General features: G+C 70.1%; 52 protein-coding genes and 3 pseudogenes (1 of these 55 running past the window's edge). 25 read left to right on the plus strand and 30 right to left on the minus strand.

Annotation, left to right across the window (positions count from 1 at the left end):
• Positions 1–807 precede the first annotated feature (807 nt).
• Positions 808–2,220 carry a proline--tRNA ligase gene (gene proS / locus JF597_RS28630; protein ID WP_294002122.1) on the plus strand — a complete coding sequence of 471 codons (1,413 nt, stop codon included), beginning with the start codon at positions 808–810 and terminating at the stop codon, positions 2,218–2,220.
• Between the two features lie 56 nt (positions 2,221–2,276).
• On the opposite strand, the gene JF597_RS28635 is transcribed toward proS, so the two are convergent.
• The gene (locus JF597_RS28635) at positions 2,277–2,714 is read right to left on the minus strand and encodes a hypothetical protein (protein WP_294002124.1); all 438 of its coding nucleotides are present in this window, start codon (positions 2,712–2,714) and stop codon (positions 2,277–2,279) included.
• 132 nt (positions 2,715–2,846) lie between these two features.
• Here JF597_RS28635 and JF597_RS28640 point away from each other — a divergent pair, with 132 nt between their 5' ends.
• The 5 genes from JF597_RS28640 (at position 2,847) to JF597_RS28660 (ending at position 7,565) form a co-directional block, all read left to right on the plus strand.
• Positions 2,847–3,425: a hypothetical protein gene (locus JF597_RS28640; protein ID WP_294002125.1), complete on the plus strand. Its 579-nt coding sequence runs from the start codon at positions 2,847–2,849 to the stop codon at positions 3,423–3,425.
• Positions 3,426–3,905 carry a hypothetical protein gene (locus JF597_RS28645; protein WP_294002127.1) on the plus strand — a complete coding sequence of 160 codons (480 nt, stop codon included), beginning with the start codon at positions 3,426–3,428 and terminating at the stop codon, positions 3,903–3,905.
• 131 nt (positions 3,906–4,036) lie between these two features.
• The gene (locus JF597_RS28650; protein ID WP_366916457.1) at positions 4,037–4,753 is read left to right on the plus strand and encodes a hypothetical protein; all 717 of its coding nucleotides are present in this window, start codon (positions 4,037–4,039) and stop codon (positions 4,751–4,753) included.
• A gap of 90 nt (positions 4,754–4,843) precedes the next feature.
• Positions 4,844–5,707, plus strand: coding sequence for an aminoglycoside phosphotransferase family protein (locus JF597_RS28655; protein WP_294002129.1), 864 nt, complete (start codon positions 4,844–4,846; stop codon positions 5,705–5,707).
• Positions 5,708–6,035: 328 nt separating this feature from the next.
• Positions 6,036–7,565: a methionine--tRNA ligase gene (locus JF597_RS28660; RefSeq protein ID WP_294002131.1), complete on the plus strand. Its 1,530-nt coding sequence runs from the start codon at positions 6,036–6,038 to the stop codon at positions 7,563–7,565.
• Between the two features lie 96 nt (positions 7,566–7,661).
• On the opposite strand, the gene JF597_RS28665 is transcribed toward JF597_RS28660, so the two are convergent.
• From JF597_RS28665 to JF597_RS28700, 8 genes and pseudogenes are all read right to left on the minus strand, one after another.
• A complete protein-coding gene (locus JF597_RS28665; protein ID WP_294002133.1) occupies positions 7,662–8,096 on the minus strand; it encodes a hypothetical protein in 435 nt (144 codons plus the stop codon).
• Between the two features lie 27 nt (positions 8,097–8,123).
• Complete coding sequence (locus JF597_RS28670; RefSeq protein ID WP_294002135.1) at positions 8,124–8,399, minus strand: protealysin inhibitor emfourin; 276 nt, start codon at positions 8,397–8,399, stop codon at positions 8,124–8,126.
• An 11-nt stretch (positions 8,400–8,410) separates the two neighbouring features.
• Entirely contained in the window at positions 8,411–9,439 is a 1,029-nt protein-coding gene (locus JF597_RS28675) for a M4 family metallopeptidase (protein WP_294002137.1), read from the minus strand.
• A gap of 272 nt (positions 9,440–9,711) precedes the next feature.
• Positions 9,712–10,146, minus strand: a complete 435-nt coding sequence (locus JF597_RS28680) for a hypothetical protein (protein ID WP_294002139.1) — start codon at positions 10,144–10,146, stop codon at positions 9,712–9,714.
• Positions 10,147–10,165: 19 nt separating this feature from the next.
• Positions 10,166–11,608, minus strand: coding sequence for a tyrosinase family protein (locus JF597_RS28685; protein WP_294002141.1), 1,443 nt, complete (start codon positions 11,606–11,608; stop codon positions 10,166–10,168).
• A gap of 300 nt (positions 11,609–11,908) precedes the next feature.
• Positions 11,909–12,094: pseudogene (locus tag JF597_RS28690) on the minus strand (dihydrofolate reductase family protein); the annotation flags it as partial.
• A 253-nt stretch (positions 12,095–12,347) separates the two neighbouring features.
• Positions 12,348–13,283, minus strand: coding sequence for an SDR family oxidoreductase (locus tag JF597_RS28695; protein WP_294002208.1), 936 nt, complete (start codon positions 13,281–13,283; stop codon positions 12,348–12,350).
• 90 nt (positions 13,284–13,373) lie between these two features.
• On the minus strand, positions 13,374–14,006 hold the full coding sequence (locus JF597_RS28700; RefSeq protein WP_294002144.1) for an NAD(P)-binding domain-containing protein: 633 nt from the start codon (positions 14,004–14,006) through the stop codon (positions 13,374–13,376).
• A gap of 280 nt (positions 14,007–14,286) precedes the next feature.
• Between JF597_RS28700 and JF597_RS28705 the strand changes: the two genes are divergently transcribed.
• Positions 14,287–15,198: a LysR substrate-binding domain-containing protein gene (locus JF597_RS28705; RefSeq protein WP_294002146.1), complete on the plus strand. Its 912-nt coding sequence runs from the start codon at positions 14,287–14,289 to the stop codon at positions 15,196–15,198.
• A 194-nt stretch (positions 15,199–15,392) separates the two neighbouring features.
• On the opposite strand, the gene JF597_RS28710 is transcribed toward JF597_RS28705, so the two are convergent.
• Positions 15,393–15,758: a VOC family protein gene (locus JF597_RS28710; RefSeq protein WP_294002148.1), complete on the minus strand. Its 366-nt coding sequence runs from the start codon at positions 15,756–15,758 to the stop codon at positions 15,393–15,395.
• 92 nt (positions 15,759–15,850) lie between these two features.
• Here JF597_RS28710 and JF597_RS28715 point away from each other — a divergent pair, with 92 nt between their 5' ends.
• Positions 15,851–16,864 (plus strand): WYL domain-containing protein, encoded by a 1,014-nt coding sequence (locus JF597_RS28715; protein WP_294002149.1) that lies wholly within the window; start codon positions 15,851–15,853, stop codon positions 16,862–16,864.
• 595 nt (positions 16,865–17,459) lie between these two features.
• The gene (locus JF597_RS28720; RefSeq protein ID WP_294002151.1) at positions 17,460–18,716 is read left to right on the plus strand and encodes a transposase; all 1,257 of its coding nucleotides are present in this window, start codon (positions 17,460–17,462) and stop codon (positions 18,714–18,716) included.
• A gap of 54 nt (positions 18,717–18,770) precedes the next feature.
• Here the strand turns inward: JF597_RS28720 and JF597_RS28725 are convergent, their stop codons facing one another.
• Positions 18,771–19,652: a helix-turn-helix transcriptional regulator gene (locus tag JF597_RS28725; RefSeq protein WP_294002152.1), complete on the minus strand. Its 882-nt coding sequence runs from the start codon at positions 19,650–19,652 to the stop codon at positions 18,771–18,773.
• A gap of 202 nt (positions 19,653–19,854) precedes the next feature.
• Here JF597_RS28725 and JF597_RS28730 point away from each other — a divergent pair, with 202 nt between their 5' ends.
• From JF597_RS28730 to JF597_RS28745, 4 genes are all read left to right on the plus strand, one after another.
• Positions 19,855–21,291, plus strand: a complete 1,437-nt coding sequence (locus JF597_RS28730) for an MFS transporter (RefSeq protein ID WP_294002154.1) — start codon at positions 19,855–19,857, stop codon at positions 21,289–21,291.
• Positions 21,292–21,376: 85 nt separating this feature from the next.
• Positions 21,377–22,177 carry an alpha/beta hydrolase gene (locus JF597_RS28735; protein ID WP_294002156.1) on the plus strand — a complete coding sequence of 267 codons (801 nt, stop codon included), beginning with the start codon at positions 21,377–21,379 and terminating at the stop codon, positions 22,175–22,177.
• Complete coding sequence (locus JF597_RS28740) at positions 22,174–22,695, plus strand: hypothetical protein (RefSeq protein WP_294002157.1); 522 nt, start codon at positions 22,174–22,176, stop codon at positions 22,693–22,695. The genes JF597_RS28735 and JF597_RS28740 overlap by 4 nt, the downstream gene beginning before the upstream one ends.
• The gene (locus JF597_RS28745) at positions 22,692–23,678 is read left to right on the plus strand and encodes an MsnO8 family LLM class oxidoreductase (protein ID WP_294002159.1); all 987 of its coding nucleotides are present in this window, start codon (positions 22,692–22,694) and stop codon (positions 23,676–23,678) included. Before JF597_RS28740 ends, JF597_RS28745 begins: the two co-directional genes overlap by 4 nt.
• 143 nt (positions 23,679–23,821) lie before the next feature.
• Here JF597_RS28745 and JF597_RS28750 read toward each other — a convergent pair whose 3' ends face one another.
• From JF597_RS28750 to JF597_RS28785, 8 genes and pseudogenes are all read right to left on the minus strand, one after another.
• Entirely contained in the window at positions 23,822–25,003 is a 1,182-nt protein-coding gene (locus JF597_RS28750) for an acyltransferase (protein WP_294002161.1), read from the minus strand.
• 73 nt (positions 25,004–25,076) lie between these two features.
• A complete protein-coding gene (locus JF597_RS28755; protein WP_294002162.1) occupies positions 25,077–26,303 on the minus strand; it encodes a VCBS repeat-containing protein in 1,227 nt (408 codons plus the stop codon).
• A gap of 20 nt (positions 26,304–26,323) precedes the next feature.
• Complete coding sequence (locus JF597_RS28760; protein WP_294002163.1) at positions 26,324–27,079, minus strand: hypothetical protein; 756 nt, start codon at positions 27,077–27,079, stop codon at positions 26,324–26,326.
• Between the two features lie 14 nt (positions 27,080–27,093).
• Entirely contained in the window at positions 27,094–28,290 is a 1,197-nt protein-coding gene (gene wecB, locus JF597_RS28765; protein ID WP_294002165.1) for a non-hydrolyzing UDP-N-acetylglucosamine 2-epimerase, read from the minus strand.
• Positions 28,291–28,414: 124 nt separating this feature from the next.
• Entirely contained in the window at positions 28,415–30,094 is a 1,680-nt protein-coding gene (locus JF597_RS28770) for an FAD-binding protein (protein ID WP_294002166.1), read from the minus strand.
• Positions 30,095–30,157: 63 nt separating this feature from the next.
• A complete protein-coding gene (locus tag JF597_RS28775) occupies positions 30,158–30,943 on the minus strand; it encodes an SDR family oxidoreductase (RefSeq protein ID WP_294002168.1) in 786 nt (261 codons plus the stop codon).
• A 33-nt stretch (positions 30,944–30,976) separates the two neighbouring features.
• Entirely contained in the window at positions 30,977–31,909 is a 933-nt protein-coding gene (locus JF597_RS28780) for a UTP--glucose-1-phosphate uridylyltransferase (RefSeq protein WP_294002170.1), read from the minus strand.
• Positions 31,910–32,249: 340 nt separating this feature from the next.
• Positions 32,250–32,524, minus strand: a pseudogene (locus JF597_RS28785) (MarR family transcriptional regulator); the annotation flags it as partial.
• 95 nt (positions 32,525–32,619) lie between these two features.
• On the opposite strand from JF597_RS28785, the gene JF597_RS28790 reads away from it, so the two are divergent.
• A complete protein-coding gene (locus tag JF597_RS28790) occupies positions 32,620–33,831 on the plus strand; it encodes an MFS transporter (RefSeq protein WP_294002172.1) in 1,212 nt (403 codons plus the stop codon).
• Positions 33,832–34,052: 221 nt separating this feature from the next.
• Here JF597_RS28790 and JF597_RS28795 read toward each other — a convergent pair.
• Positions 34,053–34,205: pseudogene (locus JF597_RS28795) on the minus strand (IS701 family transposase); the annotation flags it as partial.
• Between the two features lie 108 nt (positions 34,206–34,313).
• On the opposite strand from JF597_RS28795, the gene JF597_RS28800 reads away from it, so the two are divergent.
• The 3 genes from JF597_RS28800 to JF597_RS28810 are packed head-to-tail and all read left to right on the plus strand — an operon-like array spanning position 34,314 to position 37,371.
• Positions 34,314–34,517 carry a hypothetical protein gene (locus JF597_RS28800; protein WP_294002174.1) on the plus strand — a complete coding sequence of 68 codons (204 nt, stop codon included), beginning with the start codon at positions 34,314–34,316 and terminating at the stop codon, positions 34,515–34,517.
• Positions 34,514–36,511 carry an MMPL family transporter gene (locus JF597_RS28805; protein WP_294002176.1) on the plus strand — a complete coding sequence of 666 codons (1,998 nt, stop codon included), beginning with the start codon at positions 34,514–34,516 and terminating at the stop codon, positions 36,509–36,511. Before JF597_RS28800 ends, JF597_RS28805 begins: the two co-directional genes overlap by 4 nt.
• Entirely contained in the window at positions 36,508–37,371 is an 864-nt protein-coding gene (locus JF597_RS28810; protein ID WP_294002178.1) for a hypothetical protein, read from the plus strand. Before JF597_RS28805 ends, JF597_RS28810 begins: the two co-directional genes overlap by 4 nt.
• Positions 37,372–37,864: 493 nt before the next feature.
• On the opposite strand, the gene JF597_RS28815 is transcribed toward JF597_RS28810, so the two are convergent.
• From JF597_RS28815 to xylB, 7 genes are all read right to left on the minus strand, one after another.
• A complete protein-coding gene (locus JF597_RS28815) occupies positions 37,865–39,388 on the minus strand; it encodes an aldehyde dehydrogenase family protein (RefSeq protein WP_294002180.1) in 1,524 nt (507 codons plus the stop codon).
• Positions 39,389–39,484: 96 nt separating this feature from the next.
• A complete protein-coding gene (locus JF597_RS28820) occupies positions 39,485–40,741 on the minus strand; it encodes a GAF domain-containing protein (RefSeq protein WP_294002182.1) in 1,257 nt (418 codons plus the stop codon).
• 102 nt (positions 40,742–40,843) lie between these two features.
• Positions 40,844–41,446 (minus strand): N-acetylmuramoyl-L-alanine amidase, encoded by a 603-nt coding sequence (locus JF597_RS28825; RefSeq protein ID WP_294002184.1) that lies wholly within the window; start codon positions 41,444–41,446, stop codon positions 40,844–40,846.
• 52 nt (positions 41,447–41,498) lie between these two features.
• Entirely contained in the window at positions 41,499–42,512 is a 1,014-nt protein-coding gene (locus JF597_RS28830) for an acetamidase/formamidase family protein (RefSeq protein ID WP_294002186.1), read from the minus strand.
• Positions 42,509–43,996, minus strand: a complete 1,488-nt coding sequence (locus tag JF597_RS28835; RefSeq protein WP_294002188.1) for an APC family permease — start codon at positions 43,994–43,996, stop codon at positions 42,509–42,511. The genes JF597_RS28830 and JF597_RS28835 overlap by 4 nt, the downstream gene beginning before the upstream one ends.
• Before the next feature lie 248 nt (positions 43,997–44,244).
• Entirely contained in the window at positions 44,245–45,453 is a 1,209-nt protein-coding gene (locus JF597_RS28840; protein WP_294002190.1) for an ROK family transcriptional regulator, read from the minus strand.
• A 53-nt stretch (positions 45,454–45,506) separates the two neighbouring features.
• Entirely contained in the window at positions 45,507–46,952 is a 1,446-nt protein-coding gene (gene xylB / locus JF597_RS28845; protein ID WP_294002191.1) for a xylulokinase, read from the minus strand.
• A 227-nt stretch (positions 46,953–47,179) separates the two neighbouring features.
• Between xylB and xylA the strand changes: the two genes are divergently transcribed.
• The 3 genes from xylA (at position 47,180) to JF597_RS28860 (ending at position 49,488) form a co-directional block, all read left to right on the plus strand.
• Positions 47,180–48,346: a xylose isomerase gene (xylA, locus tag JF597_RS28850; protein WP_294002192.1), complete on the plus strand. Its 1,167-nt coding sequence runs from the start codon at positions 47,180–47,182 to the stop codon at positions 48,344–48,346.
• Between the two features lie 487 nt (positions 48,347–48,833).
• Positions 48,834–49,097 (plus strand): hypothetical protein, encoded by a 264-nt coding sequence (locus tag JF597_RS28855; protein ID WP_294002209.1) that lies wholly within the window; start codon positions 48,834–48,836, stop codon positions 49,095–49,097.
• A 208-nt stretch (positions 49,098–49,305) separates the two neighbouring features.
• On the plus strand, positions 49,306–49,488 hold the full coding sequence (locus JF597_RS28860) for a hypothetical protein (protein ID WP_294002194.1): 183 nt from the start codon (positions 49,306–49,308) through the stop codon (positions 49,486–49,488).
• A gap of 63 nt (positions 49,489–49,551) precedes the next feature.
• On the opposite strand, the gene JF597_RS28865 is transcribed toward JF597_RS28860, so the two are convergent.
• The 3 genes from JF597_RS28865 to JF597_RS28875 all read right to left on the minus strand — a co-directional run bounded on the left by JF597_RS28865 (position 49,552) and on the right by JF597_RS28875 (position 51,645).
• The gene (locus JF597_RS28865) at positions 49,552–50,406 is read right to left on the minus strand and encodes a hypothetical protein (RefSeq protein WP_294002196.1); all 855 of its coding nucleotides are present in this window, start codon (positions 50,404–50,406) and stop codon (positions 49,552–49,554) included.
• 158 nt (positions 50,407–50,564) lie between these two features.
• Entirely contained in the window at positions 50,565–50,813 is a 249-nt protein-coding gene (locus JF597_RS28870) for a hypothetical protein (RefSeq protein ID WP_294002210.1), read from the minus strand.
• Positions 50,814–51,045: 232 nt separating this feature from the next.
• Positions 51,046–51,645 (minus strand): class I SAM-dependent methyltransferase, encoded by a 600-nt coding sequence (locus JF597_RS28875; RefSeq protein ID WP_294002197.1) that lies wholly within the window; start codon positions 51,643–51,645, stop codon positions 51,046–51,048.
• Positions 51,646–51,795: 150 nt separating this feature from the next.
• On the opposite strand from JF597_RS28875, the gene JF597_RS28880 reads away from it, so the two are divergent.
• The 5 genes from JF597_RS28880 to JF597_RS28900 form a co-directional block, all read left to right on the plus strand.
• A complete protein-coding gene (locus JF597_RS28880; RefSeq protein ID WP_294002199.1) occupies positions 51,796–52,476 on the plus strand; it encodes an MHYT domain-containing protein in 681 nt (226 codons plus the stop codon).
• The gene (locus tag JF597_RS28885; protein WP_294002200.1) at positions 52,460–54,976 is read left to right on the plus strand and encodes a nitrate- and nitrite sensing domain-containing protein; all 2,517 of its coding nucleotides are present in this window, start codon (positions 52,460–52,462) and stop codon (positions 54,974–54,976) included. The genes JF597_RS28880 and JF597_RS28885 overlap by 17 nt, the downstream gene beginning before the upstream one ends.
• On the plus strand, positions 54,973–55,410 hold the full coding sequence (locus tag JF597_RS28890; RefSeq protein ID WP_294002202.1) for a roadblock/LC7 domain-containing protein: 438 nt from the start codon (positions 54,973–54,975) through the stop codon (positions 55,408–55,410). Before JF597_RS28885 ends, JF597_RS28890 begins: the two co-directional genes overlap by 4 nt.
• Before the next feature lie 18 nt (positions 55,411–55,428).
• Positions 55,429–55,842 carry a DUF742 domain-containing protein gene (locus JF597_RS28895; RefSeq protein ID WP_294002204.1) on the plus strand — a complete coding sequence of 138 codons (414 nt, stop codon included), beginning with the start codon at positions 55,429–55,431 and terminating at the stop codon, positions 55,840–55,842.
• A 188-nt stretch (positions 55,843–56,030) separates the two neighbouring features.
• Positions 56,031–56,486, plus strand: partial view of an ATP/GTP-binding protein gene (locus tag JF597_RS28900; RefSeq protein WP_294002211.1) — the 5' portion only. It continues 150 nt past the right edge of the window; the window shows 456 of its 606 coding nt (coding positions 1–456); it begins with the start codon at positions 56,031–56,033; its stop codon lies off the right edge, out of view.

A 56,486-nucleotide genomic window follows, 5' to 3' on the forward strand; every position in this document is an offset into this window, starting at 1 on the left:
GCGGGCCTTCTCGGCCGCACGCCGGTGCGGCAGTTCCGTCCGGCGCACCAACTCGGCACGCTCAGCCTCGGACAGTGTGATCGCCACAGCAGACGGTCCCGAATGCGACATGCCAACAGGGTAGTAACTAACCCTCAGGGTTTCTGGCGCATCACACTAGTTCGCCGACCGGGTGAACCCCCGACCGATCCGACCGCGCCCGCGCCGCCCCGGCGACTACGAAGATCACAACCTGTTCTTTGATCTTCGAAACGGAGACCCGGCCGTGTGCCTCGCCCGTACCCGACGCACCCTGATCGCCGCGCTGTTCGCGCCCCTCGCCCTGCTCACCCCCACCACAGCCCACGCCGCCACCGCGGTCGCCGGGCACCTGCCCGTAGGGCACGCGCCCGGCGAGACCATCAAGCTGCCGGTCCCGCGACGCGGTCGCCGAGCTCACCATCGCGGACGAGTCCCGCGCCGGCTACTCCCGGGACAAGTCCAAGCACTGGACCGACGCGGACAAGGACGGCTGCAACACCCGCGTTATCTGCACTCCCGGGTTGGATCAGTACACAACGCCGTTGGTGCACAACGATCTTAACCTGCCAACGCATCTGAGGGGCGTGAGGCACAAGTAGCCCGCCACGCTCACCTTGCAATCGTCGGCAACAGGGTGGTCCGAGAACGCGCCCACCCGATGATCAGCGGTCGCTAGGCTGGTCAACTGCGCGAGGCCATCGGTGACGAACTGGACCGGCCGGCGTCCTGACGTGTGAGAAGTAATCGGTTCGCGCCCTGGTGGAGCCGCGTCCTACTCTGCGCGTCATGGCAAAAGCACCCGTTCTCACGCCCCAGGCGGACGACTTCCCCCGCTGGTACCAGGACCTGGTCAGCAAGGCCGAACTGGCCGACAACGGGCCGGTGCGCGGCACCATGGTCATCCGACCGTACGGCTACGGCCTGTGGGAGCGGATGCAGCAGGAGGTGGACGCACGGATCAAGGCGGCCGGCGCGCAGAACGCGTACTTTCCGCTCTTCATCCCGCAGTCGTACCTGACGAAGGAGGCCGAGCACGTCGAGGGCTTCGCGCCCGAACTGGCCGTAGTCACTCATGGCGGCGGCAAGGAGCTGGAAGAGCCCGTCGTCGTCCGCCCCACGTCTGAGACGATCGTCAACGACTATTTCTCCAAGTGGGTGCAGAGCTACCGCGACCTTCCGCTGTTGATCAATCAGTGGGCGAACGTGGTCCGCTGGGAGCTGAGGCCGCGCGTGTTCCTTCGTACTACGGAATTCCTGTGGCAGGAAGGCCACACGGCACACGCCACCTACGAGGATGCCCGGGACTACGCCGCACACATCCACCAGCAGGTGTACGCCGACTTCCTGGAGAACGTCCTCGCCATGGATGTCGTAGCGGGTCGCAAGACGGTCAGGGAGCGGTTCGCCGGCGCGATCAACACGCTCACCCTGGAAGGCATGATGGGCGACGGTAAGGCCCTCCAGCTGACCACAAGCCACGAACTGGGCCAGAACTTCGCCAAGGCGTTCGAGACGCGCTACCTGTCGAAGGACGGTCGTGAGGAATACGTCTGGCAGACGTCGTGGGGATCCACGACCCGGATGGTCGGCGCACTGGTGATGATGCATGGCGACGATGACGGCCTTCGCATCCCGCCGCGTCTGGCCCCGGTTCAGGTGGTCATCGTGGCCGTCAAGGGCGACGACGCGGTCCTGGACACGGTCCGCGGGATCGGTGACCGGCTGAAGGCGGCTGGCATCCGCGTACGCGTCGACGACCGCACCGACACGCCGTTCGGCCGCCGCGCGGTCGACTGGGAGCTCAAAGGGGTGCCCGTACGCATCGAGGTCGGACCACGTGACGTGGAGAACGGCACAGCCGTGCTGGTCCGCCGCGTAGCGGGAAGCAAGGAGCCGACGCCGATCGGGGCACTGTCCGAGATCCTGCCCAAGGTACTGGAGGACGACCAGGCGCTTCTGCTGGCGCAGTCCCGTAAGCGTCGCAACGACCGCACCGTCGAGGTGACCACGGTCGAGGAGGCTGCGGAGGCGGCGAGCACCGGCTGGGCACGCATTGCCTGGGAAACGCTGGGAGTGGAGGGTGAGACCCAGCTCGCCGAACAGGGCGTCACCGTGCGGTGCCTGGTCGCCGCAGACGGCTCCGTTCCCGAGAGCGACGACCAGCCTGGCAACATCGCCGTCGTGGCACGCGCCTACTGACCCTGGTGAGACCGATGCTGCTGCTCCGCCCGGTTACCGTGGGCGGACCGGCAGCCTCACGGCACGGCCCGCATCGCCTCGCGAAGCGCAAGGCGCAGCGATCCGATGGTCTCTTCCGCCTCCTCCCGTTGTCCGGCGAGCTTTTCAGCACGGGCGTGGGCCTCGGCGAAATCTCTGGGCAGAGCCTGATTCTGGCGTTCCAGGTAATGGATCCGGCCGACGAGATCGGTGTGGGCCGCGTTGTCGATTTCCGCACTCAGGGAGAGTTGGACGCGACGCTTCAAGGCGTCGCGCTCGCGTTTGAGTTCCTGGATCTCTTCGCGGGCGAGTGCGAGGTCGGTGTGCAGACCGGCGGGCGTGGCCCGCTCGGGTCGGGGCAGTGCGGCTGCTTGCCTGCCGTGTTGGGCCTGGTCGCCCATGGCATTGCGGATCGCAGCGTTGAAGGCGGGTGTGTTGTAGACGAACCAGGTCGACACGTCTGCTTCGCGTGCCACCCGAGCGAGGAGATGCGCTGTCCGGCGTTGAGCAGGTCCCGGATGGCGCCTTGCGTGCGAACGGCTTTGGTTTCGCTGTCCGCCTGGCGGGCCAGGCGCAGGCGGGCTACGCGGGCATCGCGGGACGATTCAGTGCTGGTCACGTGCGCTCCGGACACCACCCACTCCTACGCCGCCCCCGACGGCGCATGGATGAAGGAGTTCGACGACCGGCTCGCCACCGCCGCAGCCGCCAGACTCACCAGCCTGCTCGCCGCCCGCACCACCAAAGTCCCCGTAGCCGTCGGCCCTGCCGCCGCCCGCCTGCACGCCGGACTCGACCGCGTGACCGCCCGGCTCGCAACGGAAACCCCAGACCAGCTCCAGGCCCTTGCCGCCGACCCCCGCACCGCGGCCGACGTGCTGCGCAGCGAACTCCCCGACCTGCACTTCGGCACCCTCAACCACTGCCTGTGGCAGGCGGAGCAGGCCGAGTGCACCCGCCATCTGCCCGAAGCCGAGCGCGGAGCACCACTGATCGGCGCCTGCCAGCCCGCCCGCTGCCGCAACTCCGCCGTCACCGCAGCCCACGCCCCTATCTGGCTGGCCGAACAGCACGACCTCACCGAACGACTGCGCGACCGCCGCCTGCCGGCCGCCCGCCGCCCCGCCCTGCGCGCCCGCCTCGACGACATCAAGCCCATCACCACTGCCCTCACCCAGGACCTGTGAATGACCGTCTCCCCGGCCTCCGAAGCCAGCCTCCGCGCCGCCATGGCCCGCCTCCTGGCCGGACAGCCCCAGCGCACCGACGGCGCCCTCACCAAGGAGAACCTCGCCCGCGAAGCCGGCGTCAGCCACGCCACCGTCCACCGCGCCACCGGCGTCCTCGCGGAATGGAACGCCCAGGTCACCCGTCCGATCCGACGTACCCCCAGTGAAGTCGCACGCGACGACACCATCACCGCCCTGCGCACCCAGCTCACCCAGGTCCGCGGCCACGCACGCGAACTCCAGGACCAGCTCGACGCCCTGGCCACCGTCACGGCGAACCTGTACGCCGAGAACCTCCACCTGCGCCGGCACCTCACCGTCAAACCTCTCCCAGACCCCGGCCCGGGCGCCTCCCCGCTGATTGCGAAGCCGAGGCACAAGAAGACGGAGAAGCCCGCCGCTACTTCGAGCCCTCACTCGCATGGACCTCCGAGCTGACCAGCCGGCGTGCCCCGGAAGACGCGCAACGCTGAGGCGCAGGGGCGAGCAGAAGACTGCCTTCCGCAGCATTCCGAGGCACAAAGGACAGCGGCCTGACCTGCCCGGACAAGGAGCGCGCCGAGACGTCGATGCCGGCGCTGCACCTGCTCCAGTCCAGCCTCGTGCACGTCAACACGCTGCTGCTCCGGGAGGTCCTGGACGAGCCGAAGTGGGCCAAGACCTGCGCGGCATCGGTCCCCGCCAGGCCGCCACCCTCAAGCGCTACGGCGTCGACCGCGTGGGCCTGCTCGCCGCGCTGCCGACCGCGACCGTGCAGCGCCTGCTCGGCAAGGCCGGCCGTACGGCCGCCGACCGGGCCCGCGGCATCGACCCGCGCACCGACGCCCCGCGCCGCCTGCCAGCCTCCGGTCAGTGTCCGGCACCGCTTCCCCCACGACGTCCTCGATGGCGTCGCGGCGCGTTCGGCCCTGCTGGGCCTGGTCGTGCAGCTCGGTGCCGAGCTGCGCCGCCGCGGGCAGGCAGCGCGTGCCATCACTCTCACGCTGACGTTCGCCGGCGGACCGGCATGGGAGACCCGCCGTCTGCCCGAACCGTCCGGGCACGAGGACGACCTGCGCCAGCTCACCTACCAGCTCATGGACGCCGCAGGTCTCCAGCGCGGCCGGCTGACCGCACTCGCGCTGCGTGCCGCGGACCTCGCCGACGGCGACCAGGTCGCCGAGCAGCTCAGCCTCGATGCCGCCCGGCAGGCACGCCTCACCGCCGAGCAGGCGGCCGACCGGATCCGGGAGAAGTTCGGGCCCGGCGCGATCGGCCCGGCCGCCACCTACCGGCCCGCCTCCTGAGGAGCGGAGTTCTTGTCGAGCCGGGATGACGATCGACGAGACGCGTCTCCCGTATGCGGCCGTAGGGTTCTCGCTGTGACAGTCCAGCGAATGCCCGCTGCGGAGGTTCCGGTCTCTGCCGAGCTGGTGCGACGTCTTCTCGGTGAGCAGCACCCCGACCTGGCAGGCTTGTCGGTCGAGGTGCTGGCCAACGGCTGGGACAACCTGGTGTGCCGGCTCGGCGAAGAGTTCCTCGTGCGGCTGCCGCGGCGTGCCATGGCCGCCGAGCTCGTCGCGCACGAGCAGCGATGGCTGCCGGAACTGGCCGGCCGTCTGCCGTTGCCCGTGCCGGCGCCGGTGCGTGTCGGCCAACCGATGGCCCAGTACCCGTGGTGCTGGAGCATCGTGCCGTTCTTCCCCGGCCGGATCGCGGCGCGATCGGAGCCCGACAACCTTTGGTCGGCCGCGGAGGTGCTCGGCGGTTTCCTGGACGCGCTGCATGTCCCGGCTTCTTCGCAGGCGCCCGTCAACGCGTTTCGCGGGATCCCGCTGGCCGGACGTGCCGAGGGCGTACTGACCAGGCTGGCGCACATCGATCCGGCCGACAGAGCCACCGCGCTGCAGGTCTGGGAGACGGCTGCTGCTGCGCCTGTGTGGGACGGCCCGCCGGTATGGCTGCACGGGGACCTGCACCCAGCCAACATCCTGGTCGACCGCGGCCGGATCAGCGCCGTGATCGACTTCGGTGACATCACCTCCGGCGATCCCGCCACCGACCTGTCCGTGGCCTGGATGCTGTTCACGGCGGAGCAACGTGTCGTCCTTCGACGGGCGTACAGCCACGCGGACGACGCGACCTGGGAGCGGGCACGCGGGTGGGCGCTCGCCCTGTCCCTGGTCTTCCTGACGCACTCGGCGGACAACCCGCTGATGCGAAGCATCGGCGAACGCACCCTCCACGCGGTGCTGGAGTAGCGGTCAACCGCCACGCTCACGCCGCTCTACTGGTGACGAGACAGTGTTCCGACCCTGCGCTATTCGGCGTGCGGCCACCAGGTGACACCTGCCTCGCCTGATACTGCCTCAGGTGCCCCTGTGGGTGCGGCTGCCGTGGAGGGGCGGAAATAGCGTGCTGCGACGTCGCTGTATTGCTACGCTCGGACGCATGATCACGCTTTCGCCTCAGCACCAGATGATGCCCCGTCGACGGGGCTGCTGAGAACGGACGCGTACCGAATCCGAGGCCCCGGGACGGGGCCTCGATTGTTGTGTGACCAGGCCTCGCTACCCGGTAGGAGGACCGATGACCGCACGACGCCGCTACATCACCACGACCATTCCGTACGTCAACGCCCACCCGCACCTGGGCTTTGCCCTGGAGCTCGTCCAAGCTGACACGTTGGCCCGTCACCACCGCCAACGGGGCGAGCAGGTCCGGCTGCTCAGCGGAACCGACGACAACTCTCTGAAGAACGTCTTGGCTGCCGAAGCGGCCGGCGTCGACGTGCAGTCCTTTGTCGACCGCAACGCCGACGCGTTCGCCGCATTGCGTGGTCCACTGGCGCTCTCGTTGGACGACTTCATCCGCACCAGCAGCGACCCACGTCACCGTGTCGGAGTCGAACGACTGTGGCGCCAATGCGCCGCGTCGGGGGACCTCTATCGCAAAGAGTACGAAGGCCTGTACTGCGTCGGCTGCGAGCAGTTCTACACCCCCGACGAACTGGTCGAAGGGCGGTGCGCGGAGCACGGCACCGAACCTCAACTCGTCGCGGAAGAGAACTGGTTCTTCCGCCTGTCCCGCTACGCCGACCGTCTCCATCAGCTGATTTCGAGCGGCGAGTTGCGTATCGAACCTGCAGCCCGCCGCAACGAGGTCCTCGCTCTCATCGGACGTGGCCTGCACGACTTCTCTGTTTCCCGCTCGCACAGCCGCGCTCGCGGTTGGGGCATCCCCGTGCCGGATGACCCGAGCCAGGTCGTCTATGTGTGGTGGGACGCCCTCGGTAACTACGTCACCAGCCTGGGATACGGCACCGGTGACAGTGCCTACGACCAGTGGTGGGAAACCAGCGAGCGCCGCGTCCACCTGGTCGGCAAGGGAGTGGTGCGCTTCCACGCCGTCTACTGGCCGGCCATGCTGCTGTCGGCGGGGCTCCCGCTGCCCACCGACATCCTGGTCCACGACTACCTCACCGTCGACGGACGCAAGATCAGTAAGTCCGCTGGAACCAGTGTCGACCCCGTTGCGCTGGCCCTGACATATGGCACCGACGCGGTGCGCTGGTGGCTCCTGCGCGATGTGCCCCGGGTAGGCGATGCGGACTTCACACCCGACCGGCTGACCACCCGCGCGGATGCGGATTTCGCTGGAGGGCTAGGCAATCTCGTCCACCGCATCGTGACCATGGTTCACCGCTTTCGCGGCGGAGTTGTCCCCGCCTCGGCGCCTGTAAATCCCGGGGGACTGGCGTTGGCGGATGGTTGCCGGGAGGTGCCTGGCCTCGTCGATGCCGCCTTGGCCGACTTCGACTTCCGGCGTGCCATCCACGCTGTCTGGGAAATCGTGGAGGAGGCCAATCGATGTATTGACGCGATCCGGCCTTGGGAGCTTGCTCGGGAAGAGCGGAGGGGCAACGGTGAAGCGGCGAAACAGCTCGACACCGTCCTCCTCACGCTGGTCGCAGCGTGCCGCGTGCTGGCCGATGAACTACGCCCGTTCATCCCAGATGCCGCCACACGGATCACCGGACAGCTGACACCGGTCGAGGGGCTTCTGCCCGCGGCACAGCCACTGTTCCCTCGCCTTCACGAGGACGTGCAGCCAGCGTGACCTCCGGTGCTCAATGAACCTGGTCGCCCTCCTCTCGGTCTTCGTGCAGCTTCGGGAGGGGGCGTCCAGGGCGCCGGGCAGTACCGAGATCACCCGCTACTCGTACTTGCCAGCAGCTTCGCTGTGCAGGGCGGCGAGGTGACCGGCCCAACTGTTCTGAGCCAGGGCGGCCCATTGGGTGGCGGTGTTTCTGCGAATCCCGAAGAGGTCGCACATGATGATCGGCGGAAGTTCACCGGCCATGCCGAACAACGCCGTGATGCGGGCCGCGAGGGTGGGCAGGCGGTGCTTCGGGAGCTGCGCCGCCGGACCTCCATGGCTTCGCGGGCGGCCGGCGAGACGGCCCGGGAGAAGAAGCTCCTTGTGCTCGCTGTCGGGCAGGGCTCCCACCGCCGAGTGCCTTCGGCCCTCAGCGATCCGTCGTTCGATGAGACGAGCCGGCGTCGGCGGCAGGAGCACGGGGTTCTTGCCGAAGGTGAAGTAGGCGCCGGTGTCGTCCTCGTGCAGAGCCGTACCGCGACGGATCGTCAACCCTGGTTGAGAGAAGCCCTGCTCGGCTCAGAAGCCCTCCCCGAGGACCCGCTCGACCAGCTGGAGCTCGCTCTCGGTCAGTCCGGGGTCCGTGAACTCGACCGGGGGCTGGTCGTCCACGGTCAGCGTGTAGTGGTAGGCGTCGGGTACGCCCGGCCCGGCTGGGGGCCGGGCGTCCGGCTCGGCGAGGACCTGGTGCGCGAGCCGTTCCAGCTCCGCCCCGTCGGTCCGGCCGGAGGTGTCCGTGTCGGCCCGACGGGGCATGCCGAGCAGGCCACCGCTTCTGATCAGCCGGATGTGCATGTCGCTGGACCTCACACGCCGACGGCCCGCCACGCGTCTTCCACCGCGACCAGCTCGCTCCCCGAGTTGTAGAGCCGCTTGGCGGTGTTCGCCGTGGCATCCGCGAACTGACGGAAGGTGCAGTCCTGGGGGAGCTGACCGGAGGTCATCGTCTCGTACCAGATACGTCCGGCCTTCTCCCAGGCGAAGCCGCCGATGGCGATCGCGGTCAGGTAGAAGGCGTGGTTGGGGATGCCCGAGTTGAAGTGCACACCGCCGTTGTCGCTCCTGGTGTGGATGTAGTCGGTCATGTGCTTCGGCTGCGGGTCCTTGCCGCCCAGCTTCGGGTCGTCGAACGCCGAACCCGGGTCCCTCATGGACCGCAGAGCCTGGCCGCGCACCGCCGGCGTGAACAGGCCGGCCCCGATCAGCCAGTCGGCCTGAGCGGCGGTCTGCTGCCGCCCGTACTGCTTCACGAGCGAGCCGAAGACGTCTGAGACCGATTCGTTCAGAGCCCCGGCCTCGTCCTGGTAGACGAGGCCGGCGGTGTACTGCGTGACCCCGTGGAAGAGTTCGTGGGCGGGAATGTCGACGACGAGGGTGAAGTCGTTGAACACGAGACCGTCACCGTCCCCGAAGATCATCTGGCTTCCGTTCCAGAGCGCGTTGTTGAACCGGCGACGATAGTGGACCGTCCCGTCGAGGGGCAGGTTGGCGTCGTCGATGGAGTGGCGCTCGTAGACCTTCTCGAAGAACGTGAAGGTGAGACCGAGGCTTTCGTAGGCACGGTTGACGGTGCCGTCGAGCGCGGGGGCCTGACCTTCTCCTCTGGCCTCGGTGCCGGGCAGGGCCGTGCTGTTGCCGGCGTCGTAGACCGTCCGTTCCAGGTCGAACCGCGTGGGCGGGGCGGGTGCCGTCAGGCTCGGTGTGTCGATCCGGTTCTGCCGGAAGCCGGCGGCGACGGAGAGCGTTTCCCGGGCGGCCTCGCGGACGTCGGGATGGTCCGCCTCGGCCAGCTTTTCGAGGATGTACGGCGGGAGGATGCCGCAGACGGCGCGCATGGGAGTCCCTCCTTGGAAGGGAGCGGGTTGTCCGAGGAGAGTCACGAGTCCCCTGCGCAGGGGACTCGGAGCGAGGGGCCGCGTTTTCACGCAGCCGCAAAAGTCCCGTACTTCTTATTCTGCGCCGGTAGGCGGAGTTGCGCGCGCGGAACGTGGCTTCGCGAGACCCGGCGAGTGTGGGCCGGCCTCACTCTGCTCAACGTCCCCCTCCGACAGGGCTGGGCGTCGGCGGCGGACCTTTTCGTCCGCCGCCGACGCCCGTGCGTGCCGGATCAGCCGTCCCGCTTGACCGCGAGGAAGCCGGCTGTCTGGCCGGCCGGTGCCAGGTCGGGACCGCTGCCGTGGTCCGCTGCACGCAACACGGTCCCGGCCAGGGTCGGCCGCTGGTTCACTCCCGTCGGCCAGTGCGGGAGGATGATGCCGTCGTACTCGTAGTGGAAGTCCCGGATGGCCGTGTCCGGCTGTCCTTTGCCGGTCAGCGTGAAGTGCACGAGGGGCCCGTTCGCGGCCTTCCCGGTGATGTCCATCGCGAGGAAGTCATCGGGTGCGTCGGAGAAGACCAAGGCTCCGCTGATCGCCCCGCCGGGCTCCACCGTCAGCCTCAGCTCCAGCTGGGCGAACCGCAGCCGGTTGAAGTCGTCCACTGGCTCGGGTAGGTCGAGGAAGCTTCGGTAGGTGTAGCTTCCGGCCAGGTCTGCTGCGTCCATTCCGGCCTCCGTGGCTCGGTCAGGTCGTGCTCAGGGAGATGCTGCCGATACGGGGACGCGAGTCGGGCGGTGGCGTCGGCGCGGCCGCGAGGGCGTGTGCCTCCCTCTCGGCGTCGGGCGGTGGCGGACCGAGCGGAGCCGGTGTCACCACGACCGGCGGAATGCCCTCGCCGTCCCAGAGACCCAGCTGGCGCAGCTGGGTCAGGTGCTCGGTGATGTCGAACTTGAAGGTGAGCCCTCCACCGCCGTGATGGTGGACGTTGGCACCGACCGCGCCGAAGAAGTGCACGTGGCCGATGAAGTACGGCCCGTCCGGGTCGAGGTCCTCTTCATGGTCGGGGCGGGCGCCGACGAAGACGCGGTAGTTCGTCTGGGGCGGCGCGTCGGCTCGTACGTCGTCCAGGGTGAGGACGGCGCGGTTCGGTGTCTGCGGTGAGGCGGCCTCCGGCAGGGCCTCGGCGCGGGCGCCGGGCTCGGGGATCAGGGGGACGGCGACGGTGTCCGGGCCCAGGTCGGTCGGGCCGGAGGTGGCCGCCACCTGCTCCGGCGGGGGGTCGATGCCCGCCGCCAGCATGGCGACCAGCCGGTCGGGCGGCTTCAGACCGATGCCGTCCGTCAGCGACTCGTAGACGTACCCGAGTGCCTCCTCGGACTGAAGGTCCTCGGACTTGAATGTGACCTGGTTGCCCTGTGCGTTGCGGAAGGTGTGGGTGAAGCCGAGCCAGTCCGCGTCCGTCGGGTTCTTGTGCCCGGAGTTGGCCGCGATCCAGGCGGCCCAGAGACGGTCGATGTTGGCGTGGTGCAGCCAGAAGATGGGGTCCCGGGGCGAGAAGAACTGCGACATCACCCCTCCCACGTAACCGTGGATGAGATTGTGCGGCTGCATCTCCAGCAGACCGGACTGCCCGTTGCTGTGGAGCAGATGGCTGTCGGTGTACTCGCTGCCGAACTCTGTCACGCCGGTGAAGCGCGGTGCCTGCATGGCCTTGTACGGGTTGACCTCGGCCCATCCGACGGAAGCTCCCAGGGCGGCACCCGGGCTGCGATCGGGCTCCGCCAGGAACAGCGGGTTGTCCCCTTCGCCGTCGGGCCAGTCCGGACTGCGGAACGCGCCCGGCAGGCGACGGCATTCCTGGGATTCCGGGCTGTCCGGGTCGCCGTTCGTCACTCGGGTGTAGTTCCAGTACGGCAGTGCCCAGTCGTCGGGACCGCTCAGCTCGTTCCGGATGACGTCGCGCACGATCTCCTCGAAGCACAGGATGTAGGCGCGGTGCCAGGGCAGGAAGAACCAGCCGCCGTGCGGACAGTTGTTCCATTCCGGGTTGGGGCCGGGGTTTTCCGCTTTCTCGCCGTGGATGTTGGCCTGCCAGAGCCAGCTGGTCGGATCACTCTCCTGCCTGCCCTGCATCTTCTGTACCGCTCGGGCGTACCAGAGGAGTTGGCCGTCCCAGATGTCCGTCATTTTCGTTGTGTCACGACGCACTCGAGCCGCTTGGGCCATGGTTCTGCCCTTCCGGTGAGGGGAAGCCGCCGCGCGCCACTCAGTACTGGCCGAGGTGCGGGCGGGAGAGTGCGGCAACGCATGAAGGGCGTGCCGCGCATACCCCGATCGGGGTAATCACTTCCAGCATCGCATCCGACAACGGGCACGCAACTCAACCGCGCGTGGATCGCGAGGTTCGTCGGGGAACTTGCGGATCACGAGGTGAGCCACATCGCCGCCCTCGACCCTGCCCGGTTCGGCGTGGCCCAATGCGGTCTCGGGCCGGCGCACCCGGTAGCGGAGATGCGTCACGTTTCGATCCTCGAGCCGTCGGGCGAGGTCGAGTTCGTTGTGCTCGCTGCCCAGGTGGTCGAACAGCCGTCGACCGTCCCCGAGGAGGACCGGAACCAGGTGGACCTCCATCTCGTCCACCTGCCCGGCTCGGAGAAGTGCCCGGGCCGCACCAAGGTGTTCAACGCGGATGAGTTCGCCAAGAGGGTTTCCGTCGCCTTCGCCGGTGCGGAGTCCCCGGCGATCGGTAGTAGGAGCGGTCGGCCGCCCCTGCCGGGCGGGCGAGTGACAGCAGGTGCTTGAGGAGATGTTGTTGAACGCCCTTACGAGCAGGGCGTCCGGGACGTACCGCAGAAGCCAGATCAACGTCTCTCAGAAGCGCCGAACTTGCCGGCTGCCGGACTCGTTACGATCCGGGTCCTTGCCGTCAGCCGGCTGGGAAGTAATGGCCGTTGTCCAGATCGGCGAGCAGGCCGGGCCGGGTGGGTTCCCAGCCGAGGGTCCGGCGGGTGATGAGGTTGGACGCCGGGTAGCTCTGCGTGGCGATATTCGTGAGGAACCCGAAGTACCCCGGCGTCATCAGGGCATCGTCGGGAACGCTCGCGGCGGGCACGCCCAGGCGGCCGGCGATGGCCTCGGCGATGTCGCGGAACGGGATACCCCCGTCCTCGACCGCGTGCCAGTACTTGCCGGCCGGACCCCTCTCCAGCGCCAGGCGGAACAAGGTGGCGGCATCGCGGATGTGCACGGCGTTCCACAGGTTCGCGCCGTCGCCGTGGTAGCCGATGAACCCCTTTTCCTTCGCGAGCGCGATCAGCATGGGGAGGAAGCCGGCACGATCGGTCGTGCTGTGCGCGATGTTGGCGATCCGCACGACCGAAGACCGAACCCCCTGCTCGGCGAGGTCGACGACGGCCCTTTCCACGACGTTGCGGACCCGCAGGGTGCCCCTGTGCTCCTCGCCGGCGGGGAGAGCCGGGTCCTCCTCGGTGGCCGGCCGCTCCAGGTTCCCGGGCGAGCCTATGCTTCCCGCCGTGACCAGCGGCTTTCCGGTTCCCGCGAGTGCCTCGCCGTAGGCGAGCATGATCGGGAGCTCTGCAGCGGCCACGGCGTCCATCCCGCCGGCGGGCAGCAGATCCTGCCTGTGGGCGACGTGGATGACGCCATCGGAGCCCGCGGCTGCCTCCTTGAGCCCGTCGAGATCCTCAAGGTCACCGCGACGCACCTTCGCGCCGAGCGCGGACAGGGCCGCCGCGGAAGCGTCCGACCGGGCCAGGCCGGTGACCTCGTGCCCGGCGGCGATGAGTTCGGGGATGATGTAGGAACCGGAATGGCCGGTCCCCCCAGCGACGAATACGCGCATCAAACTGTCCTTGTGAGGTTGGGCGAGGGTCTTCCCGTGCCGTAAGTGAACGGGCGTAATGCGGCACGAGAGGTGGTGGTAGGGGTGCACTCAGCCGAGAAGGGTGATACCGAGGGAGAAATTGGCGTGCTTGACGGAGTGGTTCATGAGGCCCAGCTCCAGCAAACCGACGTTCTCCAGCGCCCGCGCCATGAACAGATCCCCGGTGTCCCAGGCACGCAGCCCCAGGCTCTCGACGAACGCCGACACGCGTGCCTTCGCCTGCGCGTCGTCGCCGGCGATGAACACGTCCAACTGACGACCCTCGGCCGGGCCGACCGCCAGAACGTGGGAGAACAGGGTGTTGAACGCCTTCACGACATGCGCTCCGGCGGGCGCGGCCTGGGCGATCTCCTGTGCGCCGGAACTGTCGTCGGGGATGACAAACCCCTTGAAATCGGGGGTGACGGGATTGGTGACGTCGATGATGACCTTGCCCTGCAGCGCGTCCCCGTACTCCCTCACCACCGCCGCCGCGCCGGCGTACGGCACGGCGAGGACAACGATGTCCCCGGCCGGGGCGGCGCCGGCCGTCCCGACCGTGGCGCCCCCGAGCGCGGCGGCCAATTCCCTGGTCCTGACCGGGTTACGGCCGATGATCTCGACGGCGTTGCCGCCGGCGAGCGCCCGCGCGGCCAGGGCGCGGGCCACGTTCCCCAGGCCGATGATGCTGATGCTGCTCATGGGTGTGCCTGCTTTCTGAAGCTGGACAGAACGTCATGCCCCCTCGTGGTTGACGGTCGTCTCGTCGACGCCGTCGAATGACGCGATGGGCGGCGGTCAATTCCTGGTGTGCTCATTCTGGGCCTGGACCCTGCCTTCACATTCCGACGCCGAATTCCTGCGCCGAATTCGCCCGGGCCCCATTAGGCGCCTATTCAGGCTGCCATTGGCCCGAGTGGGTGTCCAAGACCTCTTTCAACCGTGGTGATACCTTGGAGGCATCACCGGACCGGGAGGTGCCATGGATCTGGACCTGCGCAAACTGCGTTACTTCGTCGCCGTGGCCGACCAGTTGCATTTCGGCCGCGCCGCCGACGAGTTGCATATCGCACAGCCGGTGCTCAGTCGGCAGATCCGCGCGCTCGAGCAGGATCTCGGCGCCTCGCTGTTCACCAGGGACCGCCATGGCGTAGCGCTGACCGACGCGGGCCGACAACTGCTGGCCGACGTCGGTCCGCTGCTCGCCTCCGCGCACGCGGTCCGCCGCCGGGTGTCCGTGGCTGCCCGCGGCGGCCGACGGCTGGTGGTCGGTTTCCGGGCCGGCATCCCGGTCATCCCGGCGGCGCGGGCGTTCGAGGCTCAGCACCCGGACGTGGTCGTGGACGTGCAGCGGATCGAATCGGACGACCAGGCCCCGATGCTGCTCGACGGCCGCATCGACGTCGGCTATGTGCGGCTGCCCGTCGACGAGGCCGGCCTGCGCGTCACCCCGCTGTACACGGAGCCGCGGGTGGCGGTGCTGCCTGCCGGTCACCGGTTGGCCGGCCAGGAGGAGGTCACCGAGGCCGACCTGGCCGGCGAACCGCTGGTCTGGCATGCCGACCCGAGCACGCAGCCCACCAGGCGCCCGCACCCCAATGCCGGGTACCAGGTGCGCGGGGTGGACGAGACGCTCGAGCATGTCGCGGCCGGCCGGGGCATCTCGTTCCTGGCCCGTTCGGTGACCGTGTTCTACTCACATCCGGACGTCATCTATGTGCCCATCCCGGATCTGGCGCCCGAACAGGTGTGCCTCGCGGTGGCGGCGTCGCGCATCTCGCCGCTGGTCGACGACTTCTGCACCGCGGCTCAGGCGACGGCCCAGATCACAGCAGAATGCGGGAACCATGAAATGTGGCAGCTTGCAAGCGATGCCGTTTCAGAGCACGGTTGAGCAGTCCGACTGAGAACATCAGCGCAACAGGGGCGCGCCGCCACAGCAATGGTGAAGGCATGGAGTTCGAGGGGGGGCGGAGGGACCGTCCTGGCTTAGCAGATCCGGATGATCTCGTGGGGTGCGGGCCGCGGTCAGGTGGTGGGTGCGGCCCGGCAGTGCGGGCGAGTGCGCGCATGCCGCATTGCGGCCTTTCAGTCCCGCGGTGCCACGCGGATACGGTTCCCGTCAGGATCGGCTGCGAGGAACGTCAGCCCGAACCCCGCATCGTGGGGCTCCTGCAGGATCGTGACGCCCTTGGACTGCCACTGCTTGAAGATCGCATTGACCTTGTCGGGCCCACCGTCGATGGCCAGGCAGACCTCACTGGTACGTGGGACGTCCGCTGACAGATCCTCGAACTGGTCAGACCACAGAGCGAGGTCAGCGCCTGGCCCGAGGTCGAAGGTGATGTATCCCGGCGTCTCGAACGACGGCCTCATGTCGAGGAGGTCGCCGTAGAAGCGCGCTGCGGCGGGAGCGTCGTTCACATAGACGATGGACACGACGGATGTGGGCATGGTTGTTCCTTCTCACAGGTCGTAGGTACGCATCCACCACCTTGACCGGGATATGCGCCGCATCATGTCGCAATTCCTGAAAAAATTGGTGTGTGACCCCAGACCGCTTCTTCTCCTTGATGCTGCTCCTCGCATCAAGGAGTGCCGTGACCACCCAGGAACTTGCCTCGGCGCTCGGGGTGTCCCTTCGAACCATCACCCGGGACCTGAACTGGCTCCGCGACGCCGGTCTGCCGGTGACCGCGCAACGGGGCCGCCTCGGAGGCGTGACCATGCTGCCCGGGTCCGGGCTCGACCTCACACGACTCACGCCGGGCGAGCGTGATCATCTGTCGCTCACCGGGCTGGATGAGAAGCAACGTGCGGAGCTCGACGCATCCGTCGAAAGCCGGCGCGCGCTCTCCAAGGTCGCCGCTGTGCAGTCACGTCGCGCTCATGAGCTCCTGCCGCTCACCGACGTAGTGCACGTGGACAGCCGTCCCTGGCTCCAGGCACATACGTCCGGCACGACTCCGGCCTCGCTGATCGGCCCGGTGCGGCGAGGTCGCCGGCTACGGATCGGGTACGACAGCCCCCGCGAGTCATGCTCACGCGACCTGGTGGTGGATCCCTACGGACTGTTCGCCAAGGCCGGCACCTGGTACCTCGTCGCCGACTGTGCCCGAGTGCCACGGATGTACCGACTCGAACGGATCACGACGTGGAAAGAAGTCGACCAGCCACGGCGGATCCGCGAGAACCAGACCCTGGCCACCGTCGCCGCAGCGCTCGCTGATCAGTGGGAACAGAACCACACGATAGAGGTGAGCGCCACCATCGACCCAACCCAGATCGAGCGAGCGCGACGGATCCTTGGCCAACGACTCGTCCAGGACGACCATGAGGAATCCGGCACCGGCCACAAGGTGAGGATCCGCTTCCTGCACCTGGAGGACGTGCGAACACTACTGCCGTTCGGGAGCGCCATCACTGTGCACGGCCCCACCGAAGCCAGGGCTCACCTCCGTGACCTCGCCACCAACCTTGCCCACCACTATGCGGGGGAGGGCCCTATGGGGTTGCCTGGAGCGCAACGGCGCCCCCAGGCAACCGACGTCAGGCTCTAGAAGAACCCAAGTTTCTTCGGATGCATGAAACCAGAGTGACCCGGGCTACCCTTCGGCCGTGGGTTGGGCAGCAGCTGCCTTGCGGGCCACGCGACAAGCAACTGCGCTTGCTGCAATGGCGCGCAGGGAAAGTGTCGGCGGCGGCCATGCGCGAGCCCTCGGCAGCGGGGCACGCAGTGGTTCGGGTGGCCTGTGCGGGTGCGGCATAGGTTGGGTCGGAACGGTGGACGGGGCGGGCGCCGCGAGCCAGGCGCTTGACACATGCTGAGGTGGAGACGCTGCCGGGCTACGAGGTGCGTCGAGCGAGCCCCTGGATACGATCATTGACCTCGTCGCGTTTGGACGACTCTGGTCATCGGTGAAAGCGCCCGCGACCGTCTCGGCGGATCTGTGCGGCAGGGCTCCGCAGGCGGTGTGTGCCAGGGTTGGGCGCTGAATCCGGGACGCTGACTGGACCCAAAGGGAGTCACAGAGCGTCATGAAGCTTTAACTTACAATTATCTCTCTTTGAGGCGCACGTCACAGCGAACGCGTGGACGGGGGTGGTTGGCTGATCGACTGAATCCGACTGGAAGCGTAAAGGGGGACGCTGGCCATGCATTTATCGCGCCCACAGCAGGTCCTGGCAGGACCGGGTGCCCAGTCCGTTGACGCCTTCGCGAAGTGGGTCTTCGGGTACCTGCCACGAGCCGACCAGCGCCGATGGGCCCAGACCTATCTGAAAGGGCTGCTGCTCACCGACGGCAGGAAGTCGATGCGGCGGGTGGCAGAGTCCGTGTCCGGCTCGCCCACAGTCTGGTACTCGCTACAGCAGTTCATCAACAGCAGCCCATGGGAGTGGGAACAGGCTCGTGACGCTCTGACACGGTGGATCGAGGAGCGGTCATCTGTACGGGCGTTGACCATCACACCCGTCATCCTGCCCAAGCGCGGCAACCAGTCTGTGGGCGTGCACCAGCGATTCGACGTCTCTTGCGGGCGAACCATCAACTGCCAACTTGCAGTTGGCCTCTTCCTGTCCTGCCCGGGGGCCAATTTTCCTGTCGACTGGCGACTCGTGCTTCCACGGCAATGGACAGACGAGCCCGGACTGCGCCGGCGTGCCCGCATACCCGAGACCGAGAGTTTCCGTCCGCAGTGGAGACACATGGTGGAGCTGCTGGCCGACCATGTCGGCAGCACCTCTTCACGCGACGTGCCGGTGGTGGCCGACATGAGCGACGCAACCGACCTCGTGGAGCTGACGGCACTTCTGGACAGCACCGGGCGCGACTTCCTCGTCGCCGTCAATCCCCGGCTGGTGTTCCCTTGGGAGGGCAAGGTGCCGGAACAACGCTCACCCAACCGCCTGCGGAGGACTCCACATGACAGACCCCGCCAGAGGATCGGTCTCGTGGCCGGCGACCGCCCGATCGGGCCGGACGTGCGGCGCACGTGGAGCCGGCACACCGCGGCCGTCACGGGTTTCGACGGGAGGTTCCGCCAGGCCCAGATCCTGTCCACCCTGATTCGGCAGCCTGCTCGGAAGTCGCAGCAGGGAGGCGGTGACCAAGGGCCCTACAGGTTGTTCACCGAGCTCGCCGCGGACGGACGGCCAGGTTCGCGGATCTGGTTCACCAACCTCACCTACCATCGCTTGGACGAGCTTCTCGAGCTGACCCGCCTCTACGCCAGTTCCACGGTCACGGCCGACTGTATGGACGGTCGCTACGAGCTGCTGGACTTCGCTGGGCGCTCCTTCCCCGCCTGGCACCATCACATGACCATGGCGTCGGCGGCGTACGCCCATCTGCGCCTGGCACACTCCGGGTATTCGTCCCTGCCACATCTGGCCAGGCAGCGCGGGGCCTGAAAGGGCACCGGCCGGGAGGCGCTGTACCCTCCCGGCCGATCGGCGCGATCCGCCTCACACTGTCGCGGAAGTGCTCTCGACCTCAGGTGCGGTTGCGCTGCCCAGCAGGCGCAGAGCCGCCTCAGAGGGTGAGCCGGGTTCGGCCGTGTAGGCGATCAGGCGCTGGCCGGAGGAGCCGGGGATGACGAGGTTCTCGAAGCTCAGGTCCATCGTGCCGACCGACGGGTGACGCAGCTGCTTCACCCCCGAGGTGCAGGTGCGCACCGGATGGCGGGCCCAGCGGGAGGCGAACTCGTCGCACTGAACGGTGAGTTGGCCGACCAGTTCGGTCAGCCGGCGGTCGTCGGGGTGCCGGCCGGCGATCAGCCGCAGCGAGGCGACCGCGAGCTGCGCCTCGTCGTGCCAGTCTGTGTACAGCGCGCGGTAGCGGTCGTCCAGAAACAGCATTCGCGTCACATTGGGCCGGGTGCCCGGTGTCTCGGGGCTGTCCGCGGGCAGATGCGCGGCGAGCAGCGCGTGCCCCAGCCGGTTCCAGGCCAGTACGTCGTTGCGGCGGTCCAGGACCAGCGCCGGCACCTCCGACATGGCCGCCAGCAGCTGCCGAGCCGAGGGGCTGGCCTGCTCCGCACGGGGGGTGGTGGGGCGGGCCGTGGTGGCGGTGGGGCGGGCCAGATCCTTCAGATGCGCGGTCTCGTCGTCCGTCAGCCGCAGGGTGCGTGCGATCGCGTCCAGCACGGAGTCCGAGGCGCTGAGGGCGCGGCCCTGTTCGAGACGGGTGTAGTGGGTGATGCTGACCCCCGCGAGCATGGCCAGCTCCTCCCGGCGCAGCCCGCTGACCCGGCGGCGGGTCGGATGCGGGGTGATGCCGACGTCCTCCGGGCGCAGCGCGGCACGGCGGGACTTGAGGAAGTCTCCCAGTTCGGACGGAGCGTCCATCGATGCCTCCCGATCACTCCCCTCCATGATGCCCGCCCACCGTGTCGGTCGTGAGCCATAAGGGTGGTCATGTGATGACCACCCTTGCGTTGGCTGTGCGAGACAGGGTGCTGGCTGGGGTCCCGGGCCGAGACGAGTCTCTTTCCCAGCGGTGCGCACGACAGACGCACCGAAGAAGCTCGAACGAAAGGGACTCGACGTCATGTCCGTCACTGATTCGGACACGGCCGGTACGGCCGTAGGAACGGCCCCGGCCGTCCTCACCCCGCGCCTGCGGCTGGTACTGGTGCTGCTGCTCGCGGCCCAGTTCATGCTGGCCGTGGACTTCTCCATCCTGAACGTGGCGCTGCCGGTGATCGGTGAGGGCCTGGGCTTCTCTCTGGCGCATCTGCAGTGGATCGGCACCGCGTTCGCCCTGTGCGCGGCGGGCTTCACCCTGCTGTTCGGCCGGGTCGCGGACCTCTTCGGCCGTCGCCGCCTCTTCCTCGGCGGTCTGGTGGTGCTGGGCGCGGCCTCGCTGGTGGGCGGCCTGGCACAGAACCCGGAGGTGCTGATCACGGCCCGTGTCTTCCAGGGCCTCGCGACCGCCGCGGTGACTCCGGCCGGCCTCTCACTCATGACGACCTCGTTCCCGGAAGGCCCGCTGCGGGAGAAGGCCCTCGGCCTCAACGGGGCTCTGATGTCCGCCGGGTTCACCACCGGCGCGATCCTCGGCGGCCTGCTGACCGACCTGCTCTCCTGGCGCTGGGCGTTCTTCATCAACGTGCCCGTCGCCCTCGCCGTCCTGATCGTCGCCCCGACGGTCATCAAGGAGTCCCGGCCCGACGAGCGCCCGAAGCTGGACGTGCCCGGCGCCATCAGCGTCACCCTCGGTCTGCTGGCCGTCGTCTTCGGCCTCACCCAGGCCGGTGAGCACGGCTGGGGCTCCGCGAACGCCCTGCTCTCGCTGGCGGCCGGTGTGCTGTTGCTGATCGTGTTCTGGGCCGTCGAGCGCAAGGTGAGTGCCCCGCTGGTGCCGCTCGGCGTGCTCGGCAAGCGTTCGGTGGCCTGGGGCAACGTCGCCGGCCTGATCGCCTTCCTCACCGAGACCTCCCTGGTCTTCCTGCTGACCCTCTACCTCCAGGAGGTGCTCGGCTTCTCCCCGCTGGCCGCCGGTCTGTCCTTCGGTGTGCTGGGCATCGGAACGGTCGTCGGCGGCTCGGTCGCCCCGAAGGTCATCGGGAAGATCGGCACCAAGCAGACGCTGATCACCGGCGGCATCCTGCAGACCGTGTTCACCGCCGCCCTGCTCGGCCTCGGCGCCACTCACTCCTCGCTGTGGCTGCTGCTCGTCGCCACCTTCGCCGGCGGTGTCGGCAACATGCTCGTCATCGTCGGCTTCATGGTCACCGCCACCTCCGGTCTCGCCGACCACGAACAGGGCCTGGCCACCGGACTCGCGACCATGACCCAGCAGGTCGGTATCACCATGGGCACGCCGATCATGAGCGCCATCGCCACCGCCGCGATGACCGGCACGGGCGCCGCGGCCGTCCTCGGCGGACTGAAGACGGCCATCGCGGTCAACGCCGCCCTCGTCCTCCTCGGCGCCCTCACCAGCGCCGTGTTCCTGCGTGGTGCGCGGTCGAGTGCGCAGTAACTCACGACGGTACGAACCCCGCGCCGGTCTGGCCGCTCCGGACAAGGACAGGGCTGTACGTCCGGACGTCCGATGGTCCGGTGAGGTGCAGTGGCGGCCGGACTGGCTGGACGCGGGTGCCCATCGCATACCGGTACGGATCTACCGGCCCGGACCGCGGCCGTACGGCTGGCTGGTCTGGGCGCATGGCGGCAGCTGGCAGGCCGGGTCGGTCGAGCACTGGCACGGGCCCGTCGCGGACCTGGCGAGGACCTCGGGGTGCACGGTGGTCAGCACCGGCTACCGGCTGGCCCCCGGCTACCGGCACCCTGCCCAGCTGGAGGACGTGCTGACCGCGCTCTCCTGGGCCGGGGAACAGGCGGCGGACGGTGAGCCGCTGGCGGTCGGGGGCGACAGCGCGGGCGGCACCATCGCTGCCTGTGCGGCTCTCGCCCGCCGCGACCGTGACCAGTCGCTCGCCGCCCAGGTGCTGGCCTACCCGCCACTGGACCCCGACTGCGCCGCCACCTCCTACACCAGCGAGCCGGGCGCCTTCCCCGCAGCCGATGACCTCCGGCTGGCCTGGGAGACGTACCGCGATGGGATCGAAACCGCCGTACGCGGCGGGACCCCGCTGTACAGCACCCCCCTGGCGGCGGAGCGGCTGGACGGCCTGGCCCCGGCCGTACTCGCGGTCGGCGACCTCGATCCCGTCCGTGACGACGTCACGGAGTACGCCCGGCTGCTGCGCGAGGCGGGCAACACCTTACGGCTGAAGATTTTCCCCGGCACCCCGCACGCTGCCTTCCTCGCCGCCGGCGGTCCCGGTGCGGGGAACCCGGGGCTGCGGCGCTGGCTCGGAACGGCGCTGCGCGAGCAACTCGAACGACGGAAGGAGACACCATGACCACCACACGGCCCGAGACGGGGCTGCCGCACCTCGCGGCCCTGCTGCGTCACTTCGGGGACCTGCGCGACGGCACCCACGGCGAGGACGGCGACACCGTGTCGCGCCAGGGCAAGGAACGGCACTTCGAGCAGGCCGTCGAACTGCTCCACCCGTACGCCGTCCAGGTACTGGAGGAGTTCGACACAGCCCTGCTCCTCGGTACCGGCGAGGTGACGGCGAGCGGGACCCAGCGCACCCGGGACCGGGGACTCGGGGCAAGCTGGACGCTGTCCTGGCCCGAGCAGCGGGGGACCGGGATCGCGCCGATCACGCTTGTCGCGTACTACGGCGGCGGCTTCCACCACCCGCATCTGCGGGGCGCGACCGTGCACGACTGGCCGCTGAACGTGTTCACGCCCGAGCAGGCGGCGGCCGAGGTGCCCACGCTGCGCGCGATCGCCGCCGGTGATCTGCACAACCTGGTCTTCCAGCGCGACTACCGGATCGTGCCGGCGATCACGCGAGGCGCGCGATGAGCGGGGCGGCGGCGTCGGCCCCGAGCCTGTCGGTGCTGGACCAGTCGCCTGTCGGTGCGGGTTTCTCACCAGCCGACTCGCTTCGAGCGTCGGTCGAACTGGCCCAGGCCGCCGAGGAGTTGGGGTACGTCCGCTACTGGACCGCCGAACACCACGGCTCCCCGGGGTTCGCGGGCTGCGCCCCGGAGATCCTCGCTGCCATCCTGCTGGGCCACACCCGGCGGATGCGGGTCGGTACCGGCGGAGTACTGCTGCCGAGGTACTCGCCGGCGAAGGTGGCCGAGGTCTTCTCGGTCCTGGCGTCGGTGTTCCCCGGCCGGGTGGACCTGGGCCTGGGCCGCAGCGGCGGTCCCGCCCACGACTATCCGCAGCGGGTGCGGGCGGTGCGGGTGCTGCTGGGTCTGGACGGCGCCGACCCGCTTGCCGGGGGCGAGACGGGGCTGGTCCCACCCGTGCGGCCGCAGGTGTGGCTGCTGGGTGCCGGGGCGAGTTCGGCGCTTCTGGCGGGCGAGTTGGGGACAGGGTACGCCTTCGCGCACTTCCTTGTGCCCGGGCCGGCCCGTGAGGCCCTGGCCTCCTACCGGGCGACGCTCGTCGAGCACGGCCGGGCGGGCCGCGGGGGTGTGCTCGCCGTACGCGTGGTCACGGCCGAGAGTGAGGAACGTGCCGAGGCTTTGGCGCAGAGTGTGCTGCTGTGGCGGGCGCGCAAGGACCTGGGTGAGGACCTGCCCTTGCCCAGCGTCGAGGATGCGCGCAAGCACCGGTGGGATTCGCTGGAGGCCGAGCGGGCCGATGTCCGTCGGCGTTCCCTGGTGTGGGGGACGCCGGAGCAGGTGCGGGAGCGGTTGACCGAGCTGGCGGCCGAGCACGGGGTCGACGAGGTCATGGTGAACACGCTGACTTGTACGCCGGAGGATCGGTTGCGGTCGCACGAGCTGCTTGCGGAGGCTTTCGCGGGGGATGCGCGGGCCGTGCGGGTGTAGGTGGGCCGTCGTCGGCTGCGGGTGCGTTGTGGCTGGTCGCGCCCACGCGGCGGAGCAGCATGTCGATACCTCTCCGCGTCTCTGAAGAGGCGCTCATGGGGGCCGGGGTCTGAAGCCGCGGCCCCCATCTCTTTCGTACGGGCTCAGAGTGCCCGTAGCGAAGTCGGCTGGGGCTCAGCCGGGGTCGGCGTGGTCGGCTCCGTCGTGCGGCGGCTCCGGCTGAAGCGGCGCATCGCCGGCATTTCCACGAAGCGGTACAGGAGCCAGCCGCCCAGCAGTGACGCGGTGAAGAAGCCGATGATGAGCAGGATCGACGCCGGCACCGAGTAGGTGGCGCCGTTCAGGAGGGAGCGAAGATAGAAGATCGCCACGCCCTGGACGAGGTAGAAGCCGAAGGAGATCTCGCCCAGCCAGACCATCGGGTGGCTACGAAGCCAGGTGTGGTGGCCGGCGACGTCGGATGCCGCCACCGAGGCGATCAGCGCGCCGATGGGGACGATCGTCACGGTGACGAACGTGTACTGGAAGGGCACCACGAAACCGGCGGCGTACCCCAGCGCGCACAGCACCAGCGACTTGCCCGTGCCCATCCAGCGGGGCCAGCGGCCGGCCAGTACGAGGCGCGCCAGCAGGACACCCAGCACGAACTCGAAAAGGCGGCCGGGCGGGAACAGGTAGCCGAACCAGAACTGCTTGTCGGAGATCGGGGTGATCGCCGACTTCGGGGTGTTGGGGACCAGGTAGGTCGAGATCAGCTGGACCGCCACGGTGCCGGCGACCATTACTGTGGCCCAGCCCCACAGCGCCCCCTCGCGGATCCTGCGGATCGGCACTATGAGGAGAGGGAAGAGGACGTAGAACAGCAGCTCGCTGCCCAGGGACCAACTAGGCGGGTTCATGCTGAGGTTGATGTCCGCCGGAGGGAAGAACGTGTGCACCAGCAGCAGGTTGGGCAGCCACTGGCTCACCGATGTGATGGTGGCGCCCGCGAAGAGGAGCAGCGAGGCGAGGAACACCGCCAGATGGTTCGGGAAGATCTTCGTCATACGGCGGCGCCAGAAGGCCACCGTGGATTGCCCCGGCCGCGCCGACCATGTCAGCACGAAGCCCGAGAGCACGAAGAAGAACGACACCCCGATGTAGCCGGTGTGCAGGAAAGCCTTGGTGTAGGCGTGCGCGACGCCCGAGTCGGCGAACGGGTTGATGGGATCGTTGGGCGGGATGGGCGAGTTGGTGAGGGAGGAGTGGAAGAAGAAGACCAGCAGGGCCGCGAAGAAGCGCAGCCCGGTGAGGGAGGGGAGGGTGGCGACGCGGGTGCGAGCCATGACGATGCTCCTCTGGGGGAAAGGCCTCGGGGCGGCCGTGCCCGGCCGCCCCGGGACCCAGGGGGAAGGGGGCCTACTCGGCGAGGTCGATCTCGTTCCGGTGGAGCACGATCTTGGCGTCCTTGGCCACGTAGTAGTTCTGCACCGAGTACGCGATGGTGGCGAAGTCCAGCCGGCCGTCGCCGTTGAAGTCGGCCGTGGCGATCCGCGCGACGGACTCGTCGGACACCCGCCACTTCGCCCAGACGCCTCGGGCCGCGTCGACGGCCTTGTAGTACATGACGCCCTGCCAGGGCCACGGCCCGCGCAGCGCCACCAGGAACTCGTCGTCGCCGTCCCCGTCGAAGTCGGCGCACACGATCTGGTGGCCGGGGCCCTCGCCGTTCTCGTTCGGGTCGCCGTACACGTCCAGCAGTGTCCGCTTCCAGCCGTCGCCGTCGCCCTTGGTGTAGACGGCGACCGTGTTGCCGTGGAACGGTTCGATCGCGGCAACGTACGCCATCGGGTCGTCGCCGAGCCGCCCGGCGTTGAGGTCGCCGCTGCCCCGGAAGCCGGTCTTCTCGAACTGGCTCAGCTCGCCGGTGCCGACGAGTTCACGCACCCATTCGCCGCGCTCGGCGTCGAAGTACAGCCAGGTGACGCCCTCGTCGGAGGCGAGCAGCAGAGAGTCCCGGTCGGAGCCGGGGATCAGGCCCCGCTTCTTCTCCGCGCCGTGGATCATCCGGAAGTTGCTGTCGTCGATGACCGTCATCGGCCATTCCTCGGCGCCAAGCACGTCGTCGGGCCGGGTGAACAGCACCACCGGCAGCACCGCGTGCACATCCGCCTCGGCCACGATCGGCAGGCCGATGATTTCCAGGCGTTCGGACTGGGTGAAGTGGCCGGCCCGCAGCCGGTGCATACCGGTGGCCCGGCCGACGTAGTGCTTCTTCCAGCGGGAGGGGTCCTTGTCGGGCGAGCCGGGGTTCTCCAGCCAGGCGATCTTGCCGCCCTCGGGGTCGGGGTCGACGATCGTGCCGATCGGGCCGTACAGCTCGTAGCAGACGATGACGTCGGGGGAACCGTCGCCGCTGACGTCGGCGAAGTCGGCGCCGACCGGCATCCGGAAGCCGTCCGCCGCCAGCCGCCGGGTCCATCCGCCGTCGTTCTGGTACCAGTAGATCTCACCCAGGCGCAGCCCGTAGCCGAACAGGTCGGGGCGGCCGTCGCCGTCGATGTCGGGGGCCTCCAGCCAGTAGCCGTCGCGTAGTTGGTCGGCCACCAGCTCCGGGGTGAACTGCGGGATCCGTATCTCGTTCATGTCATGTCTCCGCTCGACGGTCACCGCGGGACGCGGTGGTACTCGATGGCCAGCCAGACGCAGTCGGTGTCGGCGCGGTACTGGTGCCAGGGGTAGACGTAGGTGTCGTCGGGCCCGAGGGTGCAGAACGGGTCCGGGGTGGTGTAGCCGGGGCTCATCGGGAGGTCCTGGTAGAGCGTGGTGTGGTCCTGCTCCCTGAACTTCTGCATGCGGCCGAGGCCGGCCACCTGTGTGTGGACCTCGATGAAGTCGTGCCGGTTGTGGATGAAGCAGTCGGTGCCCGCGGGGGCGAACCACAGGTTGACTCGCACGTCGAAGGCGTCCGGAGTTCCGGCCGCCGGGCGCTCCCGCAGCACCCGAGCGGGGTCGAACTCGACCCTGCCGATGGTGTCCTGCGGGCCCCGCGACAGCGGGATGCCCTTGTCGAACGGCAGGCCGCCGGTGGTGCCGGGACCGTCGCCGATCCGGTCGCCCAGCAACTCGCTGAGCAGCGCCCAGTCCGGCTCGTCCGTGATGTCGGCGATCCGCTCCGCCTTCTCGTCGTCCGTGCGCAGGACGACCAGGAGTTCGGCGTCCTCGATCGTCGTGTCGGTCACGATCGTCGAGGTCAGCGGCGGGATCGGGCGCCTTGGGGCCTCCGCGACCCAGGCATCGCCCGGCGCGCAGTTTACGACGATCGCGCGGCCGCCGACGTGGTGTTCCGAGGCGCCGGCGATGACCGTTGTGGCGACGAAGGAGCCGCCCAGGTCCAGCGTGCGTTCCACGGTGTCTGTCATGTGCGTTCCGTTCGTCATGTCCGCACGTACTCCGCGGACCTGGCCAACTCGACGGCGATGCCGTCGACTTCGGTTTCCGGTACGAACGGCTCCGGCGCGGGTCCGTCGCCGAAGAAGTGCGCGATCGCGTCGACCGTGCGCTGTGTCGCACGTCCGTCGCCGTACGGATTGGCGGCCGAGGCCATCCGGGCGTACTCTCGCGGGTCGCGCAGCAGCCGGACGGTGTGGCCGTACACGCCGTCGTACGCGGTGCCGACCAGGCGGGCCGTGCCCGCGACCACCGCCTCCGACCGCTCGGTGACATTGCTGATCACCAGGGTCGGCTTGCCCAGGGCGGGGCCTTCCTCCTGGGCGCCGCTGCTGTCCGAGAGGATGAGGTCCGCGCGCCGCATGAGCCGGCAGAAGTTCAGATAGGGCAGCGGGTCGACGATCGTGATGTTCGGGTGGTCGCCGATGCGCGGCAGCATCGCCTGCCGTACGGCGGGATTGCGGTGCAGCGGTACGACGACCCGGGTGTCGGGCTCATCGGCGATGTCGGCGAACGCCCGGGCGATCTCCGGGAGATGGGGCCAGGCGTCCCGGCGGTGCGCGGAGGCGACCACCACCCGCCGGGGGTCGGTCTCCAGGTCCGCCAGTGCGGGGTGACCGAAGCTCTCCGCACGATGACTCGCCCACTGCAGGGCGTCGATGACGGTGTTCCCGGTGACGGCGATGGTCTCCTCTGCGATGCCCTCGCCGAGCAGGTTCGCCTTATTGCCCGGCGTGGGAGCCAGATGCAGGGCGGCGACCTGGGCGACCATGCGGCGGTTGCCCTCCTCGGGGAAGGGGGACCCGAGAAAGCCGCTGCGCAGCCCAGCCTCTACATGGACGACGGGGATCTGGAGATGGAAGCCGGCCAGAGCGCCGGCCATGGTGGTGGCGGTGTCGCCGTGCACCAGCACGGCCTCCGCCTCCAGGGTGCTGAGCCGGGCTTCCAGTTCGCGCAGCGCACGGTAAGTGGTCTGCGAGAGCGTCTGCTGGGGGACCATGACACCGAGGTCGATGTCGGGGCTCAGATCGAACGCCCGCATGGTCTCGTCCAGCATCTCCCGGTGCTGGCCGGTGGAGATGACGATCGGGTCGAAGCGGGGGTCGTCGCGCAGTGCGTGTATGACCGGGGCGAACTTGATGGCCTCCGGGCGTGTGCCCAGGACCACGGCAACAGATCGCATCAGGTGTCTCCCGATAGAGGTGTCGCGTATGTACGACGGCGAACGCCCTGATTCGGGCAAGCGGGCCCGACGCCTGCGGCGGGCCTCGCGGGACGGGCCGTTGGGCCTGTCCGCCGGTCGGGCCCTAGCTCTTGGCGGGCTCGACGGAGAGGGCGTGGTGGAAGAAGTTCGTGGGGTCCCAGCGCCTCTTGACCTGCTGCAGGCGCGGGTAGTTGTCCTTGTAGTAGAGGGTGTGCCAGGGGACGCCCGAGGTGTTGTAGCGCGGGTCCGCCATGTCCGTGTCGCAGTAGTTGATGTAGCAGCCGTCCGTGCGGTCGCCGATCAGCGGAACGCCCTTGGTCTCGGCGAAGAACTCGGCGTACAGACCGCGGATCCACTCCAGGTAGAAGTCGTCGTCCGCTGCGTCGGGCCAGAACGTCTGGAAGGTCATCTTGAAGGCGCAGTCGCGCTGTGCGTTGGCCGTGTCGTTCTGTCCGACCGCGTTGACCTGGCAGCCGAAGGAGAACAGCACCAGCATGGTGTCGGGGTTCTCGAAGTCCGGGCGGGTCATGTACCGGTACAGCGCGGTGATCTGCTGGTCGCTGAAGTTCTTCCGCATGTACCCGGACTTGTGCACGGCCCGGGATGTCGGGTTGGTGATGGTCGGATTGTTGGTGCCGACCATCCGGGTGGCGTTCAGCCAGGGCATCTCGCGCGGTTCGGCCAGATCCGCCAGGTGCGGGATCTCGCCGTTCGCCTTCGCCATCGGCTTGGCCGTGAGGCCGGTGCCGGCCGTGATCGCGGCGAAGAAGTCGTCCAGCAGCTTTCGGGCGTCGGGCACGGTGGCGTCGACCTGGGTGAACATGCCCAGACTGCCGTGCGCCTTCGAGCTCACGTTGAACAGGCTTGACAGATGCCGGTACGGCGAGTCCGGCGCACTGTTGGCCTCGTGCCAGGTGCCCCAGTTCTTCAGCAGCCGGGCGAACTTCGCCTCGTCCAGGTCGGCCCAGGGCAGATCCACGGCATGCACCAGCACCTTGGACGGTGGCGAGATCAGCTGGTCGCCGGGTTCGGCGCCGTGAGCGTCGGGCGAGCGGAACCAGTAGCGGGTGATCAGGCCGAAGTTGCCGCCGCCGCCTCCGGTGTGCGCCCACCACAGGTCGCGGTTCGGGTCGTTCTCCTCGCGGGTGGCGACAGTGGTACGCACCTTGCCCTGCGCGTCGACGGTGACGACCTCCACGGCGTACAGATGGTCGACGACCAGGCCGTGGGCGCGGGAGAGCAGGCCGTAACCGCCGCCGGATATGTGACCGCCCGCGCCGACGCTGTAGCAGATGCCGCCGGGAACGGTCACGCCCCAGCCCTTGTACAGCGCCTCGTAGACGTTGAGCAGGCGCGCGCCGGGCTCGACGTAGAAGGCGCGTCTGGCCGGGTCGTAGCCGACGTCGGTCATCTCGGAGAAGTCCAGGATGACCTCGACCTCAGGGTTGCAGACCAAGGCGGCGAAGCAGTGGCCGCCGCTGCGTACGGAGACCCGCTTGCCGGCCCGGTGGGCGACGCGCAGTGCGCGTTCGGCGTCGGCGGTCGAGCGGATCATCTTCACGTACTCGGGCGCGGCGACGTACCGCTGGTTGTTCCCGGTGGTCAGCAGGGGGTAGCGGGGGTCGTCGGGGCGGATGAGTGCGCCGACCCCGGCTGGCTCCGCGGCCTTGGCGGGGGTGGCGGTGGCGGCGGTCAATCCAGTGGCGGCCGCCGTGGCAGTGCCGGCGAGGGCGGCGCCGCGGGTGAGGACGGAGCGGCGATTTGGGGGCTGGGTGGCAGTCATGGACACCTCAATCAGAGACTCGGCGTGACGGGAGGCGGATTCAGCGGGTCGGGACGGCAGGGGTCAGATCTGGCGCAGTGCGCCGCCGTCGACCGCCCACTCGGCGCCGGTCACCTGGCTGGCCAGGGGTGAGAGGAGGTAGGCGATGATCCGGGCCACGTCCTCGGGCCGGCCGATGCGCCCGCTGGGCAGCCTGCGCTCTTCGCGGATGAAGTGGTCGACCGCGTCGTCGGGGGACATCCCGTAGCGTTCGGCGAGTTGCTCTGCGAAGCCGCCCGGGGCGTCGAACAGTGCCGTCCTGGTGGGGCCGGGGGAGACGACGTTGGAGCGCACCCCCTGGGGCGCGAACTCCGCCGACAGGGACTTGGAGACGGACAGCAGCGCGGTCTTGGCCGCCGCGTAGTCCAGCAGCGGCGCGTCCGGGAATCGGGCGGCCTCGCTGGCGATGTGCACCAGGCTCCCCGAACCCTGCTCGACGAGCGTGGGCAGAACCGCCCTCGTGAACCGGACCACCGAATGGAAGTTGAGTTCGAAAGTGGCTTTCCAGTCCGCGTCGGTGGTGTCGAGAAAACCTTGGCGGGAGGTGAGTCCGCCGGCATTGTTCACCAGTCCGTCGATGCGTCCGTGACGCTCGAGAACGGCGTCCGTCAAGCGCCGGGCGGCGTCCGGATCGGTGACGTCGGCGGAAACCGACGAAACGTTCTCGGCGATCACGTCGATGGCCTTCGCACTGCGCGCGACACCGACGACCAGGGCGCCTTCCGCGGCGAGAAGTTGCGCGGTGGCCGCGCCGATCCCGGCCGATGCCCCGGTGACGATGTGGACAGTGCCGGACAGCTGGAGGTCCAACGGAGTTTCCTCTCTGGTTCCGACAATGGGCGGCTACGCGGCACCCAGCTCCTCCGGCACGGCTGTGAGGCCGACGCGCGATCCGACGAACTCGCCGAGCCATGCCCGGAATCCCGGCCCCAGATCCTCGCGCTCCCAGGCCAGCCGGACCACGGCGCGCAGGTAGTCACCGGGGTCCCCGGTGTCGTAACGGCGGCCGGAGAACACCACGCCGTGCACCGGTCCCGTCGTCCCGTTCTCGCACATCTCGCCCAGCGCGTCGGTGAGTTGGATCTCCCCGCCACGCCCCGGCTTCGTGCGGCGCAGTACGGCGAAGACGTCCGGCGCCAGCACATAGCGCCCGAGCACCGCGAAGTTGCTCGGCGCCAGGGCCGGCGAGGGCTTCTCGACCAGGCCGGTCACGCGCAGCACATCGTCCTCTTCGGTCGCGGTCACGGCCGCGCACCCGTACCGGGAGATCTGGTCCGGGCCCACCTTCATGAGACCCAGGACGTTCCCGCCATGGCGCTCGTGGACCTCGGTCATGCGCGTCAGCAGGTCGTCCCTGGCGTCGATCAGATCGTCGCCGAGCAGCACGGCGAACGGATCGTCACCGACGTACGACGCCGCGCGCAGCACGGCATGGCCCAGCCCTCGGGGATCGCCCTGACGCAGATAGTGGATGTTCGCGACCGAGGAGGGGGATTCCAGCCGAGAGAGCTTTGCGACGTCTCCCTTTTCCTGCAATGCGTTCTCAAGCTCGAAGCTGCGGTCGAAGTGATCCTCCAACGGGCGTTTGTTGCGCCCGGTCACCATCAGTATTTCAGAGAGGCCGGCCGACACGGCTTCTTCGACCACGTACTGAATGGCGGGCCTGTCCACCACCGGCAACATTTCCTTGGGTACGGCCTTGGTTGCCGGAAGGAACCGCGTGCCCAGCCCGGCGGCCGGTATGACCGCTTTCATTATGCGGCGGTTACTGGTCATGTTGGAGAACCTAACTACGATTCGGTTCCTTCCGGTAGTTGTTCGGCAACCGTGGGGCTACTTCAGCGGTTCGCATCCTTTTCCCAGCCTGACAGGTCGTCCGGTACCGTCCTGAGCTGGTGATTTCGAATTATGAACAGGGTGTTGCGCCGCGGACTTACTGAAGATGCGGAAACTGGGTTGCCCCGACGCCCGGACAGCGGGGAGGGTGATGCGGGGCGCGGTGCGGCGGGACCGGAAGGGCGGAGTGCACTGGCGCGCGTCGAAGGGCGCGACACATGACCCGTCGCTCCAGCCGCGCCTGTCTGGCTGGAGTCATGGCGCCGCGGGAAGTCGACAGCGCGTCTGTCACGTTCGTGCAGACGCCGCGCCGGCCGGTGAGGCGCACAGGTAACGCTCAAGGAGCCCTCAGCCCTTGAGGCGGGTCACGGGCCGCGTGGTGGCGCTCTGTCCGAGGACGAGCGCGTCGGCGATCTGCTGCAGGGAGTACTCGCGCACGCCCAGATCCTGTCTCTTCTGAAGTGCGCGCTCGATGCGAGCCTCGATCCGTCCGTGCAGAAGAGAGGACGCACCAGCCCTGGCGAGGGAGGCGAGCCTGGCGTCCGTCGCTGCCATGGGTGTCGGCCCGTCCTGGGATCGACTGAATCAAGGACAAGACACTTGCCCAATTGGGCGCTTTTGCGTGTATCGAATGGAAAGGTGTACCCCTCATGCCTCTCGCGCTCCTGGCACTCGCGATCGGAGCCTTCGGCATCGGAACCACCGAGTTCGTGATCACGGGCCTGCTGCCCGAGGTCGCCGGCAGCTTCGGGGTCTCCATCCCCACCGCGGGCCTCCTCGTGACCGGTTACGCGCTCGGCGTCGTGTTCGGCGCTCCCCTGATGGCGGTGCTCGGCACCAAGGTCTCCCGCAAGCGCATGCTGATGCTGCTCATGGGCCTGTTCATCGCCGGAAACCTGCTTTCCGCCGTCGCGCCCACTTTCGCCGTGATGCTGATCGGCCGTGTGGTCGCCTCGCTCACCCACGGCGCCTTCTTCGGCATCGGCTCGGTCGTCGCTTCCGACCTGGTCGCCTCGGACAGGAAGGCGGGTGCCATAGCGATGATGTTCAGCGGCCTCACGGTCGCCAACGTGGTCGGCGTGCCCCTGGGAACCCTTGTCGGGCAGCACGCCGGCTGGCGGGCCACCTTCGGCGTAGTCGCCGGGCTCGGAGTGATCGGGCTCCTCGGTGTGGCCGTGCTGGTGCCCGAGATGCCCAGGCCGGAGGGCGTGCACCTGCGCCATGAGCTGGCCGCGTTCAAGAACGCCCAGGTCCTGCTCGCCATGGCGATGACCGTCCTTGGCTTCGGCGGCGTCTTCGCGGCCGTCACCTACATCGCGCCGATGATGACCCACGTTGCCGGTTTCGCCGACGGTTCGGTGACGTGGCTGCTGGTCCTCTTCGGGCTCGGCATGGTCGGCGGCAACCTCGTCGGCGGCCGCTTCGCCGACCGCGCCCTGATGCCCATCCTGTACGTCTCCCTCGGCGGCCTGGCCATCGTGCTCGCGCTCTTCACGCTCACTGCACATCACAAGGCTCTTGCCGCCGTCACGATCGTCTTGATCGGAGCCCTTGGCTTCGCCACCGTGCCACCGCTCCAGAAACGCGTCCTCGACCAGGCGAGCGGTGCCCCGACGCTGGCCTCGGCCGTGAACATCGGCGCATTCAACCTCGGCAACGCCCTCTCCGCCTGGCTCGGCGGCCTCGTCATTGCGGCCGGCCTCGGTTACACCGCCCCCAACTGGGTCGGCGCCCTCATGACCCTGGCCGCTCTGTTTCTCGCCCTTGTCTCGACAGTCCTCGAACGCCACGGACACGCCCCCGGTGCCGTCGTCGCGAGCGGCGGCACTCCGGCCGAACATCAGGCCGGTGTCCGTCACTGACCATCCAGGATGCCGAAGGGCCGCTACCGACCTCGTCGACACTGTTCGGCCCGGAGGCCGTGGTCATCCAGTTCGTGGGCCTCGGCGCGACGCTTGCTGTCTCCGGCAGGCAACCCCGATGTCAAGCCCCTTGGATTCACTCGGCCCTGATAACAAGACACATCCGGTGTCCAGCAAGGCCCGAAAGGGAATCCGCTGCGTGAAGGCTCCATGCTCTTTCAGTTCTTGCGCGGCAGGTCCGACAACAGGCCGAGTACCAACTTCCGGGCCCGGCGTCGGGATTCGACCCGTGTGAAGTGTCCCGCTATCCGGCTCATCAGGCCCTCGAACGCCTCCTGCCAGCAGGCAGGGTCTACGCTGTGACCTGCGACCACCGCATGATCGTTTGTCTTCACACACCGATGATCAACGTGGCCGAACCCGTCTCCACACCGCGTCAGGTCGCGCAGCGTCTGCCTGCCGTCCTGTGCAGGGTGGCCGACATGACCTCGCGCGTGCGGCGGGCGGCCGAACGGCACGCCGTGCTGACGGTGACCGGTCCGGGGTGCGACGCCTCGCTGCTGGACCGGCTGGTCAGGTCGTACAACGACACCGCTCCGCCGCGACCGGCCCGAGCGATCGTCGGCACCCCCGAGGACCAGCTCGAACGGCTCCGGTCGGGGCGGGCCGACATCGCCCGCGGATGACCACCACCCTGGACAAGATCTCCAAGCTGCCCGAGGTCACCGGCGTCACCAGCCCCTACGGCCGGCAGGGTGCGGCCCAGATCAGCACGGACGGCCGTACCGCCTACGCCCAGGTGAACTTCGCCAAGGCCGGTCAGGAACTCGCCGACTCCGACATCCAGCGGGTGATCGACACCGCCAAGGCGGCCAGGACCGACGGTCTGCAGGTCGAACTGGGCGGCCAGGCGATCGAGGGCACCGAACAGGCGCCCACCTCCCTCAGCGAGGTGGGCGGTGTGCTCGCGGCCGCCGTGGTGCTGTTCATCGCCTTCGGCTCACTGATCGCCATGGCGTTGCCCATCCTCACCGCCGTCGCCGGCGTCGGAACCGCCATCCTCGCCACCGGCCTGCTCAGCCACGCGATCAGCATGGGCAGCATCGCCCCGACCCTGTCCGCCCTCATCGGCCTGGGCGTGGGCGTCGACTACGCCCTGTTCATCGTCACCCGCTACCGCAAGGGCCTGCAGTCCGGGCTCAATGTACCCGAAGCCCTGACCAGGGCGGTCAACACCTCAGGACGTGCGGTGCTGTTCGCCGGCGCCACCGTGTGCATCGCCCTGCTCGGCATGTTCGTCCTGCGGGTGAACTTCCTCAACGGTGTCGCCGTGGCCGGAGCGCTGACGGTCGCGGCGACCGTGCTGGCCGCCGTCACCCTCCTTCCCGCCCTGCTCGCCCTGCTCGGCACCCGGGTACTGGGCCGTCGCGCCCGGCGCCGGCTGGCCGCAGGTGAAGTCCTGGCCGAGAACTCCGCATCCGGGCTGTGGTCCCGCTGGGCCGCTGTGGTCCAACGCCGTCCCCGGGCCCTCTCCCTGGTCGCCCTGGTAGTGATGGCCGCCCTGAGCATCCCCGTGTTCTCCCTGCGGCTGGGATCGTCGGACGCGGGCAACGACCCGTCGTCCAGCACCACCCGCAAGGCCTACGACCTGCTCGCCGACGGATTCGGCCCCGGCTTCAACGGTCCCCTGCAACTCGTCGCCCAGGCCCCCACGGCCGCCGACAAGGCCGCCCTGACCAACCTGTCCACCCGGCTGAAGAACGTCGACGGCGTCGCGAGCGTGGCCGCCCTGCCCATGCAGTCCGGCTCCACGGTGGGCATCGTCCAGGTCGTCCCCACCACCTCGCCCCAGGCGAAGCAGACCTCCGACCTGATCGACCTGATCGACCACCTGCGCAACGACGTGATCCCCGCGGCCGAGAAGGGCACCACCCTGAAGGTCTACGTCGGCGGCCAGACAGCCATCTTCGATGACTTCGCCAGCGTCCTCACCAGCAAGCTGCCGGAGTTCATCGCGGTCATCGTCGTCCTCGGCGGGCTGCTGCTCATGCTCGCCTTCCGCAGCCTGCTCATCCCGGCCACCGGCGCGGTGATGAACCTGCTGGCCGCCGGGGCCTCTTTCGGCATCCTGATCGCGATGTTCCAGTGGGGCTGGTGCTCGGACGCACTCGGGCTCGGCAAAGCGGGGCCCGTGGACGCGTTCATCCCCGTGATCATGATCTCCATCCTGTTCGGACTGTCCATGGACTATCAGGTGTTCCTGGTCAGCCGGATGCACGAGGAATGGCTGCATACCAAGGACAACGCCCGGGCCGTGCGGGTGGGTCAGGTGGAGACCGCCCGGGTCATCACCGCTGCCGCCGCCATCATGGTCTGCGTCTTCCTCGCCTTCGTCTTCGGCGGACAGCGCGTGATCGCCGAGTTCGGCATCGGGCTTGCCGCCGCGGTCGCCCTGGACGCCTTCATCCTGCGCACCATCCTGGTCCCCGCGGCCATGCACGCCTTCGGCAAGGCCAACTGGTGGCTCCCCGCCTGGCTGGAGCGCACCATGCCCCACCTCTCCGTCGAACCGCCGGACGAACCCCTTTTCGTGGCCGAGCCCGGACTGCCGGGGCTGAACACCGAGGGTGACTCGCTGCCCGGCGCGTCTACCGTCACTCTCCCCCGGGAGAATTCGTGACCACCACCGGCAAGGCGCGCGACGACGACACGCCGTACGCCAAGGTTCCCGCCATCGCCGCGATCTTCTGGATCGTCAAGGTGATCACTACCGCTCTGGGAGAGGCGGTTTCGGACTCCTTCGCGAGTGTCCCGTACTTGATACCCGTCATCCTCGTCGTGTTCGTCGTGGCGTTCCGCCGGCAACTCCGGTCGCCCCACTACCAGGCGATCCCCTACTGGACCACGGTCGCCGGCATCGCCGTCTTCGGCACGGCCGCCGCCGACCTCGTGACCGTCCTCCTGGCCTACCTCATATCCGGGGGTGACTTCCAGGCGTTGCTGCCTGTGCTGTTGGTGACCCTGGGGTACGCCGCTGCCACCGCCCTGGTGCTCCGGCGCTGGTACCGATCGGAAGGGACGCTCTCGGTTCACAGCATCACCACGCGGCGCCGGCAGAAGTTCTACTGGTGGACCGTGACGTGCACCTTCGCCATGGGCACCGCGTTGGGTGACCTGACGGCGGGCCCGCTGCACGTCGGCTTCCTGGGCTCGAGCGTGTTGTTCGGCGTCGCCATCCTGGTTCCGTGGATCCTCCACCGTCGCGGATACCTCAACTCGATCGCGGCCTTCTGGTCGGCGTACGTCCTCACCCGGCCGCTGGGCGCCTCGGTGGCCGACTGGCTCGACAAGCCCGTCCACGACACCGGTACCGGGGGCGGTGGTGTCGATCTCGGAGCAGGGCCGGTCGCCTTGGGTGGATTTATCCTCTTCGTGGCCCTGATTGCCTACCTCGTGATCAAGCGCCCCGACGTCCAGGAACCCTTCGAGGGCACAGAGCCGGCCTCGGCCAGCTCTCTCACTGGGACAACGAGGGGCTGACGTGGTCGGGCCCACGGGTGGCGACTCCACTTCGAGGCGCACCTCCCCGGTACACCATGCCTGTGCTGGGGTCCTCGTCCTTGTTGGATGCGTCTTCACCGGCTGACCCCCAGCCACGCGCGTCAGCAGGGAACCCCCGGCAGTGCACAACCGCCATGGGCGCGTCACAGAGTGAGGAGTTGCGCCAGGTGGCCATGGCGCGGGCCGGCCTCGACGCGCGCGCCGCTACTACGCGAAGTTCCTGGCCGGGACCCGAGGCCATGCCAACCAGTTGATCGAGGAGTCGATGAATCGTTGGGAGGGTTCCCCATCTTCTGGCGAGGCGGGGTGACCGGAATCCGGTCCGGAAGTATTCCGGACCAGGTGGGCAACACTGGTACACCGGTGGGGCAAATCGGGAGTAAGGCATCATTTCGCTTTGCTGTCTGAGGCAGTGACCGAGAAGGGCGCCTGACGGGAGATTTCCCAGCTCAGGCGCCCTTTTTCTGTTTCTCTAGAAGAACCCCAGCTTCTTCGGCGAGTACGAGACCAGTAGATTCTTCGTCTGCTGGTAGTGCTCCAGCATCATCTTGTGGGTCTCGCGGCCGATCCCCGACTGCTTGTAGCCGCCGAACGCCGCATGCGCCGGGTACGCGTGGTAGCAGTTGGTCCAGACCCGGCCGGCCTGGATCGAACGGCCCGCGCGGTACGCGGTGTTGATGTCGCGGGTCCAAACGCCCGCACCGAGCCCGTACAGCGTGTCGTTGGCCGTCTTGATCGCGTCGTCGAAGTCGTCGAAGGAGGTCACCGAGACCACCGGGCCGAAGATCTCCTCCTGGAAGATACGCATCCGGTTGTCGCCCTCGAAGATGGTCGGCTGGACGTAGTAGCCGCCCTTCAGCTCGCCGTCGTGGTCGATGCGTTCGCCGCCGGTGAGGATCTTCGCGCCCTCCTGCCGGCCGATGTCCAGGTAGGAGAGGATCTTCTCCAGCTGGTCGTTGGAGGCCTGGGCGCCGATCATCGTGTCGGTGTCGAGCGGGTGCCCCGGCTTGATCTGGCGGGTCCGGGCGACCGCCGCCTCCATGAACTCGGCGTAGTGGCCGCGCTGGACGAGGGCCCGGGACGGGCAGGTGCAGACCTCGCCCTGGTTGAGCGCGAACATCGTGAAGCCTTCGAGGGCCTTGTCGCGGAAGTCGTCGTCGTGCGCCCAGACGTCGTCGAAGAAGATGTTGGGGGACTTGCCGCCCAGTTCGAGCGTGACCGGTTTGATGTTCTCCGAGGCGTACTGCATGATCAGCCGCCCCGTGGTGGTCTCGCCGGTGAAGGCGACCTTCGCCACCCGCGGGCTGGACGCGAGCGGCTTGCCCGCCTCCACGCCGAACCCGTTGACGATGTTCACCACGCCCGGCGGCAGGAGGTCCGCGATCAGGCTCATCCAGTAGTGGATGGAGGCTGGGGTCTGCTCGGCGGGCTTGATGACGACCGCGTTGCCGGCGGCGAGGGCCGGCGCGAGCTTCCAGGTGGCCATCAGGATAGGGAAGTTCCAGGGGATGATCTGCGCGACGACCCCGAGCGGCTCGTGGAAGTGGTACGCCACCGTGTCGTCGTCGACCTCGCCCAGCGACCCCTCCTGCGCGCGGATCGCCCCCGCGAAGTACCGGAAGTGGTCGATGGCCAGGGGGATGTCGGCGGCCAGCGTCTCACGCACCGGCTTGCCGTTCTCCCAGCTCTCGGCGACCGCGAGCGGTTCGAGGTGGGCCTCCATCCGGTCGGCGATCTTCAGGAGGATGTCGGAACGCTCCGTCACCGACGTGCGGCCCCAGCCCGGCGCGGCCGCGTGCGCCGCGTCCAGCGCCCGCTCCACGTCCTCGGCGGTGCCCCGCGCCACCTCGGTGAACGGCTGCCCGTTCACCGGCGACGGGTTCTCGAAGTACTGCCCCCGGGCCGGCGGCACGTACTCGCCGCCGATGAAGTGGTCGTAGCGCGCCTGGTAGGAGACGATCGCGCCCTCGGTGCCGGGCGCCGCGAAACGGGTCATGGTGGCCTGCCTCCTTGCAGATGCGCTGCCCTCCGTCGGGCAGCTCCCGGCGCGGAGGCTAGGGGAGCGGACGTTGCGAACACGTTGCGCGGCAGGTCAGCCGGCCGGCGCCGTGAGCTCCGCCTCCAGGGCCGCCAGCCGGGACCGCACGACCGCCGTCGGCCGCACCGCCGCCAGCGCTCGCCACACCTCGACGTCGTCCTCTCCCCACGGCGCATGCGCCCACTCCGCCAGCAGGTCCGGGTCCTGACACCCGATCAGCGCCGCCCGCAGCCCGTCCACCAGCCGCTGCCTGAGCCGTACGACCGCGGGTGCCTGCGAGCCCGGCAGCAACGGGCCGGTGTACGCCCCCACGGCGGCCGTCACCGCGCCGGCCTCCAGCCGCCGCTCCACCGCGGTCGCGTCCGACTCGACCGGTGCGGTCAGCCGGTACGGCCGGGAGGCGAGCAGCCCGGGGCCCAGCAGCCGGCGCAGCCGGACGAGTTCCGCCCGCAGCGTCACCGGCGTCACCGACTCGTCCTCGTACAGCGCGTACAGCAGCTCGTCACCGGTCAGTCCCTCCGGGTGGCGGGACAGCAGCACCAGCAGCTCGCTGTGCCGGCGGCCGAGCCGGATCCGGCGGCCGTCCAGCCGGAGCTCGGCCTCGTCCCGGCCGAGCGCCGTCAGCGCGGGCGTTTCGTCGGCGGTCGCCGGCGGATCGAGCAGCGCCAGCTGCGACTCGGCGGCCCGCGCCACCGCCTGCACGAAACCCAGGCTGTGCGGGTGCGCCAGCCGGTCGCCGCCGGTGATGTCGACGGCACCCAGCACGCGCCCGGTGCGCGGATCGTGCACCGGCGCTGCCGCGCACGTCCACGGCTGCACCCGGCGGATGAAGTGCTCCGCCGCGAACACCTGCACCGGCCGGTCCACGGCCACCGCCGTCCCCGGCGCGTTGGTGCCGACCGCGCTCTCCGACCAGCGGGCGCCCGGCACGAAGTTCATCCGGTCCGCCCGGCGCCGGGTCGCCGGATGCCCCTCCACCCACAGCAGCCTGCCGTCCGCGTCGCACACCGCCAGCAGATGCTCGCCGTCCGCCGCGAACGTCCCCATCAGCTCCCGGAACAGCGGCATCACCCGGGCCAGCGGATGTTCCGCCCGGTACGCCCCGAGGTCATCGTCCGTCAGCTCCACGCGCGCCGCGCCGTCCGGCCCCACCCCGGCCCGCGCCGAACGCCGCCACGACTCGGCGACCACGGACCGCACCGGGCGCGGCACGGTGCCCGCCGTGGTGAACGTCTCGTGCGCCCGGCGCAGCAGCCGGACGCGCTCGGCAGGGTCGGCCCCGGGCTCCAGGGCCACCCACGGATCGGTCAACTCGGCCTCCCGACGGCGATGCGGCTGGGGACATCGTCACGCGGGGTGTTCGCGCCGACAACCGTTTCGACCGGCCTCCCTCCGGGGACCGGCCCCGCTGCCTCACTCCGGCTGTCCCACCAGTCTCATGTACCGGGCCCAGTCCCAGTGCCTGCCCGGATCGGTGTGGTCGGTCCCGGGCACCTCGACATGCCCGATGACGTGCTCCCGGTCCTTCGGGATGCCGTATCTCTCGCAGATCGACGCCGTCAGCCGCGCCGACTCCCTGTACAGGGCGTCGGTGAAGTACTCCGGCCGGTCCACCCAGCCCTCGTGCTCGATGCCGATGCTCCGCGTGTTGTAGTCCCAGTTCCCCGCGTGCCAGGCCACGTCCGTCTCCCGCACGCACTGCGCGACATGCCCGTCGGCCGAGCGCACCAGGTAGTGCGCGGAGACCCGTTTCCTCGGGTTCTGGAAGATGGAGAGCGTACCGGCGTACGCCTGCTGTGTGACATGGATGATCACCCGGTCGATCGCGTACTCGTCGGGGCGCAGGGCCGGTGTCCGGTTCTCGCTGCTCGCCGCCTGCCACTCGGCCGACGGATAGTCGACGACCCCGGTCTGCGCGCCCGCCCGGCCCGCGGGCAGCAGCGTGTACGGGACGGCGGCGAGAGCCGCGCCCTTCAGGAGCCGTCGCCTGCTGGGGAGCGGTCGTACCCGGTCCATGGATGGGGCGCCTTTCGGAAGCGTGCTCGAAGCACGGGGAGTCGAGGGTCGGTCAGCGGCCCAGGGACGCCGCCGTCTCGCGCAGTCGCGCATGCAGTCCGCGGTAAGTCTCGCGCGCGGGCAGCCACTCCTTGCGGAGCTTGGCCACACACGTGTAGTTGGTGTCGCACACGTTGGCCAACGGTGATTCCACCGTCTGGGTCGCGTACTGGTACGCGTCGAGTTCGCCGAACCCGTAGTCGCGCACCAGCCACTGCACCAGGTCGAGCTGCGATATCCGGAAGGCGTCCTCCAGCGGACGTGCCGAACCCGTCGAGACGATGTGCGTGTCCGACTCCAGCCGGGGCCACGGCGTCGCGATCCCCTTCAGCAGCTCGACGATCACCACGGTGTTCATCGCGCACTCCACCGCCACCCCGCAGGTCTCGCCCTCGCCCTGCCGGGCGTGCCCGTCGCCGAGGCTGAGCAGTGCGCCCGCCACGTTGACCCCGAGATAGCAGGTGACGCCCGCGCGCATCTCCGGCGTGTCCATGTTCCCGCCGTGCGCGTCCGGCACCAGGGCCGAACGGACCTCAAGATTCGCGGGGGCCACCCCGACCGTGCCGTGCATCGGGTCGAGCGGCAGCTCCAGCTCGATGCCGCCCTCGTGCGCCCGGAACAGGGCCGTGCGCCGGGCCCGGTCCAGCTGCCAGATCCAGACCGTCTCCGGCAGCGGCGGCTGCAGGGTGGCCGTGGTGTGCGTGGAGGTGAGCGCGCCGAACAGCGGCACCGTCGTCGACGCCGCCCAGTCCCGGGCCGGTTCGATCGACACGAAGTGCACGGCGACGGTGTCGCCCGGCTCCGCGCCCTCGATGTGGAAGGGGCCGGTCTGCGGGTTGAGGAACGGGAACTCGCAGACCTCGGACACCAGGTCCTTCTCGGACCGCACCCGTCCGGCGAAGCAGTCCTCCGTGTACAGGTCGAGGACCGTGCCGGGCGCGATCCGCGCCACCGGCGGCGCCCCGCCGAACGTCCAGGCGTAGTCGTCCGGTCCGGGACGGACGGTGAGGATACGGGGGTCGCTCATCGCGGTGGTGCTCCGTTCTGTGCGGCGACGGTGCCGGGGGTGTCCTCTTCGAGGTGGACCCGCGCGGTCTCGGCTATGCGCCCGGGGTGACGCCGGATCAGCACCAGGAGGACGACCACTCCGATCGCCATCCAGACCCCGACCACCGGACCGGCGTACGACACCGGGGCGGTCAGCTTCGTCACGAAGTCGAAGACGGGCAGGCCGGCCGCGGTGAGCAGGGCGGGGACGAAGGCCACGATGCCCAGCAGCGGGAGGAGCAGGTGCCGTACGGGCTTGAGGGAGGGACGGCCGCGGCGCAGGAAGTAGCCGGCGCAGGCGAGGTTGACGACGATGTAGACGCCGATGACGACCGTGACGATCACTGTGGCCAGCAGCAGGAACGCGGTCACCGGGTCGTAGCCGAAACCGAGCCCCAGCATCGCGCCGACCGCCACCACCGTCTGGACCGCGATGCCGGCGACGGGGGAGCGGTACCGGGGGTGGAGCGTGGCGAGCACGCGCGGGAGGACCCGGATGCGGGCCAGCGCGAAGGCCGTCCGCGTGGAGACGTTGGCGCAGGCGTTGGCGTTGGCGACGGTCGAATTCACGACCGCCAGGAACACGAGCACCCAGAACAGCCCGAAGGAGGCCCGGGCGACCCCCTCCCAGGACGCCTCGCCCGCCGCCCCGAAGGAGGCGAACCTGCCGGGGCCGAAGTACACGCTCATCGCATAGGTCGTCACCACGTAGAACAGGCCGATCCCCAGGGCCGCGCCGAGCACCGCGCGGCGCATCGTGCGGCGCGGGTCACGGGTCTCCTCGGCGAGCGGCGCGGCCGCTTCGAAGCCGGCGAACGCCAGCACGGTGTAGACGGAACCGGCGAAGACCCCGCTGACCCCTCCGTAGCCGTCCGCCGTGTGCGAAGTTCCGAACACGGAGAGGGTGTTGTGGCCACCGGCGCGGATGATCAGCCATCCTGCGAAGACGAGGAACACCGCGACCTCGAAGACCCCGAGGACGGTCCCGAAGCGGGCCGAGGCCCGCACGCCCAGGTATCCGGCGACGGCGACGACGGCGGCGCCGGCCAGCGCCCACGGCCACCACAGGCCGGCCGGGTAGGAGGCCCACTCGTCATGCAGGGTCCCCGCCGCGGTGAACCCGAGCTGGAGCAGCAGCAACGGCGGAACCAGCGCCTCCACGAACACGTAGCCCCAGCCGACCAGGAACCCCACGGCCGGATGCAGCCCTTGCGCCGCATAGGTGGCCACGGAGCCGGCCGCGGGCAACTCGCGCGCCAGCTCGGCCACGCACGACGCGGTGAACAGGCAGGCCACCAGAGCGATCACCACGGCCAGGGGCAGGCTGCCCCCGGCGAACGCCGCCCCCGCCGGAATGGACGCGGCGACGGCGGCGGCGGGCGCCATCGCCGTGACGCTCTGGAACAGCACCTCCCGCAACCCCACCGCGTCCCGCCGCAGGCCCGCGGCCGCCTCTCCCGACATACGTCCCCCTGACGTGCGTGTTCCCCTCGTTCCGGCGGATGCCTCGCGTGAATCACGGTACGGCGCTTGCGGGTTGGGCAGAAGGGCGCCTGGGGGTTCCGTGGACGGAGCGGCGACTGTGGACAACCGCGCCACCCGGACGGGCGATGGGGAGCGCGGGCCTCACCCGGGCTCGCCCTCCGCCGTCCCCACGGCATGGCGACCCGAACCACCGGGCGCGAAGGTGGAGACTTCCGGCCGTGACTCGGTCAGACCCGCTCGGCCACGGTCGCCGGATCGTCCAGGACGGCACGGATCACCGAGTGGGCCGCGCCCAGGAGGGGGCCCTCGGAGCCGAGGCGGGAGACGGAGACCGGCAGGGCAGGGCCCGTTGTACGGTCGGCGAGCTCCGCTTCCAGGGACGGCAGGAGCCAGGGGGCGAGGCCCGCCAGGGCGCCGCCCAGCACCACGGACTCGGGGTCGAGGAGGTTGACGGCGCCGGTCAGGGCGATGCCCAGGGCCGTACCGGCGTCCCGCAGGGCGCGGCGTACGCCCTCGTGGTCCGCGCCCGCCCGCTGCGCGAGCAGCCCCACCGCGTCCTCACGGGGTTCGAGGCCGGCCGCACGCAGCACCGCCTCCTCGCCGGCGTACTGCTCCAGGCACCCGCGCCCGCCACAGGCGCACCGCGGCCCGTCGGGGTGGACCGGCACGTGGCCGAGCTCGCCCGCGAAACCGCGTTTCCCGCGCAGCAGCTGTCCGTCCACCACGACGGCGGCGCCGATGCCGATCTCCGCCGACACGTGCAGGAAGTCGTTCGGCGTCGCGTCCCCGAGCCACAGTTCGGCCAGGGCGCCGAAGTTGGCCTCGTTGTCCACCGTCAGCGGGAGGCCGGCGGGCAGCAGGGCGGCCAGGTCGGTGCCGTGCCAGTCGAGGTTCGGGGCGTGGACGACCGTGTGTCCGTCGCGGGCCACGAGGCCGGGCACGGCGACCGCGAGACCGGCGGGCCACAGGCCGTCCCGTTCCGCGTCCGCCGCGACCCGCCGGACCAGTTCGGTCAGCTCCGCCAGCACGGGGCGCGGGTCCTGGCCCCGGTTCGCACCGTGCCGCACGGCACGCGCGCGTACCTCGCCGCGCAGGTCGACCGCGCACACGGCGAGATGGTCGACCCCGACCTCCGCCCCGAGACCGGCCGGTCCGTGCCCGCTCACCGCGAGTGCCGAGCCCGGCCGTCCGACGCGGTTGGGCCGCTCGGGACCCAGCTCCTCCAGCAGCCCCCAGCGGATCAGCTCGTCCACCAGGGTCGACACCGCCGCTCTGGTGAGGCCGATGCGTGAGGCGACCGCGGCCCGCGACAGCGAGCCCTCCGCACTGACGGCGTGCATCACGCGCGCGAGGTTGCGCCGGCGCATGCCCTGCTGGGTGTCCGGCAGGGCACGGCCGGTGGCCGTCGGACGGGCCTCGTGCAGCGGTGCGGTCATGCCTCCATCAATCCTCTGGGACTTTCTGAATCCTCTCGGCAGTCCTCTGCCGATCAGCGATTCTCCGGCGCCCGCTCCAGCAGCGGGGCCGCGTCGGAGAGTACCCCGGAGATCCTGGACAGCGTCGCGGAGTCCCGCTCCACCGCGTCCAGCACGGGCCCCGCGGCGGTGTTCCAGCGCCGCGCCACCGCCGCCGGGTCCTCACCGGTGAGCAGCCCGGCCGCCTGCGCGGCGGCGCCGAGGGCGACCAGCTCCTTGGCCTCGGGCACCTGCACCGGCCGTCCCGAGAGCCGCCGCACCGTCTCCTGCCAGGCCCGGCCCCGGGCGCCGCCGCCGATCAGCAGCAGCGGGCCGGTCCGGTCGGCGTCCTCGTCGAGGACCAGGTCCAGGGCGCCCAGCAGGGCGTGCACGGCGCCGTCGTAGGCGGCCTGGAGGAGCTGGCCCGCGGTGGTGTCATGGCGCAGTCCGTGCAGCAGGCCGGAGGCGTTCGGCAGGTTCGGGGTGCGCTCGCCGTCCAGGTACGGCAGCAGGGTCACCGAGGTGCCGGGCTCGACGGCCTCGCGGTCCAGGCCGAGAAGGGCCGCGACCCGGTCGACCGCGAGGGTGCAGTTCAGCGTGCAGGCGAGCGGCAGCCAGTCGCCGTGCGCGTCGGCGAAGCCCGCCACCGTGCCCGTGGGGTCGGCGGGGCGGTGCTTGGAGACGGCGTACACCGTGCCCGAGGTGCCCAGGCTCAGTACGGGGGTGCCCGGTCGCAGCCCGAGCCCCAGCGCGGCCGCCGCGTTGTCACCGGTGCCGGGCGCCACCAGGGTGCCCTTGGAGAACGGCAGGTCATGACTGTCCCGGACGGTGCCGGCGACCTCGCCAGGGCGGACCACCCGGGGCAGGAACGCCGGGTCCAGGCCCACATGGGCCAGGGTCTCCTCGTCGTACGCCTCGGTCGCCGACGCCCACCAGCCGGTGCCGGAGGCGTCGCCGCGGTCGGTCGTGCCCTGCCCGGTCAGCCGCTCCGTGAGGTAGTCGTGGGGGAGCCGTACGGCCCTGGTCGCGCGCACCGCCTCCGGTTCGTGCTCCGCGAGCCACGCCCACTTGGTGACCGTGAACGACGCGCCCGGCACACTCCCGGTGCGCTCCGCCCAGGCCTTCGGGCCGCCCAGCTCCTCGATCAGCCGCTGGGCCTGCGGCGCCGAACGGACGTCGTTCCAGAGCAGTGCGGGTCGTACCGGCTCGCCGCGTTCGTCCAGGGTGACCAGACCGTGCTGCTGCCCGCCGATCGACACGGCCGCCGCCTCGTGCGCGGCGTCCCCGCACTGGCGCAGCGCCTCGCACAGTGCGTCCCACCACTGGCGCGGATCACTCTCCCGGCCCGCTCCGGTGGTCACGGTGTGCGGTGCCTGGCCGCTCGCGACGACCTCGCCGGTGGACGCGTCGACGACCAGCGCCTTGGTGGACTGGGTGGACGTGTCCACGCCGACGACGAGCGGACCCTCGGCTGCTGACATCGAGCTCTCCCTTTTTCCGCGGCTCGCGGTTTACCTGACCTGCAGTTTTTCCGGTTCGTCGGGGTGTCGCGACCCGGTTTTCGTCCTTCGGGGACAGGGTGACCCTTCCCAGGGACGCGTTGGCATACTAATTTGTAAACCGCGATGACGAAATAGTCGGCACGACAGTCATCCATCAGTCATCCACCGCAGTCATCGAGCACAACCCCCGAGCAAGGAGCCGCGGCATGAGCTTCCAGCCCACCCCCGAGGACAGGTTCACCTTCGGCCTGTGGACCGTCGGCTGGCAGGGAAGGGACCCGTTCGGCGACGCCACCCGCGGCGCCCTCGACCCCGTCGAGACGGTCCAGCGCCTGTCCGAACTGGGCGCCCACGGTGTGACGTTCCACGACGACGACCTGATCCCCTTCGGGTCCTCGGACACCGAGCGCGAGTCGCACATCAAGCGCTTCCGGCAGGCCCTCGACGCCACCGGCATGAAGGTGCCGATGGCCACCACCAACCTCTTCACCCACCCGGTCTTCAAGGACGGCGCCTTCACCGCGAACGACCGTGACGTGCGCCGCTACGCGCTGCGCAAGACCATCCGCAACATCGACCTGGCCGTCGAGCTGGGCGCCGAGACGTACGTCGCCTGGGGCGGCCGCGAGGGCGCCGAGTCCGGCGCCGCCAAGGACGTCCGGGTCGCCCTCGACCGCATGAAGGAGGCCTTCGACCTCCTCGGCGAGTACGTCACCTCCCAGGGCTACGACCTGCGCTTCGCCATCGAGCCCAAGCCGAACGAGCCGCGCGGCGACATCCTGCTCCCCACCGTCGGCCACGCCCTCGCCTTCATCGAGCGCCTGGAGCGCCCCGAGCTGTACGGCGTGAACCCCGAGGTGGGCCACGAGCAGATGGCCGGCCTGAACTTCCCGCACGGCATCGCGCAGGCCCTGTGGGCGGGCAAGCTCTTCCACATCGACCTCAACGGCCAGTCCGGCATCAAGTACGACCAGGACCTGCGCTTCGGCGCCGGTGACCTGCGCGCCGCCTTCTGGCTGGTCGACCTCCTGGAGAGCGCCGGCTACGCGGGCCCGAAGCACTTCGACTTCAAGCCGCCGCGGACCGAGGACCTCGACGGCGTGTGGGCGTCGGCCGCCGGCTGCATGCGCAACTACCTGATCCTCAAGGAGCGCGCGGCCGCTTTCCGTGCGGACCCGGAGGTCCAGGAGGCCCTGCGCGCCTCCCGTCTGGACCAGCTGGCCCAGCCGACCGCCGCGGACGGCCTCCAGGCCCTCCTCGCCGACCGTACGGCCTTCGAGGAGTTCGACGTGGACGCGACGGCCGCACGCGGAATGGCTTTCGAGCGCCTCGACCAGCTGGCGATGGACCACCTGCTGGGCGCGCGGGGCTGAACACACACGCGCGCGCGTGAAGGCCGCTCCAGCGGTGACGCCCTCACGCGCGCGTGCCGTGCCCTGCCCCGATTCCGCATCCGCACGACCGGTTCGCACGGGGAATGCTCCGGAATCGTGCGGTCCATGGCATGAATCCGTGCCAACTCCCGCGCCGGGCTCGCGCGACGACCGGAACGCGGTGACTCTTGGCGGTATGGCCATGCCGCCCGTACCGCCACGACCGCCCGGCCCGCCACATGGCACTCCGCCGCCAGGCGGAGGCTACGACCCGTCTCCGTACGAGGGCTACGACCCGCCTTCGTCCGGAGGTTACGGCCCGCCTCCGCACGGGGGTTACGGCCCCTCTCCCCACGAAGGCTCCGCACCGCCCCCGCACGCCGGCTTCGGCGCCCCGCCCGGCGACCAGGAGCCGCCCACCGCCGTCGGGTGGATGCCACCACGCCCACCGGAGCCGCCGCGCCGGCGCAGGGGCCCTTTGTTCGCCGTGCTGGTCCTGCTGGTGGCCGCGGGGGCCGTCGCGGCCGTCGTCCTGATGGCGTCCGGCGGCGACGGCTCGACCGACGGGAAACCGGGCACGAGCAGCCCGAGCCACTCCGGTTCGCCCCGCCCTTCGCTCGGCCTCCCGACCGAGCTGCCCAGCAGCCTGCCGTCGGGCCTGCCGAGCGAACTCCCTTCGCAGTGGCCCTCGGAGCTGCCCAGCGAGCTGCCGAGCGGTCTGGACTCGCTGTTGCCTTCGCTGCTGGGGTAGCCAGCCGTCTCCGGACGTCCGGCGCGGCAGGCGACCGGTAGTGATCACGCTGAGAGCGCGGCTGCTTCACGATCTGTTCGAGTCGGTCCTCGGGGGCCAGTAGGGGTGGCTCGTCAGGGATGTCTCAGGGTCGTGGTCCGGAACCGCGGGAAGCGCGGACCCGTTCTCACATCAGAGAGCGGCAAGGGCCGCGAAGGAGGCGACGTTGATGTCGAAGAACGCGAAGATCGCCGCAGGAGGTGTGGCGGTCGGGCTCATCCTGCTGATATGGCTGCCCTGGTGGGTGACGTTCCTGATCGTGGTGGGCGTCCCGGTGGCCGCGTACCTCGCGCTCGACCCCTCGCAGCGGCGCAGGCTGCGCCGGGTCACGCGCAAGGAGATCGGCCACTGAGCCACCTGCCCGGGGCCGTGCCCCGCCCCTGACAGGCCTGCGGGGGGATACGGCCCGGGAGGCTCACAGAGGCCGTACGGCCATCTTGTCGAGGGCTTCCAGGAGGCCGGGGAGCTCGGGTCCCCGGCCGACCGGGAGGACCTCGCCGGGTTCCTCGTCGAGGAGCACGAAGGCGATGTCGTCGGTCCGGGCCACGAGCGACCAGCCGGGCCCGTCGGCGCGCAGGGTACGGGCGTCGCCCGGGGCGAACGAGGAGCGCACCCGGCCCAGCGGCGGAGGCGTGTCCACGTAGGCCCACGCCTCGGCCAGGACCCGCCGGACTCCGGCGTGCCCCTTCGGGGCCCTCGGGGCCGCCTCGTCGTCCTGCGGAGCCTCCTCGGGGGCTTCTGGGGCAGCCCCGGCCGCCGCCGGTGCCGGGAAGAAGTCGTCGCCGATCTGCTCCCGCCAGATCGCCCACTGGAGGGCGATCTCGTCGGCGCCCAGCCGCCGCTGCGCAGGACCCCAGACACTGGTGTCCGGCGGGGCCAGCGGCGTCTGGTCCGCCACCTCAGGGCCGGGGTCGTGCGGCGCGGGCACGTCGGGAGCCGCCACGGCGACCGCCAGCGGCCAGCCGGGCAGGGCGGCGACCACCGTGCGCTCGTCCGGCGACAGGTCGTACTCCATGCCGCAGTCCCAGGACGCGATCGCGACGGCGACCAGCGAGACGTCGTCGATCACGACCGTCCAGCGCGCTCCTTCGCCGTCCTGGCCGAGCACCAGACCGTACCCGTCGGCGCGCGGTGCCAGCTGCAGTGCCGCGCACGCCTCCGGATAGTCGTCGCCCAGCACACTCGGAAACTTCGCCGGCGTCAGCAGCACCGCCGTGAGCACGTACAGTGCCTCGTCCGCGGCGACGGCCTCCTCATCGGTCCCGGCCATCCCTGCCTCCCCAGTGGTTCGTCCAACGGCGCGCACCCTAGTGCGACGGGAAGGCCGTTGTCACGGCCGGCCTCCATACGAGCTGCAGGTTTCCACCGGGACGGGACGAAACGACCTCGCGGGCAGGGGAAACCTCGTGACCTCGGCGGTACCGAGGGTCAGGCCACCGGCAGCCCGAGGAGGTCGCGCGCCACCGCGGCCGGCGACTCCTCGCGCTCCCGGGCCAGGGCGACCACGGCCCGGCACGCCAGCTCGCTCACCCCGAAGGACAGCGCCTCCGGCGACACCCAGCCCGCCGCCTCCTCGATCCGGTCCTGGTCGTCCTCCGCGCGGGCCGTGACATAGGCGGCCGCGGCCTCGAACAAGTTGTGCGCGCGCTGCTCACGGCTCGCACGCCGTTCCGGCACCGTTCCGCCGTCGGCGCCACGCCGTCTGCCTGCGTACCTGCGGATCCGGTCGAACACGCGGGTCTCCTTCCCCTTGTCGGCCTTCGCCTGCGAACATCTGCCTTCCTCCGACGAACGTAAGGTTGAAGCTCCGGCAACAGAAGAGGGCCGCATGGCGCGGCGCGGTCACGGGGGCGGGCTCGGTGCCGTCGGCCGCGCCCGCCCCGGGGCGGACGCGGTGGCGGTGGCCGGGCTAGCGTCCGCGGACCGCCAGCGCCAGGAACCGGGCGTCCTCGTCCACGTACGACGTCATGCGCCAGCCCGAACCGGCCAGCAGCGGACCGAGGTTGCCCTCGGCGCGCAGGTCGTCCGGAGTGATCTGCCGTCCCTGGCGCGCCGCCAGGGCGGCCCGGCCGATCGGGTGGAACAGGGCGAGGGTGCCGCCGGGGCGGACCACGCGCGCCAACTCCCGCAGGTTCTCCGCCGGACGGGGCAGATGGGCGATCAGGCCCGCGGCGAACACGGCGTCGAGGGACCCCGACCGCAATGGCAGCGCGGCGACGTCGCCGAGCAGCAACTGCCCGTCAAGGTCCCGGCCGGCCAGCCGGGCGGCCTGGAGCATCGCCGGCGTGAGGTCCATCCCGAGGACCACGCCGGTGGGCCCCACGGCCCGGCGGAGCGGCGGGAGGGCGCGCCCGGTGCCGCACCCCGCGTCGAGGACCCGGTCACCCGCCCGCAGCCCCAGTTCGGTGACCGCGGCCGCGTACGCGGGACCGTCGTCGGGAAACCTGCTGTCCCAGTCCGCCGCCCGTGCGGCGAAGAACTCCCGGACGTGTGTGTGGTCATCGCTCATGGTCCGCATGATCCCTCACCGTCACGGAGGACGACCCTGCGCGCACGTTCGAGCGGGACGCGATCATTCCGGCACATCTCTGAGTCATATTGCAACACCTTTCGAAATGCGCCCCCTTTGTGCGCCCGTGCCCCCTAGCGTCCCTGGGCCATGGGACATCTGCACCACGCCACCTTCGGCTGGCTGACCCCCGTGCTGTCGTACGTCATGGCCTGCATAGGCGCCGCACTGGGGCTGCGCTGCACCGTCCGCGCGCTCGGCAGCACCGGCCGCTCGCGCCGCAACTGGCTGCTCACCGCGGCCTCCGCGCTCGGCACCGGCATCTGGACCATGCACTTCGTGGCCATGCTCGGCTTCAGCGTCAGCGGCACCGACATCCGCTACGACGTACCGCTGACCATCCTCAGCCTGCTCGTCGCCGTGGTCGTCGTCAGCGCCGGCGTCTTCGCCGTCGGCTACAGCCGCGACCGCAGCCGGGCACTCCTGCTCGGCGGACTCACCACCGGGCTGGGGGTGGCCAGCATGCACTACCTCGGCATGGCGGCCGTCCGCCTGCACGGCGCCGTGCGCTACGACCCGATGCTCGTCGGACTCTCCGTCCTGATCGCCGTGGTCGCCGCGACCGCGGCCCTGTGGGCGGCGCTCAACATCAGGTCGCCCGTCGCCGTCACCGTCGCCTCGCTGGTCATGGGAGCGGCCGTCAGCAGCATGCACTACACCGGCATGTTCGCGGTCAGCGTGCACGTCACGCCCTCCGGCAGCCCCCTGCCCGGGGCCACGGCGATGCAGTTCATCTTTACTGAGCGAGGAGGCCATGCGTACACCCCGTAGGACCCCGACAGCAGGTCCCGAGACACCGTCACCGCGGCCGGTGCGCGGCCGTCGCGCGCACGCCGGACCGCCCGCCGACGAACCGGTCGACGACCTCGTCGGCACCGCGGCGGACAACACGGCCACCCGGCCCGGCGGCTGGCGGATCCGCCCACGGACCGTGCGGGCCAAGGTCGTCTGCCTGCTCATGGTGCCGGTGATGTCCCTGCTCGCCCTCTGGGCGTACGCCACTGTCACCACGGCACAGGACGTCGCCCGGCTGCGCCAGTCCCAGCACGTCGACGCCGCGCTGCGCACCCCGGTCGCCACCGCCGTCGCCGCGCTCCAGGCCGAGCGGGCCGCCGCGGTCCGCTACGCGACCGACCCCGCCGCCGAACAGGCCGCGGAACTCCGGAGGCTGGGCACCGACACTGACCAGGCCGTCTCGGCACTACGGCTCGGCAAGGACAGCACCGTCGCAGACGGAGAGGAACTGCCCGAGGGCGTCGCCCAGCGCCTGAAGGCCTTCGTCACCGGCGCCGAGCAGCTGCGCACCCTGCGGCGCGCGGTGCAGAGCCGCGGCGCCGGCTGGGACGCGGCCTACCGGCAGTACACGCAGGCCATCTCCTCGGCCTTCGCCGTCGACGGCGCCCTCACCGGCGTCCAGGCCGACGACATGGGCTCCGACGCGCGCGTGCTGCTCGAGTTCTCCCGGGCGGGCGAGGCGCTGGCCCAGGAGGACGCGGTCCTCGGCGGTGCCCGGCTGGCCGACGGCCTCGACGGCGAGCGGCTGCGGCTGTTCACCGGCGCCGTGGACACCCGCCGGGTCCTCACGGACGCGGCCGTCGCCGACCTGCCCGCTGCCCAGCGCGCTGCCTGGCACCGGCTGGCCGGCGGCGACGACTACACCGCGCTGGGCGCCGCCGAGGACAGGATCCTCGCGAGCTCACCCGGAGCTAAGGCGGTCGGCGCGGCCCCCGAAGCCACCTGGAACACCGCGCACGCACGCGTGCAGAACGGCATGCGGAGCGTCCAGGCCGACACGGCACGCGCGGTGGCGGGCAGGGCCGATCCGTTCGCACGCGGCCTGATCACCCCGGCCGGCGCCGCCGTCCTGTTCGGACTGCTCGCCGTGGTCGCCTCGCTCGTCATCTCCGTACGCATCGGACGCGGCCTCGTCATCGAACTGGTGAGTCTGCGCAACAGCGCCCTGGAGATCGCCCGCCGCAAACTCCCTGAGGCGATGCGCAGACTGCGGGCCGGCGAGGAGATCGACGTCCGTGCCGAGGCGCCCCCCGGGCCGCCCGCGGAGGACGAGACCGGACAGGTCGCCGAGGCCCTCGGTACCGTGCACCGCGCCGCCCTGCGCGCCGCCGTGGAGCGCGCCGAACTCGCCAGCGGCATCTCGGGAGTGTTCGTCAATCTCGCCCGCCGCAGTCAGATCCTGGTCCATCGGCAGCTGAGCCTGCTGGACAGCATGGAACGCCGCTCCGACGACCCCAGCGAACTGAGCGACCTCTTCCGCCTCGACCACCTCACCACCCGCATGCGCCGCCACGCGGAGAGCCTGATCATCCTCTCCGGCGCCGCCCCGGGCCGGGCCTGGCGGATGCCCGTGTCCCTGACCAACGTCGTACGGGCCGCCGTGTCCGAGGTCGAGGACTACGCGCGCGTGGAGGTACGACAGCTCCCGGAGGCGGCCGTCGTCGGCGCGGCCGTCGCCGACCTCACGCATCTGCTCGCCGAGGTCGTGGAGAACGCCGCACAGTTCTCGCCGCCGCACACGCGCGTGCGCGTCACCGGAGAGCCCGTCGGCAACGGCTACGCCCTGGAGGTCGAGGACCGCGGGCTCGGCATGGGCCAGGAGACCCTCGCCGAGGCCAACCGGCGCATCGAGCAGTCCGAGGCCCTCGACCTGTTCGACAGCGACCGGCTCGGCCTCTTCGTGGTCAGCAGGCTCGCGGCCCGCCACGGCATCAAGGTGCATCTGCGCACGTCACCGTATGGCGGCACCACCGCGGTGGTCCTGCTGCCGAAGGCACTGCTGCACGGTGGCCCGGCGGAGCGTCCCGCCCGCCCGGCGGCCGACACCGAGCAGGCACCGGCACGCGCCTACGCGCGCGTGCCCGGCACCGCCGCCCTCCCGGAGCCCGCCCCCGCCGGCCGGCCGGCCCTCGCCGCCACCCACACCTCACCGCGCCCCGCGCCCGAACCGCCGCCCCCCGGAGTCACCACCTTGAGGCCGCACCGCCCACCGCAGGACTCCGATCACTCCGATCACTCCGAAGACGGCCTGCCACGCCGGGTGCGGCAGGCGAGCCTCGCCCCCCAACTGCGCGATCCCCGCACCGAGGAGCCCGTGCCCGTGCGCGGCCGGGACGAGCGCACCCCCGAACTCGTCCGCGACCGCATGGCCGCCTACCGCGACGGCTGGGCGCGCGGCGGCGGCAGACGACCCGGCCGCGGAGCCGCCCCGGAACCCGAATCGGGCACCGACCGCACCGAAGGAGACCGCTCATGATCCAGGACCCGAGCACGAGGGCAGACCGGCGCTCCGGCGAACTCGACTGGCTGCTGGACGACCTGGTGCTGCGCGTCACCGAGGTACGGCACGCCGTCGTACTCTCCAACGACGGCCTCGCCGTCGGCGCGTCGACCGGCCTCAAACGCGAGGACGCCGAGCACCTCGCCGCCGTGGCTTCCGGTTTCAACAGCCTCGCCAAGGGCGCCGGACGGCACTTCGGGGCGGGTGGGGTGCGCCAGACCATGGTCGAGATGGACGACGCCTTCCTCTTCGTGGCCGCCGCGGGCGACGGCTCCTGCCTCGCCCTGCTCACCGACGTGAGCGCCGACATCGGCCTGGTCGCGTACGAGATGGCCCGCCTGGTCAAGCGCGTCGGCGAGCACCTGTACACCGCGCCGCGCGTCGCCGCCAGGCCGCCCGCCGCCGGCTGAGCCGGAAGACCGCCACCGATGACCGAGTACATGACCGGCACCCCGCCCGAGCCGGGCAGCCAGTGGTACGACAGCGAGGCCGGGCCCCTGGTCCGCCCCTACGCCATGACCGGCGGCCGCACCGAACCCGGCCCCACCGGCGTCAAGTTCGACCTCATCGCCCTGGTCACGCTCGACCCGGGCAGGTCCGGCGCCGACGACGAGACGCCACTGGGCCCCGAACACCGTGCGCTGGTCGACCTGTGCCGACTGGAGACACAGTCCGTCGCCGAACTCGCCGCCGGCGCCGACCTCCCCGTCGGCGTGGTCCGGGTGCTCCTCGGCGACCTGCTGGAACTGGGCCGCGTCATCGTGAGCCGTCCGGTGCCACCGGCCCAGCTGCCCGACGAGCGGATTCTGCGCGAGGTCATCAAGGGATTGCGGGCACTGTAGATGAGCATCCGGAACCAACCGGGCCCGAGCCGGTCAGAACAGACGGGTTCCGGTCCAACGGCCCGCGACGGGGCCGCAGTTGTCATGATGCTGACTTCGCGTCGTCCGGTGCCGCTCCGCCGGTGTCCCGACGTTTGCCGCAGCAGGTCCTCCAGGCACTCCCGCAGGCCCTCCCGAGAGAAGTGATCATGGTCTCCGAGCACTCCGAGCCGACCACCGACGACACGTCGGCCATGGCGCTCAAGATATTGGTCGCCGGCGGCTTCGGCGTCGGGAAGACGACCCTGGTCGGCGCCGTCAGCGAGATCCGGCCGTTGCGCACCGAGGAGATGCTCAGCGAAGCGGGCCAGCTGGTGGACGACACGGACGGCGTCGACCAGAAGGTCACCACCACCGTGGCCATGGACTTCGGACGCATCACCATCCGCTCCGGACTCTCCCTGTACCTCTTCGGCACCCCGGGCCAGGACCGCTTCTGGTTCCTCTGGGACGAACTGTCGCAAGGAGCACTCGGAGCCGTCGTCCTCGCCGACACCCGCCGCCTGGAGGACTGCTTCCCGGCGGTCGACTACTTCGAGCACCGGCACATCCCGTTCGTCGTCGCCGTCAACTGCTTCGCCGGCGCCCGCTCCTACGGCGCCGAC

This window comes from Streptomyces sp., assembly GCF_019510245.1.
Classification (GTDB): Bacteria; Actinomycetota; Actinomycetes; order Streptomycetales; family Streptomycetaceae; genus Streptomyces.

Coding starts and splice junctions, on each gene's coding strand:
- proS (WP_294002122.1), top strand. CDS start 808: ATGGCAAAAGCACCCGTTCTCACGCCCCAGGCGGACGACTTCCCCCGC.
- JF597_RS28645 (WP_294002127.1), top strand. CDS start 3,426: ATGACCGTCTCCCCGGCCTCCGAAGCCAGCCTCCGCGCCGCCATGGCC.
- JF597_RS28650 (WP_366916457.1), top strand. CDS start 4,037: ATGCCGGCGCTGCACCTGCTCCAGTCCAGCCTCGTGCACGTCAACACG.
- JF597_RS28655 (WP_294002129.1), top strand. CDS start 4,844: ATGCCCGCTGCGGAGGTTCCGGTCTCTGCCGAGCTGGTGCGACGTCTT.
- JF597_RS28660 (WP_294002131.1), top strand. CDS start 6,036: ATGACCGCACGACGCCGCTACATCACCACGACCATTCCGTACGTCAAC.
- JF597_RS28670 (WP_294002135.1), bottom strand. CDS start 8,399: ATGCACATCCGGCTGATCAGAAGCGGTGGCCTGCTCGGCATGCCCCGT.
- JF597_RS28675 (WP_294002137.1), bottom strand. CDS start 9,439: ATGCGCGCCGTCTGCGGCATCCTCCCGCCGTACATCCTCGAAAAGCTG.
- JF597_RS28680 (WP_294002139.1), bottom strand. CDS start 10,146: ATGGACGCAGCAGACCTGGCCGGAAGCTACACCTACCGAAGCTTCCTC.
- JF597_RS28685 (WP_294002141.1), bottom strand. CDS start 11,608: ATGACGGACATCTGGGACGGCCAACTCCTCTGGTACGCCCGAGCGGTA.
- JF597_RS28695 (WP_294002208.1), bottom strand. CDS start 13,283: ATGCGCGTATTCGTCGCTGGGGGGACCGGCCATTCCGGTTCCTACATC.
- JF597_RS28700 (WP_294002144.1), bottom strand. CDS start 14,006: ATGAGCAGCATCAGCATCATCGGCCTGGGGAACGTGGCCCGCGCCCTG.
- JF597_RS28705 (WP_294002146.1), top strand. CDS start 14,287: ATGGATCTGGACCTGCGCAAACTGCGTTACTTCGTCGCCGTGGCCGAC.
- JF597_RS28710 (WP_294002148.1), bottom strand. CDS start 15,758: ATGCCCACATCCGTCGTGTCCATCGTCTATGTGAACGACGCTCCCGCC.
- JF597_RS28720 (WP_294002151.1), top strand. CDS start 17,460: ATGCATTTATCGCGCCCACAGCAGGTCCTGGCAGGACCGGGTGCCCAG.
- JF597_RS28725 (WP_294002152.1), bottom strand. CDS start 19,652: ATGGACGCTCCGTCCGAACTGGGAGACTTCCTCAAGTCCCGCCGTGCC.
- JF597_RS28730 (WP_294002154.1), top strand. CDS start 19,855: ATGTCCGTCACTGATTCGGACACGGCCGGTACGGCCGTAGGAACGGCC.
- JF597_RS28740 (WP_294002157.1), top strand. CDS start 22,174: ATGACCACCACACGGCCCGAGACGGGGCTGCCGCACCTCGCGGCCCTG.
- JF597_RS28745 (WP_294002159.1), top strand. CDS start 22,692: ATGAGCGGGGCGGCGGCGTCGGCCCCGAGCCTGTCGGTGCTGGACCAG.
- JF597_RS28750 (WP_294002161.1), bottom strand. CDS start 25,003: ATGGCTCGCACCCGCGTCGCCACCCTCCCCTCCCTCACCGGGCTGCGC.
- JF597_RS28755 (WP_294002162.1), bottom strand. CDS start 26,303: ATGAACGAGATACGGATCCCGCAGTTCACCCCGGAGCTGGTGGCCGAC.
- JF597_RS28760 (WP_294002163.1), bottom strand. CDS start 27,079: ATGACAGACACCGTGGAACGCACGCTGGACCTGGGCGGCTCCTTCGTC.
- wecB (WP_294002165.1), bottom strand. CDS start 28,290: ATGCGATCTGTTGCCGTGGTCCTGGGCACACGCCCGGAGGCCATCAAG.
- JF597_RS28770 (WP_294002166.1), bottom strand. CDS start 30,094: ATGACTGCCACCCAGCCCCCAAATCGCCGCTCCGTCCTCACCCGCGGC.
- JF597_RS28780 (WP_294002170.1), bottom strand. CDS start 31,909: ATGACCAGTAACCGCCGCATAATGAAAGCGGTCATACCGGCCGCCGGG.
- JF597_RS28790 (WP_294002172.1), top strand. CDS start 32,620: ATGCCTCTCGCGCTCCTGGCACTCGCGATCGGAGCCTTCGGCATCGGA.
- JF597_RS28800 (WP_294002174.1), top strand. CDS start 34,314: ATGACCTCGCGCGTGCGGCGGGCGGCCGAACGGCACGCCGTGCTGACG.
- JF597_RS28805 (WP_294002176.1), top strand. CDS start 34,514: ATGACCACCACCCTGGACAAGATCTCCAAGCTGCCCGAGGTCACCGGC.
- JF597_RS28815 (WP_294002180.1), bottom strand. CDS start 39,388: ATGACCCGTTTCGCGGCGCCCGGCACCGAGGGCGCGATCGTCTCCTAC.
- JF597_RS28825 (WP_294002184.1), bottom strand. CDS start 41,446: ATGGACCGGGTACGACCGCTCCCCAGCAGGCGACGGCTCCTGAAGGGC.
- JF597_RS28830 (WP_294002186.1), bottom strand. CDS start 42,512: ATGAGCGACCCCCGTATCCTCACCGTCCGTCCCGGACCGGACGACTAC.
- JF597_RS28835 (WP_294002188.1), bottom strand. CDS start 43,996: ATGTCGGGAGAGGCGGCCGCGGGCCTGCGGCGGGACGCGGTGGGGTTG.
- JF597_RS28840 (WP_294002190.1), bottom strand. CDS start 45,453: ATGACCGCACCGCTGCACGAGGCCCGTCCGACGGCCACCGGCCGTGCC.
- xylB (WP_294002191.1), bottom strand. CDS start 46,952: ATGTCAGCAGCCGAGGGTCCGCTCGTCGTCGGCGTGGACACGTCCACC.
- xylA (WP_294002192.1), top strand. CDS start 47,180: ATGAGCTTCCAGCCCACCCCCGAGGACAGGTTCACCTTCGGCCTGTGG.
- JF597_RS28860 (WP_294002194.1), top strand. CDS start 49,306: ATGTCGAAGAACGCGAAGATCGCCGCAGGAGGTGTGGCGGTCGGGCTC.
- JF597_RS28865 (WP_294002196.1), bottom strand. CDS start 50,406: ATGGCCGGGACCGATGAGGAGGCCGTCGCCGCGGACGAGGCACTGTAC.
- JF597_RS28875 (WP_294002197.1), bottom strand. CDS start 51,645: ATGAGCGATGACCACACACACGTCCGGGAGTTCTTCGCCGCACGGGCG.
- JF597_RS28880 (WP_294002199.1), top strand. CDS start 51,796: ATGGGACATCTGCACCACGCCACCTTCGGCTGGCTGACCCCCGTGCTG.
- JF597_RS28885 (WP_294002200.1), top strand. CDS start 52,460: ATGCGTACACCCCGTAGGACCCCGACAGCAGGTCCCGAGACACCGTCA.
- JF597_RS28890 (WP_294002202.1), top strand. CDS start 54,973: ATGATCCAGGACCCGAGCACGAGGGCAGACCGGCGCTCCGGCGAACTC.
- JF597_RS28895 (WP_294002204.1), top strand. CDS start 55,429: ATGACCGAGTACATGACCGGCACCCCGCCCGAGCCGGGCAGCCAGTGG.